The sequence below is a fragment of the Bifidobacterium minimum genome, from assembly GCF_000741645.1.
Taxonomy (GTDB): domain Bacteria; phylum Actinomycetota; class Actinomycetes; order Actinomycetales; family Bifidobacteriaceae; genus Bifidobacterium; species Bifidobacterium minimum.
This window is the reverse complement of record NZ_JGZD01000006.1, coordinates 1-57,671: the sequence shown is the minus strand read 5'-3', so window position 1 is coordinate 57,671 and position 57,671 is coordinate 1. Positions and strand designations below refer to the sequence as shown.

At 58.6% G+C, this 57,671-nt stretch carries 45 protein-coding genes, 1 tRNA gene and 5 pseudogenes (1 of these 51 running past the window's edge); 31 read left to right on the top strand and 20 right to left on the bottom strand.

Annotated features, from left to right (window positions below; genetic code table 11):
• Positions 1–909, top strand: partial view of an MATE family efflux transporter gene (locus tag BMIN_RS01590; protein WP_022861195.1) — the 3' portion only. Its footprint begins 450 nt before the window's first position; only the last 909 of its 1,359 coding nucleotides appear in the window; the start codon falls outside the window, past its left edge; it ends in the stop codon at positions 907–909.
• Positions 910–930: 21 nt separating this feature from the next.
• Here BMIN_RS01590 and BMIN_RS01585 read toward each other — a convergent pair whose 3' ends face one another.
• From BMIN_RS01585 to ftsY, 4 genes are all read right to left on the bottom strand, one after another.
• A complete protein-coding gene (locus BMIN_RS01585; RefSeq protein WP_051126332.1) occupies positions 931–2,802 on the bottom strand; it encodes a [protein-PII] uridylyltransferase family protein in 1,872 nt (623 codons plus the stop codon).
• Between the two features lie 172 nt (positions 2,803–2,974).
• On the bottom strand, positions 2,975–3,313 hold the full coding sequence (locus tag BMIN_RS01580; protein WP_022861193.1) for a P-II family nitrogen regulator: 339 nt from the start codon (positions 3,311–3,313) through the stop codon (positions 2,975–2,977).
• 1 nt (position 3,314) lies between these two features.
• Positions 3,315–4,601 carry an ammonium transporter gene (locus BMIN_RS01575; RefSeq protein ID WP_022861192.1) on the bottom strand — a complete coding sequence of 429 codons (1,287 nt, stop codon included), beginning with the start codon at positions 4,599–4,601 and terminating at the stop codon, positions 3,315–3,317.
• A gap of 324 nt (positions 4,602–4,925) precedes the next feature.
• On the bottom strand, positions 4,926–6,317 hold the full coding sequence (gene ftsY / locus BMIN_RS01570; protein ID WP_026647473.1) for a signal recognition particle-docking protein FtsY: 1,392 nt from the start codon (positions 6,315–6,317) through the stop codon (positions 4,926–4,928).
• A gap of 185 nt (positions 6,318–6,502) precedes the next feature.
• Between ftsY and BMIN_RS01565 the strand changes: the two are divergent.
• The 3 genes and pseudogenes from BMIN_RS01565 to BMIN_RS01555 all read left to right on the top strand — a co-directional run.
• Positions 6,503–7,147 (top strand): annotated as a pseudogene (locus BMIN_RS01565) (TetR/AcrR family transcriptional regulator); the annotation flags it as partial.
• Between the two features lie 520 nt (positions 7,148–7,667).
• On the top strand, positions 7,668–8,696 hold the full coding sequence (locus BMIN_RS01560) for a glycosyltransferase family 2 protein (RefSeq protein WP_022861188.1): 1,029 nt from the start codon (positions 7,668–7,670) through the stop codon (positions 8,694–8,696).
• A gap of 75 nt (positions 8,697–8,771) precedes the next feature.
• Positions 8,772–8,844 (top strand) — tRNA-Lys (locus tag BMIN_RS01555).
• Between the two features lie 189 nt (positions 8,845–9,033).
• Here BMIN_RS01555 and BMIN_RS01550 read toward each other — a convergent pair.
• From BMIN_RS01550 to BMIN_RS08685, 5 genes are all read right to left on the bottom strand, one after another.
• Positions 9,034–9,684 carry an ATP-binding cassette domain-containing protein gene (locus BMIN_RS01550; RefSeq protein WP_022861187.1) on the bottom strand — a complete coding sequence of 217 codons (651 nt, stop codon included), beginning with the start codon at positions 9,682–9,684 and terminating at the stop codon, positions 9,034–9,036.
• 17 nt (positions 9,685–9,701) lie between these two features.
• Positions 9,702–11,840, bottom strand: a complete 2,139-nt coding sequence (locus tag BMIN_RS01545; RefSeq protein WP_022861186.1) for a hypothetical protein — start codon at positions 11,838–11,840, stop codon at positions 9,702–9,704.
• A 24-nt stretch (positions 11,841–11,864) separates the two neighbouring features.
• On the bottom strand, positions 11,865–12,167 hold the full coding sequence (locus BMIN_RS08285; RefSeq protein WP_081648006.1) for a lactococcin 972 family bacteriocin: 303 nt from the start codon (positions 12,165–12,167) through the stop codon (positions 11,865–11,867).
• Positions 12,168–12,323: 156 nt separating this feature from the next.
• The gene (locus BMIN_RS01540) at positions 12,324–13,688 is read right to left on the bottom strand and encodes a sensor histidine kinase (RefSeq protein ID WP_152595222.1); all 1,365 of its coding nucleotides are present in this window, start codon (positions 13,686–13,688) and stop codon (positions 12,324–12,326) included.
• The gene (locus tag BMIN_RS08685; protein WP_026647471.1) at positions 13,661–14,356 is read right to left on the bottom strand and encodes a response regulator transcription factor; all 696 of its coding nucleotides are present in this window, start codon (positions 14,354–14,356) and stop codon (positions 13,661–13,663) included. Before BMIN_RS08685 ends, BMIN_RS01540 begins: the two co-directional genes overlap by 28 nt.
• Before the next feature lie 243 nt (positions 14,357–14,599).
• On the opposite strand from BMIN_RS08685, the gene BMIN_RS07950 reads away from it, so the two are divergent.
• The 3 genes from BMIN_RS07950 to BMIN_RS08855 all read left to right on the top strand — a co-directional run bounded on the left by BMIN_RS07950 (position 14,600) and on the right by BMIN_RS08855 (position 16,601).
• Positions 14,600–14,983 carry a cysteine hydrolase family protein gene (locus BMIN_RS07950; RefSeq protein ID WP_022861183.1) on the top strand — a complete coding sequence of 128 codons (384 nt, stop codon included), beginning with the start codon at positions 14,600–14,602 and terminating at the stop codon, positions 14,981–14,983.
• Positions 14,984–15,166: 183 nt separating this feature from the next.
• Positions 15,167–15,556 carry a hypothetical protein gene (locus BMIN_RS01525; RefSeq protein ID WP_022861182.1) on the top strand — a complete coding sequence of 130 codons (390 nt, stop codon included), beginning with the start codon at positions 15,167–15,169 and terminating at the stop codon, positions 15,554–15,556.
• A gap of 670 nt (positions 15,557–16,226) precedes the next feature.
• Entirely contained in the window at positions 16,227–16,601 is a 375-nt protein-coding gene (locus BMIN_RS08855; protein ID WP_022861181.1) for a hypothetical protein, read from the top strand.
• 294 nt (positions 16,602–16,895) lie between these two features.
• Here BMIN_RS08855 and BMIN_RS01515 read toward each other — a convergent pair whose 3' ends face one another.
• On the bottom strand, positions 16,896–18,080 hold the full coding sequence (locus BMIN_RS01515) for an IS256 family transposase (protein WP_034886227.1): 1,185 nt from the start codon (positions 18,078–18,080) through the stop codon (positions 16,896–16,898).
• A gap of 311 nt (positions 18,081–18,391) precedes the next feature.
• On the opposite strand from BMIN_RS01515, the gene BMIN_RS01510 reads away from it, so the two are divergent.
• The 8 genes from BMIN_RS01510 to BMIN_RS01495 all read left to right on the top strand — a co-directional run bounded on the left by BMIN_RS01510 (position 18,392) and on the right by BMIN_RS01495 (position 28,328).
• Positions 18,392–19,537 carry a glycosyltransferase family 4 protein gene (locus BMIN_RS01510; protein ID WP_026647658.1) on the top strand — a complete coding sequence of 382 codons (1,146 nt, stop codon included), beginning with the start codon at positions 18,392–18,394 and terminating at the stop codon, positions 19,535–19,537.
• On the top strand, positions 19,534–20,871 hold the full coding sequence (locus tag BMIN_RS01505; protein ID WP_022861897.1) for a glycosyltransferase: 1,338 nt from the start codon (positions 19,534–19,536) through the stop codon (positions 20,869–20,871). Before BMIN_RS01510 ends, BMIN_RS01505 begins: the two co-directional genes overlap by 4 nt.
• Before the next feature lie 60 nt (positions 20,872–20,931).
• Positions 20,932–21,882: a capsular polysaccharide synthesis protein gene (locus tag BMIN_RS08275; RefSeq protein WP_238565580.1), complete on the top strand. Its 951-nt coding sequence runs from the start codon at positions 20,932–20,934 to the stop codon at positions 21,880–21,882.
• A 104-nt stretch (positions 21,883–21,986) separates the two neighbouring features.
• A complete protein-coding gene (locus BMIN_RS08270; protein ID WP_162138773.1) occupies positions 21,987–22,775 on the top strand; it encodes a glycosyltransferase family 32 protein in 789 nt (262 codons plus the stop codon).
• Positions 22,776–22,849: 74 nt separating this feature from the next.
• Positions 22,850–23,854 carry a glycosyltransferase family 2 protein gene (locus BMIN_RS08265; protein ID WP_081648101.1) on the top strand — a complete coding sequence of 335 codons (1,005 nt, stop codon included), beginning with the start codon at positions 22,850–22,852 and terminating at the stop codon, positions 23,852–23,854.
• An 89-nt stretch (positions 23,855–23,943) separates the two neighbouring features.
• Complete coding sequence (locus BMIN_RS08260; RefSeq protein WP_162138774.1) at positions 23,944–25,716, top strand: thiamine pyrophosphate-binding protein; 1,773 nt, start codon at positions 23,944–23,946, stop codon at positions 25,714–25,716.
• 25 nt (positions 25,717–25,741) lie between these two features.
• The gene (locus tag BMIN_RS01500) at positions 25,742–27,199 is read left to right on the top strand and encodes a lipopolysaccharide biosynthesis protein (RefSeq protein WP_022861899.1); all 1,458 of its coding nucleotides are present in this window, start codon (positions 25,742–25,744) and stop codon (positions 27,197–27,199) included.
• A 13-nt stretch (positions 27,200–27,212) separates the two neighbouring features.
• A complete protein-coding gene (locus BMIN_RS01495) occupies positions 27,213–28,328 on the top strand; it encodes a polysaccharide pyruvyl transferase family protein (RefSeq protein WP_026647659.1) in 1,116 nt (371 codons plus the stop codon).
• Positions 28,329–28,694: 366 nt separating this feature from the next.
• On the opposite strand, the gene BMIN_RS08495 is transcribed toward BMIN_RS01495, so the two are convergent.
• The 4 genes and pseudogenes from BMIN_RS08495 to BMIN_RS01480 form a co-directional block, all read right to left on the bottom strand.
• Positions 28,695–29,300: a hypothetical protein gene (locus BMIN_RS08495; protein WP_156097292.1), complete on the bottom strand. Its 606-nt coding sequence runs from the start codon at positions 29,298–29,300 to the stop codon at positions 28,695–28,697.
• Positions 29,301–30,070: 770 nt separating this feature from the next.
• Entirely contained in the window at positions 30,071–30,205 is a 135-nt protein-coding gene (locus BMIN_RS09050; RefSeq protein WP_274518311.1) for a hypothetical protein, read from the bottom strand.
• A gap of 101 nt (positions 30,206–30,306) precedes the next feature.
• Positions 30,307–31,118 (bottom strand): annotated as a pseudogene (gene istB, locus BMIN_RS01485) (IS21-like element ISBlo2 family helper ATPase IstB).
• Positions 31,070–31,594, bottom strand: a pseudogene (locus BMIN_RS01480) (IS21 family transposase); the annotation flags it as partial. The pseudogenes BMIN_RS01480 and istB, both read right to left, overlap by 49 nt.
• Positions 31,595–31,795: 201 nt before the next feature.
• Between BMIN_RS01480 and BMIN_RS08490 the strand changes: the two are divergent.
• On the top strand, positions 31,796–31,945 hold the full coding sequence (locus BMIN_RS08490) for a hypothetical protein (protein WP_155522364.1): 150 nt from the start codon (positions 31,796–31,798) through the stop codon (positions 31,943–31,945).
• Positions 31,942–32,808, top strand: coding sequence for an IS3 family transposase (locus BMIN_RS01470; RefSeq protein ID WP_022861894.1), 867 nt, complete (start codon positions 31,942–31,944; stop codon positions 32,806–32,808). Before BMIN_RS08490 ends, BMIN_RS01470 begins: the two co-directional genes overlap by 4 nt.
• A 227-nt stretch (positions 32,809–33,035) precedes the next feature.
• On the opposite strand, the gene BMIN_RS01465 is transcribed toward BMIN_RS01470, so the two are convergent.
• Both BMIN_RS01465 and BMIN_RS01460 read right to left on the bottom strand, forming a co-directional pair.
• The gene (locus tag BMIN_RS01465; RefSeq protein WP_022861893.1) at positions 33,036–34,676 is read right to left on the bottom strand and encodes an ABC transporter ATP-binding protein; all 1,641 of its coding nucleotides are present in this window, start codon (positions 34,674–34,676) and stop codon (positions 33,036–33,038) included.
• A 142-nt stretch (positions 34,677–34,818) separates the two neighbouring features.
• A complete protein-coding gene (locus BMIN_RS01460) occupies positions 34,819–36,513 on the bottom strand; it encodes an ABC transporter permease (protein ID WP_026647656.1) in 1,695 nt (564 codons plus the stop codon).
• Positions 36,514–36,969: 456 nt separating this feature from the next.
• Between BMIN_RS01460 and rplS the strand changes: the two genes are divergently transcribed.
• From rplS to BMIN_RS01415, 9 genes and pseudogenes are all read left to right on the top strand, one after another.
• Positions 36,970–37,335, top strand: a complete 366-nt coding sequence (gene rplS, locus BMIN_RS01455) for a 50S ribosomal protein L19 (protein ID WP_026647655.1) — start codon at positions 36,970–36,972, stop codon at positions 37,333–37,335.
• Positions 37,336–37,343: 8 nt separating this feature from the next.
• On the top strand, positions 37,344–38,153 hold the full coding sequence (lepB, locus tag BMIN_RS01450; RefSeq protein ID WP_238565578.1) for a signal peptidase I: 810 nt from the start codon (positions 37,344–37,346) through the stop codon (positions 38,151–38,153).
• Between the two features lie 172 nt (positions 38,154–38,325).
• Positions 38,326–39,081, top strand: coding sequence for a ribonuclease HII (locus tag BMIN_RS01445; RefSeq protein ID WP_081648098.1), 756 nt, complete (start codon positions 38,326–38,328; stop codon positions 39,079–39,081).
• Positions 39,082–39,248: 167 nt separating this feature from the next.
• Positions 39,249–40,328: a LacI family DNA-binding transcriptional regulator gene (locus tag BMIN_RS01440; protein WP_051126501.1), complete on the top strand. Its 1,080-nt coding sequence runs from the start codon at positions 39,249–39,251 to the stop codon at positions 40,326–40,328.
• Positions 40,329–40,464: 136 nt separating this feature from the next.
• Positions 40,465–41,283 (top strand): annotated as a pseudogene (locus tag BMIN_RS01435) (FGGY-family carbohydrate kinase); the annotation flags it as partial.
• 191 nt (positions 41,284–41,474) lie between these two features.
• Positions 41,475–42,107 (top strand): L-ribulose-5-phosphate 4-epimerase, encoded by a 633-nt coding sequence (locus BMIN_RS01430; RefSeq protein WP_238565585.1) that lies wholly within the window; start codon positions 41,475–41,477, stop codon positions 42,105–42,107.
• A gap of 151 nt (positions 42,108–42,258) precedes the next feature.
• Entirely contained in the window at positions 42,259–43,776 is a 1,518-nt protein-coding gene (gene araA, locus BMIN_RS01425) for an L-arabinose isomerase (protein WP_022861886.1), read from the top strand.
• 240 nt (positions 43,777–44,016) lie between these two features.
• Positions 44,017–44,899 (top strand): annotated as a pseudogene (locus BMIN_RS01420) (aldo/keto reductase).
• Between the two features lie 356 nt (positions 44,900–45,255).
• On the top strand, positions 45,256–46,002 hold the full coding sequence (locus BMIN_RS01415; protein WP_026647652.1) for an HNH endonuclease family protein: 747 nt from the start codon (positions 45,256–45,258) through the stop codon (positions 46,000–46,002).
• 11 nt (positions 46,003–46,013) lie between these two features.
• On the opposite strand, the gene BMIN_RS08850 is transcribed toward BMIN_RS01415, so the two are convergent.
• Entirely contained in the window at positions 46,014–46,190 is a 177-nt protein-coding gene (locus tag BMIN_RS08850; protein WP_238565577.1) for a hypothetical protein, read from the bottom strand.
• Between the two features lie 156 nt (positions 46,191–46,346).
• Between BMIN_RS08850 and BMIN_RS01405 the strand changes: the two genes are divergently transcribed.
• A complete protein-coding gene (locus BMIN_RS01405) occupies positions 46,347–47,333 on the top strand; it encodes an extracellular solute-binding protein (protein WP_081648097.1) in 987 nt (328 codons plus the stop codon).
• Between the two features lie 289 nt (positions 47,334–47,622).
• On the opposite strand, the gene BMIN_RS01400 is transcribed toward BMIN_RS01405, so the two are convergent.
• The 3 genes from BMIN_RS01400 to BMIN_RS01390 form a co-directional block, all read right to left on the bottom strand.
• Entirely contained in the window at positions 47,623–49,317 is a 1,695-nt protein-coding gene (locus BMIN_RS01400) for an MDR family MFS transporter (protein WP_022861882.1), read from the bottom strand.
• Positions 49,318–49,519: 202 nt separating this feature from the next.
• On the bottom strand, positions 49,520–51,112 hold the full coding sequence (locus BMIN_RS01395; protein ID WP_022861881.1) for a sugar transferase: 1,593 nt from the start codon (positions 51,110–51,112) through the stop codon (positions 49,520–49,522).
• A gap of 157 nt (positions 51,113–51,269) precedes the next feature.
• Positions 51,270–52,349 (bottom strand): LacI family DNA-binding transcriptional regulator, encoded by a 1,080-nt coding sequence (locus BMIN_RS01390; RefSeq protein WP_022861880.1) that lies wholly within the window; start codon positions 52,347–52,349, stop codon positions 51,270–51,272.
• A 454-nt stretch (positions 52,350–52,803) separates the two neighbouring features.
• On the opposite strand from BMIN_RS01390, the gene BMIN_RS01385 reads away from it, so the two are divergent.
• The 4 genes from BMIN_RS01385 to BMIN_RS01370 all read left to right on the top strand — a co-directional run.
• Positions 52,804–54,660 carry a glycoside hydrolase family 13 protein gene (locus BMIN_RS01385; protein ID WP_022861879.1) on the top strand — a complete coding sequence of 619 codons (1,857 nt, stop codon included), beginning with the start codon at positions 52,804–52,806 and terminating at the stop codon, positions 54,658–54,660.
• Between the two features lie 76 nt (positions 54,661–54,736).
• On the top strand, positions 54,737–56,053 hold the full coding sequence (locus BMIN_RS01380) for a hypothetical protein (protein WP_022861878.1): 1,317 nt from the start codon (positions 54,737–54,739) through the stop codon (positions 56,051–56,053).
• A gap of 67 nt (positions 56,054–56,120) precedes the next feature.
• A complete protein-coding gene (locus tag BMIN_RS01375; RefSeq protein ID WP_034886224.1) occupies positions 56,121–56,639 on the top strand; it encodes an acyltransferase family protein in 519 nt (172 codons plus the stop codon).
• 143 nt (positions 56,640–56,782) lie between these two features.
• On the top strand, positions 56,783–57,671 hold an 889-nt coding region (locus tag BMIN_RS01370), incomplete at its 3' end, for an IS256 family transposase (RefSeq protein ID WP_034886233.1).

Below are 57,671 nucleotides of genomic sequence, written 5' to 3'. Positions count from 1 at the left end.
GGAGCTCTTCTCGTGTATGCCTGCAACGGCATTCTGCGGGGACTGGAAAGAACACGGCTGACGCTGCTCGCCGCGGTGGCCGGGGCCGTCGTCAACACGATCCTCGACGTCGGCATGGTCATCGGTCTGGGATGGGGAATCGTGGGGTCGGGCGTGGCCACCCTCATAGCCCAATGGACGACCTGCCTCATCATGCTCGTTCCGACGCTGCGATGGGCTCGCGAGAGTGGTGCGCGGCTGCGGCCACGCAGGGAGGGGATCCTGCGCAGCGCCGGGGACGGCGGCCCACTGTTCATCCGCACCCTCGCGCTGCGCTGCGCGCTGGTGGGGACGGTTATGCTCGCCGCGAGGATGGGGGACCACGTCCTCGCCGCCTACCAATCGGTGAACGCCGTATGGAACTTCGTTCTCAACATGCTTGACGCCATAGGAATATCCGGGCAGGCCCTCGTGGCCCTCCAGCTCGGCGCCGGCCATCGTCCCCAGGCCCGCCGGGCCGTCTCGACGGCGTCGCGCGCGGGGCTCGCCGCGGGAGCCGTGATCGCCATCGGCATGATGGCGCTGGCGTGTCTCGCCTCGCCATTGTTCAGTCCCAACCCCGACATCGTGCGGCTCATCGCCATCGGCATGATGGTTCAGGCCGTCTTCCTCCCCCTGGCCGGGTGGATGTGGGCGCTGGACGGCATCCTCATCGGCGCCCAGGACTATCGATATCTGGCCGTCACATGCACGATCACCGCGCTGGTCTACCTTCCCGCGCTCGGACTCGTCTCGATGGCGGACAGGAATCCGGGAATGGACGACACTCTGCACATGATCATCCTGTGGATGCTCATCAACGTGCTTTTCATCGGGCCACGGGCCATCTTCAACGGGATGAGGATTCGCGGGGATCGGTGGATGCACTAAGTCCACCCGCATCCATGGCCGTCACGGGACGAAGCCGGGCCGCGAGGCGTCCTGGGCCCACGTGCCCACCATGACGTCACGCACCGCGGTGTACATCATCCTCACGGTGGTCTCACGCCATCGCGACCACCCGTACTGCTTGCTGATGACCTCGCCGGAGGTGGCGCCCAGCGACGATCCATCGGCGCGGGTGAGGTCGTACAGCATGTCCAGAATCAAGGGGTCCCCGCCCAACCGATCCGACAGCTCCCGGGCCACGCCGTAATCGGCGGGGTCACGGCCCGTGGCGAACTCCGACAACGTCAGATGCTCGCGGACAAGCATCGTCGTCATATCGACGATCTCCTGCGGGAACCCCATGCGCCGCAGTATCACCGGCGCATGGCGCGCACCCTCCGACGCATGGTCACGCACACCCGGCCTTTTCCCGATGTCGTGCAGGATCCCAGCCAACAGAAGCGCGGCGTAGTGGGCGTCGTCATATCGCACTCCATCAGGCCCCTCTCGTCCCAGCCTCGACGTCACCTCGACCATATGACGGTCGATCGTGTACCGGTGCGCGGCCGATGCGGAGGGACGGTTGCGCACTCCGAGCCATTCCGGGATCCACCGTCCCGGGATCCCCGCGTAATCGATCTCCTCCCACGTCCGGATCAGGGATCTTCCAGATGCCAGAAGCCTGACGAACATATCCCGCGCATCCGCATTCCACGCGTCGTCCCGGATGGGACACGCGCGCAGATTCATCAACGTGACCGGATTGATGGGAAGCCCGAACTCCGCCGCGGCGGTCGCGACCCTCAGGGGAAGCTCGGGATCCGAGCGTGGATGCGCATCCGTCCCCAGAACCACCTCATGCTCGTGCGACGCCACGCCCGGAGCGATGACGTCGAACCGCGGGGCCTCGCGATGTCCATCCGACTGGGGACGCATCATCTGGAAGAAGGCGAACCGCGGACGCTCGTGGGTCACCGTATGTTCGGCATGGGACGCGGTGGCGTCAAGCGCGAAGGCTATGCGCCTACCCAACCGGGACAGCAGCGTCTGCAGATCCTCCACCGCGCTCACCGCACGGTCCGGCTCGGGGATCGTCGGATCGCACAATCCCATCATCCGAGCCACGGACGGCTGATACTGGGCGAGAAGAAGATCCGTGTCCTTGCCCGCGACGAGATGGATGCAGTCACGCACGTCCAGAAGCTTCTCCACGGCGTCGTCATAGCCGCCATGCGGCCGGTCGGCAAGCCACGACGCCGCCAGCGCGGACACCAGAACGGCGTCGCGCAGACCACCACGGGCCTCCTTGACGTTGGGCTGATTGAGATAGGGCATCCGACCGAACTCTTCCAAACGCGACGACGCCGACTCAAGAAGCTCGGGAAGACGCTTGCGGGCGGCCCGCCGCCATCGTTCCAGAATCGACGACGAGGTGCGCTCCACAAGGCCGGAATCCCCGGCGACGGGAAGGACGTCCAGCCATCCCATCGCCGCGGGCAGATCCTGGTCCGTGACGCTTTCGCACTGCTGCCGCGTGCGCACCGAATGATCAAGGTCAAGTCCGCAATCCCACAGCGGATACCACAGCTTGTTCGTCAGCTCGCTGATCTGGGCGTCCTTCAACACTCGCGGCTCCATGATGACGACAAGATCGAGATCGGAGCTGGGCCCCATCTGCCCGCGTGCCAGCGAACCGACCGCGGCCAGCGCTATTCCCTCCTGAGGCACTCCGAACGACACCGAATCGCACGCATCCGCCCATAGTCGCGAGATCGCCGCGGTCGCGAGATCGCAACGCTCACGCCGTTTTCCGGCACCGTCCCGGTAGACCCCATCCGCATCGGGACGTCCCAATGCCATGATCCTCTTCTTCAGACCATCCACCGCGCTTGCCATACCATACCCGACTTCCCGATCCCGGAATGCGGGAGCCCACCCGTCACGTCCGGCATCATGCCACCACACACAGGCCCCATACGAGACAGGCCCCATACGAGGGAATCCCCGCATCGACGCTCGGGTCCATACGGGGATTCCTGTTCACGCCCAGTCGAGGGCCACGCACCTGTCAGATCGCCGCGGAACCGTTCTCTCCGGTACGCACACGGGTGACGGAGTCCAACGGAGCGACCCACACCTTGCCGTCGCCGATGGTCCCCGTGCCCGCCGCCTTGACGATGGTGGAGACCAGGGTATCGGCATCGGCATCGTCCGCGAGAACCTCAATGCGGATCTTGGGAATCAGGTCGACGGTGTACTCGGCGCCGCGGTAGACCTCGGTATGGCCACGCTGACGGCCATACCCATTGGCCTCCGACACCGTGAGCCCGTGAACCCCCGCCGCGGATAGAGCCTGCTTGACGTCATCGAGCTTATGCGGCTGAATGATCGCTGTGATGAGCTTCATCTCACTTCACCTCCTTGATGACCGAGCTGGACATGCCAGCGAAATCGTAGGCACGCTCGCCCTGATCGACCAGATCGATGCCCGAGACCTCCTGCGCCTCGGTGACGCGCCATCCCATGGTCTTCTCCAATGCGAACGCGATGATCGCGGTGATAACCGCCGAGTAGGCGATGGCCACCAGGGCGATGATGATCTGCACCAACAGCTGCTTTCCGTCGCCGCCGGCGAACAGGCCGGTCCCCTCGGCGAAGAAGCCGATGAGGACGGTTCCTGTCAGACCTCCGACGCCGTGGACACCCACGACGTCAAGCGAGTCGTCATATCCAAGCTTGAACTTCAGACCACAGGCGAAGCAGCACAGAACACCGGCAATCGCCCCCAGAACCATGGACCATATCGGCGAGACGACATCGGCGGCGGGCGTGATGGCGACCAGACCGGCGACCATGCCCGAGGCCGCGCCCATGGCGGTGTAATGCCCGCTGCGGATCTTCTCGGTGAAGAGCCATGCCAAGGTCGCGGCCGACGTGGCCGCGGTGGTGGAGACCCACGCGTATCCGGCGGTGCCGTTGGCGCCGAAGGCCGAGCCCGCGTTGAATCCGAACCAGCCGAACCACAGAAGGAACGCGCCGAGCATCACAAAGGGGACATTGTGCGGACGAATCGGCTCGGTGCCGAATCCCTTCCGCTTGCCGATGATCAGCACGATCACCAGTGCGGCGATTGCCGCGTTGATATGGACCACGGTGCCGCCTGCGAAATCATGCGCCGCTGCGCCAATCGCGGTGGAGATCGGACCCGTGCCGGAAAGCAGACCGCCGTTCCAGACCATATGGGCCATCGGCGCGTAGTCGAAGGTGATCCACAGAGCCACGAAAAGCATCCACGTGCTCATCTTGATGCGCTCGGCGAGGGCGCCCGAGATCAGGGCCACCGTGATCATGGCGAACGCCAGCTGGAAGGCCACATCGATGCTGACCGGGTATTTGTTCCCGTTCATCCCGGTGGCGGTCCAGACGCCGTCCTTGGCGACGACCGCGTCCTTGAGAAGGAACCCGGACGCGGGATCACCGAAGATGCCCCCGACGTCCTTGCCCGCATAGGCGATCGACCAGCCCCAGAACATCCATACGACACCCGTCACGGCGAGCGCACCCACCGATAGCATGAGCATGTTCAGCACAGCCTTGGCGCGGACCATTCCTCCGTAGAAGAACGCCACGCCGGGCGTCATCAGGAACACCAACGACGCGGATGTGAGAATCCATGCGGCATTTCCGGAGTCCATATCTACCTCCCTCTCTGACCTCGTTTTGCGAACGCCCTGTCCATGGCGGACGGGGTCCCCAGTGGCCCCTTCTATCTCCTCCGCACCCATCCACGACGTGAATGAATAAGGATGCACAAGGCCAACAATGCACATGCAAAGCCACCAGAGTTTTCAAAACGTTACATCATGTTACGAACACGTTACCCGAATCACGGAAACACCTGTGAATGCCTTCGCGCACGCGGCGGAATCGGCGGAATGACGACGGACCTTCGGGAAAGGCGCATCCCTCGCGGTCGCCGAGGAGATCGGCGTGAACCGTCCGCGTCGCGGTCGACGCTTCTACGCCAGCAGGCCGTCGACGAATCCCAAGGGATTGAAAACCGCCAGGTCGTCAGGCCCCTCGCCCAATCCCACGAGCTTGACGGGAACATGCAGCTCGTTCTGGACGGACACCACGATCCCACCCTTCGCCGACCCGTCGAGCTTCGTGAGCACGACACCCGTGACGCCGATGGCCTCGGCGAAGACCCGCGCCTGCGTCAGGCCGTTCTGCCCCGTCGTGGCGTCAAGCACCAAGAGGACCTCCGCCACCGGCACGCGCTTCTCGATGACGCGACGTATCTTGCCGAGTTCATCCATGAGGTTCGCCTTGTTCTGCAGACGCCCTGCGGTGTCGACGATCAGGACGTCGGTGCCGTTGTCCAGAGCCTTCCCAGCGGCGTCGAAGGCCACGGAGGCCGGGTCGGCCCCATCCCTGTCGGACCGGACTACGGGGACGCCGACCTTCGCCCCCCATGTCTGGAGCTGGTCGGCGGCGGCCGCACGGAAGGTGTCCGCCGCGGCCATCATAACCGTCCTGCCCTCGGCCACGAGGAGCCGCGCGAGCTTTCCGGCCGTGGTGGTCTTCCCCGTGCCGTTGACGCCGACCATGATGATGACGGACGGCGAGGTGGCGTCGGGCTTGACGGCGTTGAGCCGACGGTCCGTGTCCTCGCCGACGACTTCAAGCAGCCTCGTACGAAGCGCGTCACGCACCTGGGCGGAATCGCTCGCCCCCACGACGCGCGCGTCGGATCGCAATCCCCTCACCAGGGTTTCGGTGGCCTCGGCGCCGACGTCGGCCATCAGCAACGTGTCCTCGACGTCCTCCCAATCCTCCTCCGACAGATTGTCGCGGGTGAGGATCGAGAACAGGGTGCGTCCGATGGGATTCGACGATGAGGCAAGACGGGCTCGCAGCCTCGTCCACCTGGAGGCCGAGGATTCGGGACGCTCGGCCGCAACCGGTCGGCTCCCCGGGGCATCTTGCGAACCGTCCGACGCGGAACCACTCGATGCGGAACCGTCCGGCTCCGAAGGCGCAGGCGCGGAAGGAGCGGGTTCCCGCGACTCCGGCTGGATTCCTGATGGCTCGTCCCTGAGCGAGCCCTTTATCTCTGGAGCGCGCGAAATCGGCGGCTCCGGCTGCGCGGGCGGCTCCGGCTGCGCGGGCGGCTCCGGCCGCGACGATGAAACGGACACTGTGGTCAGGGAGGACCCGGACCCGGCCGGCTCGGACCCGGCCGAAGCTCCCGTCCGGCGGGCGGAATCCCGGGCGGACGATGGGACATCGGAGACGTCGGATGCTCCCGTCCCGGGCGAATCTACCCTCCTACGGGCATGGACGGCGAAAGCGACGCCCGCGACGACCGCCACCAGCACGACCGCGATGACGGAGAGGACGATGATCATTGAGTCTGGCATACAACCAGACTAAAGGCGCAAAGGGACACGCGATCCGGCGGCCGGGCGCGGAGCCGTGCCCGCAGTCGGACAGACGGCAGAACAGATGGCAGAACAGATGGTAAAGACAAGCGACGAGACGATCCATCGACGAATCCGCGAAGTCCATCCGCCCACCGTGCCACACTGGAGGCATGGCCAACGCATCGAGGATGACATCCTATCAACGGCGCGAACAACTCATCGACGTCGGACGTTCCCTGTTCGCCTCGAAAGGCTTCGAAGCCGTGAGCGTGGAGGAGATCGCCTCCAGCGCCAAGGTGAGCAAGCCCATCGTGTACGAGCACTTCGGCGGCAAGGAAGGGCTGTACGCCGTCATCGTCGATAGGGAGATGCGATCGCTGACCGAAGCCCTGGCCGGAGCCCTGCTGGACACCGACGCCCACCCGCGCCAGATCGTGGAGCGGGCCGCGCTGGCGCTCCTTACCTATATAGAGGAGAACACCGAGGGATTCCAGATACTCGTCCGCGACTCCCCGAGCACCGACCCGGCGGGATCCTTCAGCTCGCTTCTGGGGGACGTAAGCGTCAGGGTCGAGCAGATACTCGCACAGTGGTTCCATCAGCAGCATCTGCCGGCCAAAGGCGCGCCCTACTACGCCCAGATGCTCGTGGGGCTGACCGTCTTCACCGGACAGTACTGGGCCAACCAACGCAAGGTGAGCAAGGAGCAGCTCGCGGCGCACATCGTCAATCTGGCGTGGCACGGGCTCTCCCGGCTGGAGGCCAAACCGGAGCTTCGATATGAGGGCGCGAGGGCACGAAGGCTCCAGGAAAGACGCATGGCCGAGGCGCAGAAACACGCCGCCCACGATGCCGGCAAGGACGGGGATTCCGACCACGGAGCGCCCACGGACAAGGACACCGGGACGGATACGCATGCGGCTGTGAATGCGGCGAGGGGCGCCTCCGCGGACGCGCCATCCACCACGACCCCATCCCGGGACGATGTCGCCGTCTCGGCCGCATCCACCGACACCGCAGACGCAGACGCCGACTCCGACTCCGCCACCGTCATCGACGCCGGCACCACCGTCATCACCACCGACTCCAAGACCGCCACCGGCACCGTCTCATCCGCCAATTCCCATGCCGTCGCATCGATGGGGGGAACCGGGGATCCTGTCGCCCCAACCGAGGACATGCTAGGTTAGGTCCCGATGGCCCCTCGGGAGACACGGCCTCACGAGGGCAGCGGGCAGTCCGCGCGCAGCCGCGCATGGACGACGCCACCCGCCACCGGCATCAGCCAGCCGACCGCAACGAATCCCGCATGGATCAGAAGGACGCATAAGGACAATGGATCATCCTCTTCTCACCTTCGTGATCCCCGCCTACAACATGGAGACCTATCTGGGCCGCTGCGTGGGTTCGTTGACGTCCACCGAATACACCGACCGCATCGAAGTGATCATCGTCGACGACGGATCGTCGGACGGCACCGCACACCTCGCTGACGTTCTGGCGCGCAAATTCCCCAATATCATTCGCGTCGTCCACCAGACCAACAAGGGGCACGGTGGTGCCGTCAACACGGGTATCGACCGAGCGCGCGGGCTGTACGTCAAAGTGGTGGACGCCGACGACTGGGTGGGAGCGGACTCCCTGCGCCGCGTCATAGAGACCCTCACGAAACAGGCCGAAAGCCCATCGCCGGTCGATCTGCTGGTCACGGACTACGTCTACGACAAGGTCGGCAAGCGCGTCAAACATGTCGTGCGGTTCACGAACGTGATGAAGACCAACAAGCTTCTCGGATGGAACGATCTGGGACATTTCGGCATCGCACAGTACATGATCATGCATGCGCTGACGTTCCGCACCGAGGTGGTGAGAGCGTCGGGCATGCGCCTGCCTGAGCACACCTTCTACGTGGACTTCATCTACTCGTACCAGCCCTTCCCCTGGGTGACGAGCATCATGTACCTGGACACGCCCTTCTACCATTACTTCATCGGCCGTGACGGCCAGTCCGTGCAGACCGATGTGATGATCCGCCGGGTCGACCAGCTGCGACGCGTGAACAGACTGATGACGCTTGCCACTCCTGAGAAGGGCACCGTGCCCGATGGGCTGTACCGGTACATGATCCACTTCCTTGCCATCAACAGCCTTGTCACCAGCGTGTTCCTCATCCTGTCCAAAGATCCGAAGAACTACGAGGCCAAGCAGCAGTTGTGGAAGGACATCGACGCGTTCTCACCGCGGATAGGGCACGATGTGCGGCACAAGCTCATCTCCCGGGCGATCAATCTTCCCGGACACACGGGCAGACTCATCATCCGCCGCGGATACCGGGTGGCCGAGCGCGTCGTCGGATTCAACTAGGGAACTCCATCCACGAATCGGGGCGGAAACGCTTCTGCGCGTCAACCGAGCGTTATGCTATAATCTTTCCTCGTTGCCCCTCTGGCTCAATGGTTAGAGCAGCGTCCTTTTAAGTCGTGGGTTCTCGGTTCGAATCCGAGGGGGGGCACTTTCGCCTTTCATCAACGCGAAAGAGCGCATGCCGGGAGCACCGAAGTGAAGACGACCACAAGCGATCCAACGATGACAGCCGCGATCAGCGGATCAGAGGAGAAACCCGTGAAGGGGGCATCCGCCCCCCTCGCCGCCCCTGTAGCACCCGATCAGTTCCGCTCCGGTTCACTTCTTACACTGCCGGTCACACACTGCCGGTCACAGGATGGTTGACATTGAGCGTTGTGTCGCACGCGTCGATGACGGTGTGGTCGTGCGTGGCGATGAGTATGGTGGCGCCTTGGTCTGCCATGGTTCTGAGGGTGTCGATGACCATGCTGGAGTTGGCGTCGTCGAGCGCGCCGGTCGGCTCGTCGGCCATGATGATGTCGGACTGCTTGACGATGAGGCGCGCGAGGGCCACGCGCTGCTGCTCGCCACCGGAAAGCTCATAGATGGGCCGTCGCTCATAACCGCTCAGACCTACCGTATCGAGGGCGGACGCCTGCGCGGCTTTTTTCGCTTTCGTCAGGCGGCCAGGTCCAAGGGCGATGCGCAGATTGAAGGATACGGTGGCGTTCTCGACGAGCGCGTAGTTCTGGAAGAGATAGCCCAGACGGGTTCTTCTATACCGTTGGCATGCGCCGGAGCTTATGCCGATGAGGGGCCGCCCGTCCAGATCGATGGATCCGGAAGTGGGTTTTTCCAGCAGTCCGATGCAGTTGAGCAGAGTGGTCTTGCCTGAACCTGATGGCCCGGTGATCGCGTGGAGTTGGCCTTTGTCGAAGTTCGTGTTCAGATTCGACCAGACGGTGTGATCTCCAAAGCGTTTTGAAAGGTTCGTTACGGTGATCATATTTGATTGCCCTTTCCTTATGCCACATCGGCACTATGCGCGGCGACGATGGTGTTGGCGCACCAGAAAACCGAGCCGACCAGCACACCAACGGCTCCGGTGGCAACCAGCGGTCCGGCTATGGGAATGATGAGACGCAGAACGCCGATGGCGGGACTCTCGGCGACCCCCGCGGTGGTAAGGGATCCGAGAATGGCCCAGAGCCCGATACTTACCCCGGCGACGATGAAGGTGGTCATCATCGCGTCAAAGGTGAACAGGCGTCGGAACATGGTCGGATACCGCCATCCGCTGATGCGCGCGGCGAAGATGAACTGCGCTCGGCGGCGGGTATATACCACAGCCAATCCAATGGTCGTGACCAGGGTGGCCGACAGGCCCAGCAAGACGTTGAGGATGCTGGTCGCCAGCGACAAGTGGGCAGTCGCAAGGTCCTCCGCAGCGTTTTGGGCTGCCGGACTGATGCCCAACACATCCCGGGTCAATTGCGGCCTCGCCTTCATATCTGCGATGGCCTGGCGTGTATTCATTGCCAGGATGCTTCCCCACGTCGTATATCCGTAGTAGTCACCATCAGGGAGGAAAGGCGTATTCGTGGGCAGAACAACCAGGATCGGGTCGTGGATTACCGACTCGGGCTGATACGCTCCCGGGAGTGTGCGAATATCGGCAGCGGTGTAAGTGAAACGCTTCTGCCCTGCCGGCGCGGTGACCACGTCGATGCTGGGTTTAGCGTTGCGATCGGTTGTGCTGTACTGCCCGCGCGAGTCCATATCCTTGGCGATCACGTCGATTATCTGCGCTTTCTCGTCCATATAGGACTCGGGAATCACGATTGTTACCCCCGTGCTCTGGCGAGGAGCGTGAATTCTTTGGCCATGGGTATCGGTTACCTTCTGCAGACGCAGGTAGGCGTCATTTACGTAGAGGACGTCGTGGGGCTGACCATGGAGGGTCAGGTCTTTGTTGTTGCTCATGCCGGATCCGGGATTGGCGACCGATATGAGCAGTTTTCCCTGCTCGTTCAGATCCTTTTCCCATGTTCCGACCCGCTTAACGGTTGCTTTCATGTCAGACTGGCCGTCGGCGGAGAAGGTTCCTCCACCCAAAGAGATTTTGCCGAGCTGGGTCGCCCCCGACCATAGGTCGTAGCGTTGCTGCGCTTTGACCAGTGTCACCGTGTCGTTGACCGCGAGGGCGCAAACGACGAACACCATGAACAATGACAGGATTCTCACCACATATACGCAGGCCAGCATCCAACGTGATGATCCCGCTCCTTTTAGAGCCTGTTGGAGAGATGAATGCCACACCACCACCAGCGTCAGTGCGTGCGTGGCCAAGGCGAGCAGTGCCCCCATGCATGTCGCGGCCAGCCACAGCAACAGCCATACGCCCAATTGATGCCAATGATTGTAAAAGAAGGAGCCCACGACGGCCAGAACGGCCAGAACGCCCAGTGATTGTAGGTAGAACTTACCCAACGCCGACAAATCGAATGCAAGAGCCTCGCAGCGTCTTCGCCCTTGGAGACGCTGAACCGCGTAGCCACGATTATTGGCAGCCGTGCCCACGGCCACCAGCGCAACGAGGAGAACCAGCACCGTGAGCGGCGCCGCCAGCAGAGACATTCCGCCGGTGCCCAATAACCCGAGCACTACGCTGGGCTCGATGACGCTCTGGAAACTCGCGGTGGTGAAGCCGAAACCGTTCAGAAGCCGCATCAAACCTCTGGCGTCCGCTTCTGAACCGCTGGTGAAATACTCGCCTGAAGGACTGGTGTCAGCCGACTCATCTTCAGTATGGATGCGGTATGAGATCGAAGGGTTGAAGCTACGATAACCGTCTTTCAACCACTGCCTGACAAAAGAGCCCCCAGACGATGCCACCACGTAGATGTGCGATATCGTCTGGGGCTTGTCAGGATCGGCGACACGTCGAACCACATCGATCCCGTGGTCGTGGCCATAAGAGCCGATCGCTTTGTTCACTTGGGTCACCGGAACCTGCCCGGAGGTTTCACCATCGAGTATTTCAATATGCCAGGCAGGACCCACGGGAGCGTACTTCTCATAGGAGAACAGCACAAAGAAACTCAGCAATCCCGAGAAGATGCAGACTATGACACAAGAAAGACGAAGACTCTTATTGAGCACGATACTGGACCATTCTATATGGAGTCACAAGAAGTTGTAATACGAGGAACCGTGTGTCCATGGCATTTTGTACAAACTTGCGAATGACGTTCTTCCCGCAGCCGTGTCACCGGAGTAGACCCTGTCGCTGCCTGCCACAGCAGTTGACCCATGGCGCCGGCTCGGATGAGTGTAGTTAGACCAAACGTTAATGGTGTTCGATCCATAATCCCACGATCCACCATCCACGTTCACAACTGCAGCCATCGCCACTCCGGCAAAAGAAGCCGTTAAACCGATAGTAGCTACTGTGGAAGCAACCACCTTACCTAATTTGTTCATAATCATCAATCTCCTTTCAGCTCTGTATCATTTGTTATTGGTTGCGATCTGACAGACGGACAAAACGTCTGTCAGATGTAAAAATAAGACGCTTGAGAAAAGCTCTGCAAGCCTTTGCCGTACGTGGTGCGGCAAAGGGAAGCGCAACCGTTCTCGCTGTCCTTATAATTCCGGTGGTAATAAAGGGATTTGATTTGAAGGGATTGCCATGGCTAGTGTGGCGCGTGTTGTCGCCGGACTGTTGGTCAGTGCCGCGGTTGTGGCTCCGCCTTCCGCCGGGACCGTTTCAGAAGCTTCGTCCTTGGCTTGGGGTGGGGCCTCGCAGTCTCTGGTGGTGACCTGTAACGGTCGGATCCATTGGCCGTGGTGCTCTTGGGGCAAATGATCCGCCAGTGCATCGGGGTGGGGGATGGTGATGGTCATGGTCCATTGGTGATCGTCCTGACTCACATCCAGGTTCCCTCGTAGTTGCGCAGCCCACCGACGGCATCGTGTGATGCCCGTGCCCTCATGCCCATCATGGCGTGGCATGTCGGCGGGCGAGTCCGCGACCGAGATGACGAGTCGACCACCATCGTCCGTCAGGCTGACGCAGTAGCCGTCGCCCGGGTCGGCGTGTTTGAGGATGTTGCCGTAGATTTCATCGATCATGCCGGTGAGGGATTCCGCGGCCTGCCGGCCCATCCAAGCCAGATCGGTGTGCTCATCCAACAGCGAACCACCCGTGAAACCGGCTTGGGCGAGTTTGCGATCCCACGAGGAAAAAAGACGGGGCAGCCGTTCCTCTTGATGGGAATCGGATGACGTGTCGGCATTGCCGGGTGTGCTGACGGCGAGTTCGTCGATAACCTGGTGCACTTTGCCTAGGGCGGAAGAGAGCACGTTCCGGGCTTGTTCGATCTGATCGGAAGTCAGCTTATCGCCCGCGAGCACCCGGTCGAGATAGACGAGGTCGTTGGCCACGGAATTGTGCAACCGGTCGGCCACCCGCAAGGCATTGCGCTGGTACGTCTGGCTGGCCCTGCGCCGCTCGCGCCGCGTTCGGCGTTGATACGAACCCCAAACGATTCCAGCGCCCACGGCGAGCATGAAGAAGCCAAACTGGATGAAGATCGCATCGATCGGCATGTGCGTCGTGCCGCCTCGAGAGAGTGCGGGAAGATAGCCTGTCAAGGCGATCAGAGCGGCGAGCACCCCTTGGACGGCGCCGATGCATCCGAGAATCAGCAGCGTCGCCAATAGGGGAGGAACGACACTGGTGGTCATCACCGGGAATGGCAGGATCTGCAGGACCAGCCACAGGAACACGACCAGCCAGGCAAGGTCGCTGCGCAACGCGACGCCCAGGCATGCCAATGTCATCAGCAACGTCACCACCAGCGACGGCCATCCGGACTGTCCCCACGCATACATAACAGCGGACTCCGCCATCAACGGCAGACATGCCACGGCCGGCAGCCAGCGGGCCAACCGTAAGACGCCGTTGGCGTATTGTCCATTCATGGCAGCAGGTGCTTGCGTATGCATAACGCCACCGCCTCCGTCCTGTTGCGCGCGCCGAGCTTGACCGTAGCCCTATGCTCGTAAGATGCCAACGTGCTTCTGGTGATGTCGAGACGATCCATCGTCTCACTGGAGTTCAGCCCCCGCGAAAAACATCCCAGCACCTCCAGCTCGCGGTGTGAGAGCGTTCTCCTGCCCACGGGCGTGGGTTGCTCCGACGATTGCCGAGCCTCGCACGAGGACGGGTTTGCCCTACCCGCGGGCGTGGGCCCACTCCCGTTCTCCTCTTGCGTCGGAGGCCCGCCATGCGCGGCGTCTTCGTCGAGGATGCGGACGACGAGATCGTCCAACCGCGCTTTGCTGACAACCGCCTCCATGCCGCTTTCCCGCGCATCGTCGAGGTAAACATCCGTACGGTAGGCCGTCACCCCGATCACGCGGATCGGACCGGACAGCTGCTTCACCTTCGCGCACACGCTTGTTCCGCTGATGCCCTCCAAGGCCATGTCCGTCACCAGCACGTCCGGACGGGTCGCGGCCGATAGACACGATTGAACCGCCACGGCCGGGCTGCTAGCCAGCCACAACAGATCGATGTCGTCTCGGTCATGCAACACTGCACGGAACATGCGCAACGCCAGCGGGTCGTTGTCCAGCACCCCCACGCCGACCGCACTCAAGCCATCCTTCATACCTAGCATCCTACAAACAGCCGAACACGAGCACGAGCCCCTAGTCGCGCCGCATGCGATCATTGCCGGAGAGTCCTGAAGAAGAAGCGCCATCCAAGGTACCCCCAGAGCCGACATCGCGCGGATCAAGCACGCTAACCATCCAGAAAACACGCGTTCCCACATTGCGGCAGATGCGATCCAGTCATACTGGTAGTCAGATGACGCGGCGGACATGCCGCCGCAAGAGGCGGAAGGAATCACATGGATGCCCTGTTGGTGGTAGACGTGCAGGAAGACTACATCGGCGAAGGAAGAAACGATCGGCGTTTCTTCTACCACAGTGGAAGATACACTCCCCAACTCGCCAAGGGGCTCGATGTCGTCTCGGGAAATATCTTTGTCAAGCAGCATGCCAACTGCTTCTCCAACACGGAACTGGCACGCTTCCTGCGCGACAACAACGTCACCGGATTGGAACTGGTGGGGATCGATGGCAACTATTGCGTGGCCGCGTCGGCCCGCGCAGGCAAGAGGAACGGTTTCTCAGTGCTGCTGGACCAGAAATGCGTCGAAGCAGCCAAAGCAGGTCGTTTCACAAGGACCGTCGACGGTCTGCGGCATGCCGGCATCACGGTTGTGCGATGACACGAATCAGGTCAGTCGCGAACCACCGGCGGAGGTTCCATCAAGGTGGATGACCCCATCGACGACGTTGTCCGAACCGCGGACACTGCTGACCATTGCCGGGTTGACACTAGGCGCCCTGAGCTGGCTGGTCTTTGGCATCCTGCGGAAGGTGCTGCATATCCTGGCAGGGTCGCAGAAACGGTGTCACCACCCGACCACCAGCTGGACGACCCTGAGCGGAGCGCCGAGGCCGTCGCACAGGCGATGAACACGACCGGGCCGGCCGCCGCATCCGGGGGCAACCATGCCGTCTCCGTGGCCGTCGGGCCGGACGCCCTGCCGTTCGCCGCGCATGCGGCCAGGCCGTTGGTGCGCACCGGCGGGATGCTCGGCGCATGGGGTGCGAACAAGGTCGCGGACGCGCAGGTCAAGCGTCGGCAGCGGCAGCTGGATCAGGCGCTGACTGATCAGATGGACGCGGCCGCCGACCACCGCAGCGATGAGACCGAGCTGGCGGCCGAGGCGCGCGCCGAGGAGGAGCATTACGAGCGGCTGTTCGACGAGCAGGAGCGGCAGGGCAAAGTCGTCTAACAATCCAAGGCACGCGTATTGACATCTTCGTCAGCGAAATTGACCACGAACAGCGCTGTCCCTTTTTTAGGGGACAGCGCTTGGACTTCGACCGGATTGCTGTCTATCACAGGGATTGCCAACTTTCAATGAGAGGAGGCCGTAGATATGGCGAAGAAGTGAATCATGATAAATGATTCAGGAACGTATGCACTTCTCCTCCCATGCAGTCAACAAGACGGAGACAGGAGAGTACAGAATGGCAATGGAACAGTAAATAACTCGAATATGGTTCCCCGAATAATCGCAGTTCATGCGCGCTCTCGGTTGAATGGATAGTGTTCGAGATTGATCAATGAGATCAATCTCCCATAGGTAGTTCGTTTCACCAATGTCCATGAATGGCGATGGCAGATTAGGGTTCTCGACATCATTACCAGCAATGTTTTCATACACAATCTGTAAAGAGAAAACCGCAATGCTATGAAAAATGGCGACTACCTTTTTTCTGATTCCAAGGCCAACGCCGTCAAAGAATACAAGAAGGTTTCCTGGGGTGTTCTACAATACAAGTACAATTAATTACGAGCGACACATGGATAAGTCATCTGCCAACGAGTCGTCACGCAGTCCACAGATTGGAGCGCAATCTTCGTCGGGAAGGCGCAGGTGGTGGAGACTTATTCTTTACATGTTGGGTGTGGCGCTTGTTGCATACTGTGCATGCGATGGCGTGTTCTCGCTGATGCTCACCAAGGCGGAGAGCGAATACACCACCGCAGAGATCCTGTATGGCACCACGCTGGAGACCGCGACCAGAGTGAGCAGTTTACCCTCGTCAGCCTTTCCCAATCGGACAGTATGGACTGAAACCAGAAGGCAGAATCCTTTCCCCACGCAAAGCCGAATCTGGTATCCGACGGATGGCGGTAGCCCCAGTTTCCTGATGTGGGAAACGATCGCCACGTATCGGCAGGTCAGGGCGGACACCGTGCAGATGCAACAGGATAGCGAAGACTTATCCAACTATTCTGCCGTAGTGCTCACATACGTCCGAACTGACTAGCCGACTGCAAACCCTTACCAACCGTGACTACGCCTGCGCGTGACACGACTAATATCCATCTGACTCCGCTCGACATCATGCGTACCGAGCAGAGTTTACAGGGTTATAGGTCATAAGGGGGTTGGGACTGTTTTCTGGTCGAAATTGGAGGATCAGATGAAGGTCATGTACTCGGTTGAGCAGAAACGGGTGGCGGTTGCCACGTATCGTCGGTATAAGTCCTATGTCAGGACGTTGCGTTTGGTAGTGCCCGGGTTCTTGCGCACTTTGGTTCTTGCCCGCCTGTGTGGGTTTTCAGTTCGCTTCCTGTATGGTGTCCTGGAGGCGGGACATGTCCAGGTAGCGGCGTGTGGACCAGTCGTTGGCGGTGACGTATCTGATTCTGGCGGTGATGAGCATCAAGGCTGATTTGCCGTCGGGGAATGCGCCCACGACACGGGTCCTTCTGCGGATCTCGCGGTTCAATCGTTCGATCATGTTGTTCGTGCGGATCCGCCGGCGGTGCTCACGAGGATAATCGTCGAGCAGGTAGGTGGTGGTCTCGCCGATCCCCTCCCGCAGACACGTGGCGGCCTGGTTGAGTTTCCTCTGCTCCATCTCGGTGGCGACGCTTTCGGCCTTGGCCAAGGCGGCCTGACGGGTTTCCGAAGCGAAGATGGCTTTCAGCGCGTCGGCGGCCCACCGGCTGTGACGACGCGAGACCTTCGAGAGGATGTTGCGCATGAAATGCACCATGCACCGCTGGTAGCGCGCCCTGGGCAGCAGTTCGCCGACCGTCGAGACCAAACCGGCGCACCGGTCACCCACCACGAGGCGCACACCCGTCAATCCGCGTGCGATCAGACTGGTGATGAAATTCTGCCAACTGACGGCATCCTCCTTCATGCCCTCCGCCACGCCGACCACCTCCCGGTGCCCGTCCAGCCCGACGCCGATCGCGACCAGCATGCTCACGTTCTCGACCGCCCCGCCCCAGGAACGCTGATGCCACACGCCATCCATGAACACATACGGGTATGGCTGCGACAACGGCCGGGTACGCCACTGATCGATCTGGGAATACACCTTCTTCAGCTGGTCCGACAAGGTCTGCGAAGGCATTCTCTCACCCCACAGCGCCTGGGATATATCATCCACGCGGCGCGTGGAGACACCGGCCAAGTACATCTCAATCAGTGCCTCCTCGACTGATTCCTCGCGCCGCCGATACCGTTCGATGACCGCCGACTCGAAAAGCGCGCCCTTCAACTTCGGCACCTTCACCGAAAGCTTGCCCGCCTTGACCGTCAAGTCACGCCGGTAATGGCCCGCACGATACGCCTTCCTCGTATCCGATCGTTCATAACGTCCCGCCCCCGTAAGATCATCCGCCTCAGCGTCGAGCATCCTGTTGAGGATCTGGGTAACCTTCTGCGTGACCATCCGATCCAGCTCGGTCTCGAACAAGGGTTGATCCACCTGTAAAATGTGCTTGGGCATAGCCCGCACCTGCTTTCCAATCGGTTTTCATATTCAGCGATTGAAAATCGTACACACAGGACGGGCTACGCTCCCACAACCTCAAAACTGCGCAAGAAACCGGACGTTATCTACTGCATCACTGCTATTGCACTAACTGTCGTCAACAATGCCCCCGTCTATAGGCAATGAAAGAATGTAAAAGATGTATGTGCAGAGGAGGAGGTTACCTGCGTTCAGCAATGTTGATAAGCGCTTTCATATTGGTTATTCCTATTCTGCTTCTTTTAAAGAAGGTCTCGCGCGATAGATTTATGGAGCTTGTTCAAAATATGAGAATTGCATTTATCGGGCATAAGCGTATACCTTCTCGTGAGGGCGGTGTTGAAATCGTGGTCGATGAGCTGTCTACGCGTATGTCGGCACGGGGGAATCGGGTTGTAGTATACAATCGCAAAGGTCATAATGTGGCAGGAGCCGAATTCGACGATGTCGTCAATGCTTCGGACAAACCATTCTCCTATCAGGGTGTTCATGTCGTTCCCGTAACCACATTCGATGCCAAGGGTATGGCCGCGCTGTCCTCATCCTTCTTCGCCACGTTGAAGGCGATTGCAGCGAAGCCGGATGTGATTCACTACCATGCCGAAGGGCCGTGTGTGATGCTCCGACTGGCGCATTGGGCGGGAATTCGTACCGTTGCCACTATCCATGGCCTCGACTGGCAGCGTGCCAAGTGGGGAAGGTTCGCCTCCACGTATTTGAAGTTCGGCGAACGTACCGCGGCCAAGTGCGCGGACGAGGTCATTGTGCTCAGCCGGAACATGCAGGAATACTTCAAGAACACGTATGAGCGTGATACCCGGTTCATTCCCAACGGCATAGAACGCAAACAGCTGGTTACGGCACAGGAAATCACCAGCGAATATGGTTTGCACAAGGATGACTACATCCTGTTCCTTGGTCGTATCGTTCCAGAAAAAGGCGTGCACTATCTGATCGACGCGTTCGGCAAGCTCGATACGGATAAGAAGCTGGTTATTGCTGGTGGGTCTTCCGATTCAACGGAATACTATGAGCAGGTTAAACAGATGGCGGCGCAGGACCCGCGTATCATACTGACCGGCTTTGTACAGGGGCGTATGCTGCAGGAGTTGTATAGCAACGCGTATATCTATGTGCTGCCGAGTGATCTTGAGGGTATGCCCATGAGTCTGCTCGAGGCGATGAGCTATGGCAATTGCTGCCTGACTTCGGATATCGCCGAATGTACGGAAGTGGTGGAGGATAAGGCTGCCTCCTTCGCGCATGGTTCCGCGGATGCGTTGTACAAGGCATTGAATGAACTGATCCGACATCCTCAGAAAGTCCAGAAGTATAAGAATGAGGCCGCTGATTTCATTACCGGCAAATACAGCTGGGACTCGGTAGTGGATCAGACTCTGGCTTTGTACAAGGGTGAGAAGGTCGGTGAATGATGCGCATTCTGCTGGTCAACAAGTACTTCTACCGCAAGGGCGGCGCCGAAACATATTTCTTTGCCTTGGCCGAAGGCTTGAAGGCGCTTGGCCATGAGGTGGCGTTCTTCTCCATGAAGCATCCCAATAACGAACCAAGTCGTTGGAGCAAGTATTTTGTCTCTGAAAAGGATTATGTGGGGGAGATCTCCGCATTCAAGAAGGTGCAGGAAGCCTCCACGCTGATTTACTCTTTTGAGGCGAAGCGCAAGTTCGAGGCGTTGCTGGAGGAGTTCAAGCCGGACGTCATCCATATGAATAACGTGCACCGCCAGCTTACGCTGTCGATTCTAGATGCTCCATATCTGAAGAAGCACCATGTGCCGGTGGTTTACACGGCGCATGACTATATTCTGCTGTGCCCGGCCTACACCATGGTGAACGGTAGGGGAGAGGTCTGCGACGCTTGCCTGGACAGACATTTCATGCATGCCACCAAAAACATATGCGTGAAGGGGTCCCGCGCGAAGAGCGCCTTGGCCACCATGGAAGCGGAATTCCTGAAATTCCACCATTCATATGACAAAATCGATCTGATCATCGCGCCTTCGAAATTCATGAAGAGTAAGCTCGATGAGGGAGGCTTTGCCGGCAAGACCGTCGCGATGCAGAACTTCCTGACCGATTCGCAGATGGCGATGGGCGCCCGGGTGGCGAATACGCATAAATTCGAGGATACGAAGGCCGGAGCAAGACCGTATTTCCTGTTCTTCGGTCGCCTTTCCAAGGAGAAGGGCGTTCTCACCTTGGTGAAAGCATTTATGCAGGCTGCGGGACTCGCTCAGGGGAGTGCCAATGCGCAAAGCGATGATCAAGATGCCCAAGTGATTCCTGATGTATGGGATCTGCACATTGTGGGTGACGGACCGGAACGCGGTGCCATTGAACAGCTGATAGCCTCGGCTGGCCCGCAGGCCGTCTCGCGTATTCATCTGCTGGGATACAAGAGCGGCGAGGATCTGCAACGAGAGGTCGGCAATGCCCGCTTCACCGTGCTGAGCTCCGAATGGCGTGAGAACATGCCGTATTCCGGTTTGGAATCCTTGGCTGCCCAGACCCCGATTATCGGTGCCAGGATCGGTGGCATTCCGGAATTGGTGGAGGAAGGCAAGACAGGGGTCACGTTTGAATCGGGGGATGCTGTGGATTTGCTGAACAGTATGCGCAAATGTTCTGCAGTTAGTGCCTCGAGCTATTCATCCATGCAGCGGTTCTGCCGTGAATATGTCAATGCAAGATGTCTGCAAAATAAGTATGCATTGACATTGATTGATTTATACGAGAGGGTGATTTAGTGATGACGAAGAAACATAATAATCTTGGCCGGATTGTTCATCGAGCCTCAGAAGAAATGTATGCAACGAAAAAAAATTGCTGAAGTGACTTCGTGGCCTGAAGCAATTAATACTTTTCGTGCGAAATTAGACATTCAGGTAATGAATCACAATGGATATAAGGAATCGGACGCGGTCAAGAAGCGGTTGCTTCGTAAGCACGAAACGGTTCTCAAGTATCTTGAGAACAAGTTCGGTGATTTTTATGCTGCATACGACTACCGGGCACCTCTTCCAGAGGTTGATCTGGCGTTAAAGAATAAAATCTGGATGTGCTGGTGGCAGGGGCTGGATAATGCTCCGGAAATCGTAAAGGCCTGCGTTGACTCTGTTCGGCGTAATGCAGGAAATCGGGAAGTAATTATAATTACTGACAAGAATGTGCGGGAATATGTTTCTTTTCCCCAGTGTATTCGGAGACGATATAACGAAGGAAGTCTATCTAAGACGCATATTTCGGATTTTCTTCGGCTAGAGCTTCTTTCACGATATGGTGGCTTGTGGTTGGATGCCACTTTTTTCTGTGCAGGTTCGCTAGATAAATCTTTATACTCTGCTCCTCTGTTTTCTATTAAAAGACCCGACTATTTCCATGCATCAGTCGCGGGAGGCATGTTTGCTAATTATTCATTAGGCTGTGATAATGAGCATAGACGTGTATTCGCCACAATTCGTGATTACTTCCTCAAGTATTGGGAAGAAGAGCAATTCCTTGTAGATTATTTGTTGACTGATTATCTCATCGTTCTTGCTCAGAGACATGACTCATACATAGATCAAGCTTTTAAGCAGATTAAGCCAAATAATCCGATGTGTGATGAATTATTTAAGGTGCTTGATGAGCCATATGATGCGTTGAAATGGAAAGCGTTGACAAAAGACACCGATCTTTTCAAGTTGACTTGGAAACAACAGTTTAAGACATCTTCTAATCATCAAGAGACTTTTTTGGGAAAAATTTTCAAACAATAAAAAATGTTCAGATGTTCGCAGAATCAATTTTATTGTTTGATAAGTGTTAATAATAAACCTGTAATACAAAGAGCTTCCCTATTAGGATTTTTGATGAGGTAATCGTGGAAAAAATTATACACTATTGCTGGTTTGGACGGAACAAGCTTTCGCAGCATGCCTTAGATGTAATTGAGACATGGAAGAAGTATGCTCCTGGATATGAAATCAAATGCTGGAATGAAGATAATTTCAATGTAAATGACCATCCGTTTACAAAAGCGGCTTATGAATCAGGGAGGATGGCTTTCGTAAGTGATTACGTCAGATTCTGGGCTGTATATAACTACGGTGGAATTTATATGGATCTTGGAAGTGAGCTAATTAAAGATATAAGAGGTCTTGTTGCTTCCTATAAGTGTATTTCTGCAATCGAAAAGAGCACATGCACTGTTAATAGCGGACTTTTTCTGTCGTGCAAAAAGCATGATTCTTTGGCTGGAGAAGTGCTTTCAAAATACGATGCATTAGAGTATGTGGATTCTGATGACTTCAGATCAAAGCATACTGTTAATGAAATGTTTACGCAGCTTCTAATGGAAAAAGGGTTCCAAAAAAAGGATGAGAAGCAGTCCATTGGAAAATGGACGATATTGCCCTCCGATTGCTTCAACCCGCTTTACGGTATAGGAGGGTTTCATATTAAGAAGAATACATATAGTATTCATCAATATACCGCTTCATGGCGAGAGCCGAAAGAAAGATACAGGGATCAATTGACCCATCGTCTTGCCTTTTATGTGGGACATCGTACTGGAGAGGTGCTGTCTAGGTTAATTACAGAGTTTAGGTTTGAGGACATGGACGATGCTTTTAAGAATCTATTCTCTAAGCTAGCTAATCATCATCGGTAAGCTTTTTGCCCGGCATCTTGGAACTTATATGAATAATGTTCTTCTCATATCTCTATTGAAGTAAGGAATATGTAATGCTAACAAAAAGTGTTCCTCAAGTCTCAGTCATTATTCCTGCATATAATGCGGAAAAATATATTGAAGAATGTGTTCTAAGTGTTCTGAAGCAGAACTATCAAAATTTAGAGATAATTGTCGTAAATGATGGTTCATCAGATTCGACTCTGTCTATTTTGATGAATATGCAGAAACGCTTTCCCTCAGTGCTTGTTTTCTCTAAAGATAATGAGGGTGTTTCTGCGGCGAGAAATTTTGGGATTAGCAAAGCGCACGGGAAGTATGTTTTACTCCTTGACTCGGATGATGCATATTTGCCTGATTCCGTGTCTTTGCTGATTGAAACGGCTGAACGAAATAAAGCTCAGATGGTGTCTTTCAATTTTGAGACGTTATTCCCAGATGGCTCCATAGGGGAAAGGCCGGTCGAGTATTCTTTTCCGGATGTAAAAACAAGTACTGGGCATGAGTGCGTTGAGTATATTTATGCTGAGCATATAGGTTATTTTTCCTGGGCTTTTATGTATAATCGGCAGTTTCTTGTTGATTTGCATATTTTGTATCCTCAGGGGTTTGCTCTTCTTGAAGATGCTCTCTTTTTGAATAAGATTCTGCGACAATGCAGCCGTGTTGCTTATGTGAGCAAGCCTTGTTACAGATATCGTATTACTGAAGGGTCTCTTTCTAAAAGGACCTCGCTCGCAACGGTTGATGGTGCTTTCAAATCGTTGTCCGAGATTCAGCGAATAGCGCATTCGGAAGGTCCTTCCGTTAAATTTGATGCACATATTGTGCGCCTATATTTGTATATATATATTCTCTTAATAGATTGTCCGGCATCAGAGGAAAAAAGGAGGTTACGTCATTCAATACGGAAAAAGATACTAGAGACTTGTTCGATGCGTGCTTATCATAATCTCAGCCTTTCCAATAAATTTCAATTTATATTATTAAGGATTCACGCATTAGACAATGTGTATAATATAAAACGTGACATTAAACTTTTTATGAAGAAATTATGAATCTATCTATGCAGGTATAATCTATGTATACTTATATTGAATATTTTCTAATATAAGTTATTTTGAAATGAATTAAAATGGAGGTTTTTATGGCGAAATATTCTGATGCGCGTAATGTGCAGATAGTTATTGCTTTGTTGAAGAAATACGGAATCAGGAATGTGATTGCATCTCCGGGCAATACAAATGTTCCATTTGTGTATAGTGTACAAAACGACTCTTTTTTCAGAGTGTTTTCTGCTTTTGACGAGCGTTCTGCAGCATATATGGCATGCGGCCTTGCCGGCGAATCAGGAGAACCGGTCGTGCTTTCATGTACGGGTGCCACGGCTTCTCGTGACTATATGCCAGGTTTGACTGAAGCTTTTTATCGGAAACTTCCTGTTCTTGCCCTCACTTCTATGCATTTCACTGAAGACATTGGCAATCTGTCTACGCAAATTCTTGATCGTTCGGTTATTCCGAATGATGTTGCTCGTTATCATACTTCGCTCGAGATGATTGAGAACGAAAGAATGGCCAGGGACGAGGAACTACGTGTCAATATTGCTTTATCTGAGCTTACTCGTGATGGTGGTGGCCCAGTAGCAGTGCAACTTATCACTGACGGCAACTACACGTTCGGTGCTTCTTCTCTGCCGGAAGTGCAGAAAATTAATCGATTCCTTCCGGAAGGAGTTGATGAATGGCCGAAATTGTCCTCAAAGAGTAAAGTTGCCGTGCTTCTTGGAGCTCATCGCACTTTCAGCGCTGCGGAGACCGAAGCATTAGAGCATTTTATTGAAACGCACAACGCAGTAGTCTTTTCCGACGTCTCAAGCGGTTATCGTGGTAAGTTCTCATTTGGCTCAGCGCTTTCTTGCATTCAATTGCAGAATAATCCTGTGCGTTCTGCATTTAACCCTGATCTCGTTATACATTTGGGTGAGATGACGGGGGATTACAATACCATGGGCTTTCTGACTGGAACTCATTGCCCTGTTTGGAGGGTGTCTCCGGATGGGGAGTTCCGTCAGCATTTTGCTAAACTCAAAAATGTATTTCAATGCACAATTGAATTTTTCCTTTCTCACTATATAGAGAATGAATCTGTCGAATCAGAGTATCGTTCTTTATGGCGTAAATACGATGCTCAGCTTCGAAAGAATATGCCGGAATTTCCGTTCTCAAATATCTGGATAGCTCAGCAGCTATCTCCTGTGATTCCTGATGGGTCGGTTGTCCATCCAGCAATTTTGAGCTCGTTGTCAAGCTGGGATTATTTCCCAATGACGAAGAATATCCATTCGAGTGCGAACGTTGGCGGATTTGGTATTGATGGGTGTATGTCGACATTGATTGGAGCGAGCTTTGCTACGAGTAAACTTTGTTTCTGCATCACTGGAGATCTGGCTTTCTTTTATGATATGAATTCATTGGGGTGTAGAGAAATTGGTCCGAATGTTCGCATACTTCTAATCAATAATAACCTTGGAATGACCTTTAAATTGTCTAATCATGTAGGCAGTCGGATTGGTAAACCTGCTGATTCGTTTATTGCGGCGGCTGGACATAACATCTCTACAAAAGGTATTGATAAGAAACATTCGTCTGCGCGTGCGTGGGCGGAATCTCTTGGATTCGAATACTTATGTGCATCATCGAAAGACGAATTCAAAGCAATTAAAGAGCGCTTTGTATCGCAGGATGCAAAGAAGCCTATCCTATTTGAATGTTTTACATGCGAAGAAGATGAGAGAAATGCGAGAGATTTCATCGATTCCATTGATAATCGCGTTGACCCAAAAACAAGGATTAAAAATATAGCTAAAACAGTACTACCGAAAACAGTGATTGATTCGCTAAAAGCCATTAGACACTAATTAATTCACGAAAGGAAATGGCTTTTTGGGTAAGTACAAAAATCTTCTTGTAAATATCGGCCTGTTTACGTTGAACACGGTATCTACGAAACTGATTACATTCTTACTGGTGCCGTTGTATACCTATTTTCTTACGACGGCGCAGTATGGTGTGACGGACATGTCATTGACCGTGGCTGGCTTGATTACTCCGGTCCTGACCTTGTCCATCGGCGATGCCACAACGCGGTATATCATTGATGATCCGAGCGATAAGAAGCAATACATATCTGTCGGATTCTGGGTCACATTGTTCGGCTGCCTGCTTATGCTTCTGTTGCTTCCACTGCTGAATTTGCCGATATTTGGTGGTCTTGGAAACTATGAATGGCTTTATCTGGCATATTTTGCCTCGTCCGCATTCAACGCATATTTGGCGAATGTAGCTCGCGGCTTAAACCAGATAAAGCTCATCACCTGGGCTTCCATTGCATCGTCTCTTGCGTCAGCATCTTCGGCTGGCTTGCTTATCGGATTGCTTGGTTGGAAGGTTGAGGGATACTTCGTTTCTTTGATCTTCGGAGGATTGGTCGCGGTCATTCTGTACCTCGTATTCGGAGGTTCTTGGAAATATGTGGCCCTTCCAAGAAAAGAGCGTGATCGGCGAATTCTTAAAAAGATGCTGCTATATTCCGTGCCGTTGATGCCGAACGCCATTTTTTGGTGGATTGGTACGAGTGTAAATAGATTTTTCATTACCAGTATGCTTGGCATCGGAGCATCTGGCTTATTCGCTGCGGCCAGTAAGATACCTAACGTAATGAACATGGTTTCGTCCACGTTCTGGCAGGCATGGAGCTTGTCTGCATTCCAGGAGTTCAAGAAAACGGATACCGGCAAGTTCTACAGCAACGTGTTCGCTGTATTCCGTACGTTCTGTTTTCTTGCGGCATCGGGGCTCATGTTGCTGACTCCATGGCTTGCCTCATTGCTGCTGCAGAAAAAATTCTATGATTCATGGCCTATTATACCGATCCTTATTCTGGCATTTTTGTTTAATGTATTCGCGGGATTTTATGGGACGGTATTCACCGCGAGCATGAAGACTCGGCACTTGATGACATCTACTGCTGCAGCGGCGATTGTGGTCATCGTGCTGACTTGGCTGCTTATCCGTGTTATGGGTCTACAAGGTGCTGCATGGGCTATGGTCGGCAGTAATTTGGTCATGTACGCCATACGTGTGGTTATGGCCAATCAGATCGTCAAAATCGACGTGAACCGGCCACTTATGCTGGCGAATATTCTGCTAGTATCTGTGCAAACATGTGTATTGGCGTGGCACCCGACTGCGTATATGTTGGTATCGGCTGTGCTGTTCTTGGCTGTGCTCGTGGTGTCTGCCATAGACATCTATCCGTCTGTGAAAACCCTGTCCGTCGCGGTTAAGGGCAAGGGTTCAAGGAATAATCACGGAAAACATGTTAGGGAAATGAAGATTTGAGGAGATGGATAAAATGAAAATTGGAACAATCACTTTCCATTGTGCATATAATTTTGGTTCCGCTCTGCAAACTTATGCATTGAGGAAATATCTTACTGATCTCGGGCATGATGTGCACGTTATTGATTATCGTAGTGAGGATTTCCGGAATTACTGGATTTTCCGAAAATACGGTATCAAATCGTTTGCCGTGGATTTGCTGTTCCTTCCGGGCAATCTACGCAGACGCAGCAGTTTCCAGACTTTTTGGCACAGGCATTTTAATCTGACTAAGAATACTTACGAAGGCACTGACGCAGACCTGCAGATGGCTCAGGATTTGAACGACTTTGATGCGTTTATTTGCGGAAGCGATCAAATCTGGAATCTGGATTGTACTCGCGGTCCTGTTCCGCCGTTCTTCCTTTCATTTGCGCCTAACGACACCAAGAAAATCGCGTATGCGCCAAGTATGTCACATGCCAAGTTTGTAGAGAAGAATTTCACCGCAGAAGACAAGAAGAGGATTTCCGGTTGGCTAAATCGTTTTGACTCGGTATCCGTGCGTGAGATTTCTGTTGCTGGGCAGTTTCAGGACTTGACGGATAAATCCATCGTCGAAACGCTTGATCCGACGCTTTTGCTTGATCTGAAGGACTATCGGCATATTCAAGCACCCGAACTCCAGAAGAGGCTCAAAGAAGGCAAGTATATCTTTGCCTATACGCTGTGGCCGAATAAAGACATGGTGAAATATATTGATGAGCTCGCAGCAGAACGAAATCTGACTATCGTTTACTACTCGAGGAATCCAATTCATTATAAGGCGCATTCCATCAACGTGTGGGGGATTGGCCCTGCTGACTTCCTCACGTTAATCGACAAGGCCGCGTGCGTAGTATCTAACTCATTCCATGCCACGGTGTTCTCTATTCTTTATGGAAAGCCTTTCCTTACGTTTGGCACCGAGAAGAGCAGCTCTCGTATGAAGACTCTTCTCGCTAGGCTTGGATTGCCTGAAGAGCATTTGTTGCCGCCTGATTTCGAAGACGGAACGAAGATCAAGCCGTTTGTGTCCAATCTGGATGTCGCACGGCTCAATGAACTGCGCGCGACATCCGAGCAATTCCTTAAAATGGCGTTAGCATGAAATGAACAGATGGGTGCTTACCACCGTCTGTTCGATTAGGATTTGAGTGTGAGCTATCACATGACATTTTATTTTCATGTGGATTTTGCTGATACTATTTTCATCCCATAATATAATTATGGTTTAATTTGAATAAATCTAATTTGAATCCAGTGGACTCCAATACGCTCACACTCAAATCTTTGCCATCTGTGTGTTTTTAAAATTGTTTTCTTTGTTTAAATAATTACCTAGCTGTATAAATTACACTTGTTCTGTTTTCCTCTTGTTGTTTACTTTATTTATACATTTGTGGAAGAACTGAGCAAATAGCATTTATATTTGTGTGAAAACCAAAGGAATTGAAATGAAATCGTCGCTAATTCGTTAAGAAGGATGTTTTCCGCTGAATTGTCGTGGGAATAATTTTCCATGAGTCAGCATTCTTTTCGGTTTTTTGATGCACCTCATAGAAGCCTTGATGGGAGAGGGGATGGTGGTGAGCAGAAGAGGGAATGCAGTCAACGCTGAGAATGCTCCCCATTCTGATAAACCATAGAAAAGAACAATTGTAATCAGAATCAAGCTTGAATAATCCCTGTTGCGGATCATGGAACGAATGGAGTGAATAAGAATTACGGTAAAGATTAAAGCGCCAATTATACCAAATTCAACAAGAACTCTAACATAGGCGAAATCAAGCCAAAATGTACCCCACTGGCCATCTATAAAAAGAGTTTCTCCTAATTTGTCGAGATAATGTCCTGTTAGATTCACTCCATAGAGACGAATTGCCATTACGGAACCGATGAATCTATACGAAAATGTGCCGGAGATGATTTTTCCTATGAAGCCGGTCTTCCTCGTGAGGTATAAGGAGAAAATGAGGATGCCGATAATTGCAACAAGATATGGTGCAAATCGTAGTATTTTCTTTTTGAAAAAATCAATCTTGTCAAAGAAGAGAATTAAGAGAGCGTAGATAACGAGCACAACGCAACCGGTGACGCAGTTCGGGAAGATGTAAAGAAATGCGCTTGAAATAGCCAGGATAGCTATAGAAATTGGAGAAGACAGTTTGCTTATGTATATGAAACATATAATCGTGAATACAAATTGAATTCCGAAATTGTTTGGTTGGAGAAAGAAGAAAGTATATCTAGTTCTATCTCCTGTGTTATATAGACTAACGTTTATGAATTTGATTTTTAAAGCTAGAAAGTATGTTATAATGCATGAGGCTAAAATGATTGATTGTACAATTAAAAATGTATTTAATAGCTTCTTTTTTGTGCTTTGTGTGGTGGCTGCGAAGAGAAGCAACACGATTAGTGTGGTGTCTCGAGTCAATAGCCAAGTGTTAAAGGTGAATAAAAAAATAAGTATTAAGAAAAAAAGATTTTTTTTGAAAGAGGACAACGCTAGAGACCGCAATTATGCCTAAAAGTGTGATACTGGACTTGCTGAGGGGAACCAGAAAATCAAAATCAAGCAGACTGGCATATTTGTTTATTAAAAGAATTATGAAGCCAACAATGATGATAATGTGACTTACTCGGATTTTGTATATATCCTCTATCGTGGTTTTCATGTATCTCATTTCAGGCTTGCGCGCAATGCTACAACTCTCTCAATCTATACAAAGATAAGATCTGTCAGGGACATAAACGAAATGCTGCATCGTAAGTGTTGACATTCTTGTCTTGTGTTATTGGCAGTTCATTCGTCTCTCCGTGGGCCCAACTAGAGTTCAGTTTTTCCTACTACTGAATGGTGCAGTTTGGTGTGACGTCGGTGATCATCTGGCCGCCGGCCACTGCGACGCTGCCGCCGCTCACTCGGTAGTCCTTGCCCTGCCCGCCGTTGTTGTCCCAGGCGGAACCATTCGTGAACGCCATGCGCACCTGCCCGCCGGCGGTGTCCGGTGTATTTCATCAAGTCGGCGTTTCGTGTTTAGTCATGTATTTTTTTCGGGTTTAGGCAGTTGCATGCATTTTCCTTATTTTTCCGGTTGCGCGGAGGTGTTCCTGCCGAACATGAGGGCCTCGCCGGCGCGGCGGCTCCGGCCCGCGGACTCGAGGAGCCGCCCGTGGTGCACGATGCGGTCGATAATCGCGGCGGCGAGTTTGTCGTCCGCGAAGACCGTGCCCCATTTACTGAACTCGATGTTCGTGGTGAATATGATGCTCCGTCTTTCGTAGCTGCCCGCGATGATCCGGTCAGGGCAGGCGCGCCCCGTCGATGTCGAAGGGTACGTAGCCGAACTCGTCCAGTATGATCAGGTCGGCACGGCCGATGTCCCGGAGCATCGTCTCGAGCGTGCCGTCGCGTTTGGCCTTGCCCAGCTGGAGGACGAGCTCGGCGGTCCGGTGGAACCGCACGCCCAGCCCCATGTCGATCGCCTTCATGCCCAGCCCGATCGCGAGATGTGTCTTTCCGCGCCCGGTCTTGCCGTAGAACACCAGGTCCTGTGCACGCGGGATGAAACCGAGTCCCAGGAGCTCGCCCGGGCGTGTAGCCGTCGGGGAGCCCGGCGTTCGTGAAGTCGTAGCCGTCGAGACCCTTGACGACGGGGAACCGGGCGCGGCGCAGGAGCCTGTCGTGCTTCGCGCGTTCCCTGTTCGCCAGTTCCGTACCGGGCAGGCGGTGGACGGCGTCGACCTGGCGGGGCGTGGCCCAGCCGGCGAATTCGTCGATGCTCGCCTTGGAGATGAACAGCTTGCGGGCCTTCTCGTAGAGCCCTTCGTCCGTCTTCGTGCCCGTCGCCCGCCTCCCTGCACGCCGACGTCCGCGGTGAACGCGATGTCGTATTCACCCGGATCCGGCCTGTCATCGTCGTATTCGATACCCGCCACGCCCTCGGCGAGCCTGGCCGCGAGCAGTGTGACACCGGCGCGGTCCGCCCCGCCGGTCGATTCGAGGATGGAAAGCATCGCCTCGACCGCGTTCGCCCACCCGGATTCCCTGTCAACGCGTTTGAGGGTCTGCAGCGCCTCGTTGCGTGTCTGTCTGTCCTGCCGGTCCAGCCATTGCCGCAACGGGTCCGGCAACGCGTCACGCACCCGGCTGTTGGGCCAGGACGCGGGCTTGTTGCACAGCAGTGCCAACTGCATGGACGGGTCCTCGCTGTTCGTGCCGGCCTGGCCGTACGCCCGGGGATGGGTCGCCAGGTGCTTGCCCGACGAGTCGAGGACCCCGGGCCTCGAGCGCGCGGAGGCCCACGACCGGCTCCCTGCCCGCGTTCGCTCGGTCCGCGGAACAGCGATGCCGTCCCCGGGCGCGGCCACTGGAGGGGGTAACATAGATTGGACACCGAGTTAAGGGTGAGGGGTGCCCAAGATGACACAGATAAGAAAACGGTATGACCGGCAGTATAAGACTGCGGCAGCTCAGGTGGTGATCGACAGGGAGAAGACTGTTCGTGAGCTTCGTAGGAGCTTGGGATCAAGGATTCCACGCTCAGGCGTTGGGCCGTCGAATATGAGCAGATGGGAGCCAAAGCCTTCCCCGGTAACGGCTCGCCGAAGATCAACAAGGATTACGAGATTCTCAAACTCAGGAAACGCGTCGAGGAGCTGGAGGCGGAGAACGAACTGCTAAAAAAATTCCGTGCCTTCCTGCAGTCAGACCGTGTGTGAGATACCGGTATCTCACACAGCATCGGGATGGGCTGGCTCCGCTGAGTGTCAGGAAGGCATGCAGAATCTTCAAGGTCGCGCCGTCGGGATTCTACGAGTTCCAGCACCGGCGTAAGTCGAACCGGCAGATCGAACGTGAAGCGTTGGAGGGGTTTGTCGCTGACATTTTCACCGCCAATAAGGCTCGCTACGGGTATCGGCGGATCAACCGGGAGCTGCGGAAGACTGGGATTGTTGTCAGCGAGAAGCGCGTCCTGAAGGTCATGCAGTCCAAGGGTTTGCAGGCCAAGGGCACGACCAGGCGTTGGAGGCGAGCGAAGGCCGTCGAGCCCGGGGATCCCAGGATCAACCTGGTGCAACGCGTGTTCACCGTGGCGAAGAGGAACACCCTGTGGGTCGGGGACATCACCTATGTTCCCACTGGCGAGGGATGGCTCTACCTTGCCGCGGTGATCGACGCGTGGTCACGGAAGGTGGTCGGCTGGTCCATGTCCCACCGGATCACCGAGGACTTGGCCATCGACGCCATCGAGCAGGCCGTAGGACGGGAGAACCCGGATAAAGGCCTCGTCTTCCACGACGACCAGGGCGTGCAATACACCTCACACGCGTTCCAGCAATGCCTGGAACGCCATGGGATCACCCAATCCGTCTCCAGGCCAGGCAACCCGTACGACAACGCGGTATCGGAATCTTTCTTCAAAACCCTGAAGAGAGAGCTCATCAACGGTCGAAACTATCAAACCAGACAGGAGGCACAACAAGACATCTTCAGATACATCGAACTGTACTACAATCCGACGCGTATCCATTCCACACTCGGATACATGTCCCCACTCGAATACGAGCAGATGGCAGCATAAAAACACTAAACAAAACGTCCAATCTAGGTTCACCACTCCAAAGAACAACACAACAAGGTGTCCAACTTTCCGTCACCGCCCCCTTCGTACCCGCGTGGGATGTCCCGTATGGGGCCGCCCGCGCGGGTACGTCGTTCCGGGTACGTCGTTCCGGGTACGTCGTTCCGGATGCGAGTGACCGGGTGGCGGCCGGGTGGCGGACGGCCGCAGCAGGCCGGGCGGCGAGATTACGACGTGGAGCCAGCGGTGTCCTCGAACGACCATTCGCCGTCCGCCACCTGATCGTTGAGATTGGCGTCGTCGATGGTCAGAAGATCGTCGTCGGCGTCGTAATCGAAGAGTTCGCCGTATCGCCCCCAGCCCACGGCCGTGGCGAACTGCCGGTGCGCGTCGGCGTCACGGTATCGTGCCCTAAGCAGATCGACGATGAGTTCGCCGTGAAGCCTTCCGTTGTGCGACCTCCTCAGCGCCGTGTCGATGCTGCGCACCAGAGGCACCCTGTCGAGGGCCATGCGCGCGAACATCTGCTTGCTCGTAAGTATGTCGGCCTTGCACCATCGTATTCCCAGATTGGTGGCCGTCAGATGCCCATCGTGGACGACCATGACTCCCAGCAGGGTTCCGGCGTCGACCAGGGGGAACAGGTCATCCACCTCGAAGGAGAGGTCGGATGCCAGATCGGCCAGGGAGACTCCCTGCGGATGATCCAGCAGCACGTCCAGCAGACCCGAGATTCCTCCCGGCGTCGCGTCCGGAAGAGGTTCGGGATGCGGTGTGGACGTCGACGCCGTTTGCCGGGCCCCCGCGGGCGGGATGATGTTGACGCCCGCCTTATCCGGAGCCGTGTCCGACGATGCCGTGGAGGCGTGTCCGCCGCTGACAGGCGGGGTGGCGTCCGCATGCACGGACGTCGAGCCTGCCACGGAGGATTCCCCGGTCGTCGGCGACGCGGCGTCATACGTTGATGGTGTAGATGTAGATGGTGTAGATGTAGATGGTGTTGACGGCGTCGTGGCCGTGGCCGTCGTCGTGGCCGTCGTCGCGTCTCCTGTCAGAACCGAGTACAGGCGGTTCACCGTCTGGTCGAAAAGCGGATCGCGTCTGCTGCGTGGACGGGGGAGGTCGATGGGGACCGATGATGCGACGCGTCCCGGATTCGAGCTGAGCACGACGACCCTGTCGGCCATCTGCACGGCCTCCTCGATGTTGTGCGTCACGATCAGCATGGATTTGATGTCGCAGTCGGCGCTGGAGAACAGGCGCAGCACCTCCTGGCGAAGGTTCTCGGCGGTCAGCACGTCGAGCGCCGAGAAGGGCTCGTCCATGAACAGCGCGTCGGGATGGAGGACGAGAGCCCGGGCGATTCCCACCCGCTGCCTCATCCCGCCGGAAAGCTCCTTGGGATACGCGGTTTCGAAGCCGTCGAGCCCTATGGAATCGATGGCTGCCAGAGCCAGTTCCTCGCGTTCCCGACGGGGCACGCCGCGGGCCTGGAGTCCCAGTTCGACATTCGCCTGAACCGTCAGCCAGGGCATGAGGGCGAACGTTTGGAACACGAATGACACCCCGGGGTTGGGTCCCTGCAGACGCGTCGAACGGTAGGACACGGATCCCGCCGTGGGTTCGACGAGTCCGGCCAGTACGCGCAGAAGCGTGGACTTCCCGGCGCCGGAGCGACCGAGGATGGCTACGATCTCCCCCTCGTACAGAGTAAAGGATACGTCGTCGAGAACGGTGAGCTCGGAGCCCTTGTCGGAGGTGAAGCTCTGCGTGATGTGGTTCGCCTCGATGAGCACCTTGTCGGGGGACACGGCCCGTATGCTTCGCAGCGCGTCGCGTCTGCCCCTGCGGTCATGCATTGTCGCCATGACGACCTCCTCATCTCTGGAATGTCCTATTTGGAATGTTCTGCCTAGGAATGTTCTGTCCCGGAATGTTCTGGAATCATTGCTGGAATCATTTCTGGGATCATTCGGGCTCCCTGCCTGCCAGGCACGGTCCGACGCGCCGTCACAGCGAGAACCTTCTGCTCGCCAGTCGTTGGAGAGGCGCCCAGAACACGCGGTTGACGATGACGACGATGGCGCTCATCACCGCGACGCCGATCACCACACGGGCGGTTTGCCCGCTCTCCGTGGCCTGCGTGATGTAGGATCCCAGTCCGCGCGCCACCAGGGTGTGGTTTCCGTACGAGACGACCTCCGAGACGATCGATGCGTTCCAGGCGCCGCCCGCCGCGGTGATGCCACCCTCGCACCAGGCGCCGAACACGGAGGGGAGGATGAGGGTCCTCCATCGCAGGAATCCCGTCACCCCGAGGTTCCTGGTCATCTCCACAAGGTCGGAGGGAATGGAGTTCGCCCCGGCGATGACGTTGAACAGGATGTACCATTGGGCGCCCAGCGCCATGAGCAGGATGCTTCCCCAATTGATGTCGATCCCCCAGGCGATGAAGACCAGCGTGGCCAGAGGGAACACGAAGTTCGCGGGAAAGCTCGACAGGATCTGGATCAACGGCTGCAGCATACGGGACAGCCGCGGGTTCATGCCGATGGACGCCCCTATGGGTACCCATATCACCGAGCATACGAGGGTCAGCACCGCCACACGAAGGAAGGTGAGGCCTCCGTCGTACAGCGCGGTTCCCAGCTCGGCCAAACCGGGGCCGTTGCCGATGGTGGAGACGAGTCCCGCGGCGGCGGCGATGAGGACGCCCGCGCAGGCCGCCGCGAAGACGACGTCACCCGCCCTGCGTCCGGCTCCGCGCAAGGGCCATCGCGCCCCGGTGCGGCCCAGCGGGCGCATCGCCACGTCGAGGGCTTCGCCGATGGGCCGGAAGGCCGCGCCAAGAAGATCGTCGATATGGGACCGTCGTATCACGTTCAGCACCAGACTGGAGCGGGGAGCGTCCGCGGAGCTCTGCTCGTTGCGGAACTTCTGCGACCAGATGATCAGGGGACGCCACACGCCGATGTCGATGAGCAGGACGACGAGAATCATGGCCACGATGGCCAGACCGATGTTCCCCAGCTCCCGGTTGGCCGCCGACTCCTCGACGAAGCTCCCGATTCCCGGAAGGGCATACGTGGTGTTGTTCACCGAGATCATCTCGGAGGCGGTGAGGAAGAACCAGCCCCCGCTGACGCTCATCATGCAGTTCCACAGCAGGGGAATGGTCGAGTTCGGCACGTCGAGCTTCCAGAAGCGCTGCCAACGGGTGAGGCGGAACGAGCGCGCGGCTTCGTCCAGTTCCTGCGGTTCGGTGAGCAGCGAGTTGCGGAAGGAGAACGTCATGTTCCACGCCTGGCTGGTGAAGATGGCGAATACGGATGCCGCCTCGACGCCGAGCATCGAATGGGGGAACAGGGTGATCCATATGGTGATGGTGGCCGAGAGGAATCCCAGGACGGGTACGGATTGAAGGATGTCGAGAAGAAGCGTGAGGACCTTGCCAACGCGGCGCAGACGTGCCGCGGCGAGTCCATAGATGAAGGTGAAGATGAGGGAGAACAGGAGGGCGACGGCCATGCGCAGCAGTGATCGGAGGGTGTAGTAGGGGAGGTTCGCGGGATCTGTGGAGATGTGCGAGGGCGGACCTTCGGGTCCTAGCGTCGCATCGACGTCGGGCAGCATCCATGCGATGGTGCCGAAAAGGACGAGAATCCCCGCCACGACGATGACGTCCGAGGCGACTGCGGCCGTCATGGAGGTGCGCGTGCCGGCGGTCGACCGTCCGTGGCCACCGGCGGCGGTCTCCGCGTGGGTGATGAATGGTGACAGGGCCATGGGGCACCTCCTTGCCGGAACCGTTGGGTGCGGTCATCCACATGCCGTTCCGCGTTCTCTGCGGCGGTGCGTCGGCTGTCACGATAGGGCCGTGCGGGCGGTCTTGTCAATGCGCCGGCCGAGTCGGGAGCGTGCATTCCGCGGTTGCCCGGTCGATGGTGTGATGGTATAATCCTGAAGGTTGTGTCGAGGGTCGCTCCGCCACATGGGTGCCTCCCTCAGGGGTTCAGCCTCGCGGATCGTTATGATGCGCGGAGGCGAATCGACATCATCCTCCGGTGGTGCCGGAGGACACGGTTATGGATGGTCATGGTCGCCGCGGGCGCGGGCCGTCCCGATGAAATCGTCGACATGTGGCGGCGGTGGAGGAACATCATGGTTAACGCCATTGAGGCATTCGAGGCCAAGCACATCACCGGAGCGGAGAACATCCCGGACTTCCGTCCCGGCGATTCCGTCGACGTCAGCGTGAAGATCACCGAGGGCAACAACACCCGCCTGCAGTCCTTCGCCGGCGTCGTCATCGCCCGTCAGGGATCCGGCGCGCGCGAGACCTTCGTCGTGCGCAAGGTGAGCTTCGGCGTGGGCGTGGAGCGTCGCTTCCCGCTGCACTCCCCGGCGATCGACTCGATTAAGCTGGTCCGCAGGGGCCGCGTGCGTCGCGCGAAGCTGTACTACCTGCGCTCCCTGCGCGGCAAGGCGGCTCGCATCGTCGAGCGTCGCGACAACTCCGCGAAGTGAGCGATTCCGTGTCGTCCCGCATTCCGACGCAGGACGCCGCGGAGGATTCGCATATTCTCGAGGTAGCCGACCACGGCGTCGACCCGCGTCCACTGAGCACGTTCTCAGGGTCGTCGGTCGGCGCCGCGTCGCATTCCATGCATACCCCATCCGGACGTTCCCCCCGGCCGCGCCGGCGGAGGGGACGGCATATCGACCGCAGCCGCTTCCGGCTGCGTGACGTGGTCGTCTATTGCGGCATACCCATTCTTGTGGTCGTACTGGTGAGGGTTTTCGTCATCGGGCTGTACGTCATCCCATCGGGATCGATGATGGATACCATCGAGATCGGCGATCGCGTGGTGACGTCTCGTCTGTCGGCGCGCCCATCTTCGCTGCGGCGTGGTGACGTCGTCGTGTTCCGGGATCCCGCGCACTGGCTGAGCGACGAAACCACCTCCTCGTCTCTGGGTGGGAATTATCTGATCAAGCGTCTGATCGGGCTGCCGGGCGATCTGGTGGCGTGCAAGGGCGGGGGGAGCCCGGTGACGATCAATGGCGTCGCCGTTGATGAGTCCTCCTACATCCGTCCGGGCGTCGAGCCGAGCTCCTTCTCCTTCAGCGTGAAGGTGACGGCGGGCCATGTGTTCGTCATGGGTGATAACCGTGCCAACTCGGCGGATTCGCGCTACCACCAGAACGATGGCGATGATGGGCTCGTTCCCATGTCCGACATCGTCGGCGTCGGCGTCGCGATCTACTGGCCGATCTCCAGGATGTCCGGTCTGGATTCCCATCATGAGGTGTTCGCCGACGTCCCCAACGGCACGGTCGGTTGATATGCCTCGTCGTCGCATGGATGATGTTCCCGTCGACGGGACCGCCGAAGCACATCCTTCAGCTGCGTCCTGCCGATCCACGGCATCGCGCGAGTCCACGGCATCGCGCGAGTCTTCGGCATCACGCCAGCCTTCCGTGTCTCGTCGGTCCTCCACGTCCCGCCATCCTTCCATGTCTCGTCATTCCTCGGCGTCCTGCAGGCGTGCGGCGTCGGGTCCTTCCCTGGCATCCGGTGGTCCCGCGTCCGGAGATCGTCCCACCCTCGATCTTGAACGGGATCTCGCCTCGAAGGGGTTCGACCTCATCATCGGCTGCGACGAGGTCGGACGGGGGGCCCTGGCCGGTCCGGTGATGGTCGGCGCCGCCGCATTGTGGGCGCGTACCCTCGACGATGCGACCGTTCCCGATGGGCTGAGGGATTCCAAGCTTCTGACGCCCCATCGTCGCGAGGCGCTGGTGGATCCCCTGCGCGCGTGGTGCGCGGCCGTGGAGGTGGGTTCTGCCGGCAATGCGGAGATCGACGACTGGGGGATATCCCATGCGCTGGGTGTGGCCGCGCTGCGCGCCATGGCGCGCGTGGAGGACGCTTTGGGGGAGACGGGGCCGCTGCGGGTCGGCGTGATCCTCGATGGCCCCTATGACTACATCACCGCCGCCCGGGATTCCTTCGATGCCCCGGATCCGCGTCATCCCTTCGCCGTCACCACGATGGTCAAAGCGGATATGCGGTGTGCCGTGGTGTCCGCGGCCTCCGTGGTGGCGAAGGTGACGCGTGACGCTCTGATGGATGATCTTTCGCGTTCGGATCCGAGCTATGCGCCTTATCGGTGGGAATCCAACAAGGGATATGGCTCGGCCGCCCATCGGGAGGCCATCGCGCGGCTGGGGCCCACGTCCTGGCACAGGACCAGCTGGCATCTGGCGTAGTCGGCTGGCATCCGGCATGGTCGTCGGCATGAGCGCATTCGGCCCGATCGATGGGGTTTGGCCGGAAGACGCATAGAATGTGTCACGTTGGAATCGGGTGAATCTTAAGCGATGCGGAGGATGGCGTGGGGAAGGTCGGTAAAGGCAAGGCCACCGGAAGGCCATCCATGTTCGATGTCGCCCGGCTGGCGGGGGTAAGCCATCAGACCGTGTCTCGTGTGATCAACTCGTCCCCCGACGTGGCCGCGGCCACGCGAGCGAAGGTTCTCAAGGCGATCGAGGAACTGGGCTATCGTCCCAGCAACTCGGCTCGGGCACTGGCGTCCCGCCGCTCTCGCACCATCGGTCTGGTGGCTGGCGGACTGCGGTTCTTCGGGCCGATACTGTCGATGTCGGCGGTCGAATCGGTCGCGCGGTCCCATGGATTGTTCACCTCGATGGCGATGGTCCATGAGGCCTCCTGCACGCCCGGGGAGTTCGCGGAGTTATGCAACACCTTCGATGAGCAGAACGTGGACGCCTTCGTCTTTCTCGCCCCCACGGACGTGATGCTTGACGCCGCCTGCCGGGTTCGCGTCTCTCAGCCGACGGTTATCGTCACCTCGACGCATGGAGCGGTCGGCATGGGTGAGTGCCAGTCCCGTCTGAGGTCGCTGGGACGTTCCCGCAACGCCATGGTGGGAATCGACCAGTGGGGCGCCATGACCGAGGTCGTGCGGCTGGCGTCGGGGTTCGGACATCGGCGCGCACTGTACTTCGCCGGTCCTGCGGATTGGCGTGACGCCGCGACGCGTCTTGAGGCCTGGAGGAGGGCCTCCGTCCGGCAGTCCCTGCAGTCGGTGACGGTGCAGTGTTCGTCGTGGGATGCGTCGGAGGCGTATGCGCGGATGAACCACATCGTCGACAGGGTCGGGGCCTCGGGCGGACGGCTCGCCTCGCTGGTCGTCACCGCGAACGACAGCCAGGCGGTGGGCGTCTGCCGGGCGCTGCACGAGCATGGACTGCGCATACCTCAGGATGTCAGCGTCATAGGTTTTGACGACATGCCCGCGATGGACAACATGTATCCGCCGCTGACGACGGTGCGCCCGGATTTCGAACGGCTGGGGATCATGGCCATGCGTGAGGTCCTGTCGCTTCTGGGCGAGGGCGACGAGCCGGGGTACGCGGTGTCGTCCCACGGCGTCGGCCTGATTCCGGCGACGCTGGTGAAGCGTGGCTCGTTGGGGCCCGTGGCGATTCGCTGACACGGCTCGCGCGTCCGGAAATGTTGCGAACTGGATTGTTCTCGCGTATAGTGCTGTCTATCGATGTGAGCGCTAACAACCATCCGAGGGCGGATGGCCGCTCCCATGGCCGCAGTGGTTGACGCGGCCCGCCGACATGGTCGCCACGAACGCCGTGCGGGTCCGCACCGGCAACGTCTCGGCCGGGACCTCGATCTTCGCCACGGTGGTCCTTGACCATACGCTTGAGCGCCTCCATCCCGAGGTCGACCTCGTCGCCACCCCCGCCGGCGATCCCGCGGGGATGAGCCACGCCAACAATTTCACGTCGGATCTCAACGCGTGGGTCAGGCTTTTCGGCCAGTTCGCCGAGGCCGTGGGACTGACTTTGGACGCCGGCACCCTATACGGCACGCTGTTCCGCACGGCGATCTCCCCGGAGGCCGACGCGGACGCGGGCGGCCTTCTCAACTACTGCTTCTATTCGGGCGAGTTCCTGGCCGGGATCGAGGAGGGAAGACCGGTGTTCGCGCGCGGTCCGGAAGCCTCGATGACCTTGGCGAACTTCATGCGCGCCCAGCTGTTCGGAGCGTTCTCCCCGGTGAAGATCGGCATGGACGTCATGACGAAGGACGAGGGCGTCAGGGTCGACTCGCTTATCGGGCATGGAGGGATCTTCACCACGCCCAAGGTCGCGCAGAAGATCCTCGCCGCCGCATTCAACACGCCCATCCAGGTGATGTCCACCGCGGCCGAGGGCGGTGCCTGGGGCATGGTCGTTCTGGCCGATTATCTCTGGCACGCGGACACCCCCCTTGCCGACCATCTCGACGATCGCGTCTTCGCTGATGCCCAATCCACGGTGGAGGAGCCCGATCCCGCGGATGTGGCCGGTTTCGAGGAGTTCTTCGCGAACTTCGTGAGGGGGCTTCCCATCGAGAGGGCGGCCATCGAGGCCATTCCGCTGGAAAGATAACCCAAAGTAACTCAAGAAGATAACCCGCTGTGGAAGACGGCGGCGTGGGGCGCGAGCGTATGGCGTCCCGCACCGCATACAAGACCCGACACACACCATGCCCGACACACACCATGAAAGGGAAATGCATTATGACAACTCTCGCCGATTACGGACCCGAGGTCCGCGCCGAGGTCAAGTAGGTCCGCCAGATCGTCTCCGACCTCCACCAGCAGCTTCTGACGTGGAATCTCGTCGTGTGGACCGCGGGCAACGTCTCGCAGCGTCTCCATACCGCGGATCTTATGGTGATCAAGCCCTCGGGGGTCCGTTACGAGTATCTGACGCCCGGTTCGATGGTCGTCTGCGACCTTGACGGCAATGTCGTCGACGGCACCGAGGCGCCCTCGTTCGACACGGCCTCCCATGCTTACATCTACCGCAACATGCCCGACGTCTACGGCGTCGTGCACACGCACTCCACCTATGCCACCGCCTGGGCCGCCACCGGGAAGAACATCCCCTGCGGCCTGACGATGATGGGTGATGAATTCGGTGGTCCGGTTCCGGTGGGTCCCTTCCGCCTGATCGATTCCGAGGCCATCGGCGAAGGGGTCGTCGAGACGCTGCGCAAGTATCCGCATTCCCCGGCGGTGCTGATGCAGAACCACGGCCCCTTCACCATCGGCAGGGACGCCGAAGCCGCCGTCAAGGCGGCCGCGATGACGGAGGAGGTGGCGCACACCATGTGCGCCGCTAAGCAGTTGGGCGACATCATCGAAATCCCCCAGGAGGATGTCGACAAGCTCAACGACCGTTATCAGAACGTCTACGGTCAGCACTGACCATACCGATGATGCTGGTCCGATCCACGTTCCGGGATCGTCCGGAACGTGGCCCGCGGCTGGTGCGAGGACGTTCAACCACAACGAGGCAATACCGCAACGAGGCAACAACCGCGCGGCTCCGACCGCGCATGTCAGTAAAGGACAGATCATGTCGATGAGCAATCCCTTCGAGGGCAAGGAAATCTGGTTCGGCGTCGGATCGCAGGACCTCTACGGCGAGGAGGCGCTTCGCCAGCTGGCCGAGCAGTCCACCGAGATCGTGGACGCGCTGAACTCCACCGGCCGCATACCGGTGAAACTGGTTCTCAAGCCCACTCTCAAATCCTCCGATGGAGTCAGGGAGTTCATGACCGAGGCGTCGTCCGACCCCGCTTGCATCGGCGTCATCGCCTGGATGCACACGTTCTCCCCGGCCAAGATGTGGATCCGCGGGCTCGGGGCGCTGCGCAAGCCTCTTCTGCAGCTGAACACCCAGCACCACGTCGAGATCCCGTGGGACACCATCGACATGGACTTCATGAACCTCAACCAGTCGGCCCATGGAGATCGTGAGTTCGGCTACATCGTCACCCGTCTGGGGATCCCGCGCAAGATCGTCGTCGGCCACTACACCGATCCCGAGGTCGCGGACCGCATCGGCACATGGGCGCGCGCCTGCGCCGGGTGGGACGCGTCCAACACCATGAAGGTTATGCGCTGGGGCGACAACATGCGCAATGTGGCCGTCACCGAGGGCGACAAGACCGAGGCCGAGCGCGTGTTCGGCGCGTCGATCAACACCTGGGCCGTCAACGAGCTGGTGTCCTACGTGGACAAGGTCAAGGACGATCAGGTCAAGGCCCTCATCGAGGACTACAAGGCCAAGTACGACGTCGCTCCCAAACTTCTCGACGAGCGCTACGACTCCCTGTTCACCGCCGCCAAGGAGGAGGCCGGCATGGTGAACATGATGAACGACTACGGGACCACCGCCGGCGTGGACAACTTCGAGGATCTGGGAACGCTCAGCCAGCTTCCGGGAGTCGGACCGCAGCGCTTCCCCTCCGAGTACGGATGGGGATTCTCCGCCGAGGGCGACTGGAAGACGGCCGTTCTGGTGCGCATCGCCAGCGTGATGGGATTCGGACTCGACGGCGGGGCCTCCCTGATGGAGGACTACTCCTACAACTTCGTTCCCGGCCATGAGAAGATCATGGGCTCGCACATGCTTGAGGTCTCGCCATCCGTGGGCACCATCGCCAGGCCCTCCCTGGAGATCCATCCTCTGGGAATCGGCGGCAAGGCCGATCCCGTGCGCCTCGTCTTCACCGTCGCGCCCAGGGAGGACGCGGTCGTGGTGTCCATGGCGGACGTGCGCGAGCGTTTCCGTCTGCTCATGAACGTGGTCGATGTCGTCGAACCCGACGGATCGTTGGAGAAGCTGCCCTGCGCTCGTGGGCTCTGGGTTCCTCGTCCCGGTCTCAAGGCTTCGGCCGAGTGCTGGCTTCGTGCCGGTGGCTCGCACCACACCTGCATGACGACTTCCATCGGCCGTGAGGCGTGGGAGGACTTCGCGCGCATCGCCGGCGTGGAGCTCGCGGTCATCGACGAGGACACCATGCCGCGTGGGTTCGAGCGCGATCTGCAGATCAGCGAGATGTATCACCGTCTTGACAACCGCCACTGATCGGCAACCGCCACTGATCGACAACCCCACTGATCGACAACCGCCACTGATTCCAGCCGGCCCGCCCCCTTTCACGCTGTTTCGGGGTGGGTCGGCTTTTTGCGAGTGTTCCTAGTGTCTGCCGGTGTCCTTGCCCATGGCGGTTGTGGTTGGATACATTGCCGGTTAGCATCGGTTTGGAGCCACGCGCTGCGACGTTATCAGCGGAAGCTGGACGATGTCCCGGGAGGATGGGCAGACATGACGGATTCCACTGTGATGGATCCCACTATGACGGATCCCGACGTTCCGATGATTGACCTGATGGACGGCAACGCCGTTCCCCAGATCGGTCTGGGCGTCCTGCGGGTCGGCGACAGGGAGACCACCCCCGTGGTCGAGTCCGCGCTGTCGTTGGGATACCGCCATATCGATGGTGCCGCCGGCTACGGCAATGAGGCGGGGATCGGCCGTGCGCTCAAGGCGGCCGGATACGACCACGGGGATCGTCGCCGTGGTCTGTGGGTCACGACCAAGCTCAGAGACACCGAGCAGGGACGACTCCACGCTTCGCGCCTTCGACCGTCAGACCGCCCTTCTGGGTCTCGATTACGTCGATATGTATATGATCCATTGGCCGACACCCTTCGATTGGCGGGCGGCCGAGACATGGAGGGCGTTCGTCCGTCTGCGTGACGAGGGCAGGGTTCGGTCGTTGGGCGTGTGCAACTTCCTCCCCGAGCATCTTGACCGTCTGCGCTCCGAGACCGGCGAGTATCCCGGCGTTGATCAGATCGAATGCCATCCGACCTGGCAGCAGAGGGATGTGGCTTCATACTGCCGTTCCCGCGGCATAGCGGTGGAGGCCTACTCGCCCATGGCCCGCGGAGCGGATCTGGATGCCGGTGACGGGCTGATACGCGCCATCGCGCGGGAGCATGGCGTGTCCTGCGCCCAGGTGATCCTGCGGTGGCATATCGAGAACGGCACGATCATCATTCCCAAATCCGTCCACGCCGAGCGCCAGCGCGAGAACCTCGACCTTTTCGGATTCTCGCTCACGCCGGCGGAACATGCGGAGATCGACGCTCTGGACGGTCCCACGCGCGCCGGCCATGACCCGTTGACGTTCTCCTACGCCTGAGCCTGAGTCGGAGCCTGAGTCGGAGTCGGGAGCCCGAGTTCCGGAGCCGCCCGTATCCCCGCCGCGCCACGGTTGACCACAGAGAGGTGTTTTCGACGCGGTGCTTCCCTGCGTCTGGTTACGTGGTGGGCGAATGGCCGCAGTGATTGGGTTCGCGGTTGGATTCACGGTTGGGTCGCACGGTTCAGCCATGTAACTGCATCCCTTGACCTGCGCGGTCCACGGGCGGATACGGTTCGGCCATGTAGCTGGGCCATGTAACTGTGCCGTGTGGTTGGGCCATGCGGTTCGACGGGGTCGGGGGAGGCTTCATGGATGAGCGACGGGCGGATGGACGATGGACGTATGCCGATGCCATGCAGCGGGATCCGTGGCGTCGCGGCATCGTTCGTCGGGCGGTCCGTCGCATATCCGTCCTGATGGCATGGTCGCTGATCGCAGGCGTCGTCATCGGTTTCGCCCTGCCATGGGTCAGCGCTCCCGTCGGCGAGCACGTGGGATTGCGCCGGGCCGTGGGCGTGGCGTTCGAGACGATGGAATCCCTGATGGTGGATGACCATCCCGATGGGCGCGGATATGATCGGGCGTCGTTCGACTATCGTGGCACCGACGACGACGGCGACGGATGCGATGTGCGCGATGAGGTTCTTGCGCGTGACATGACCGACGTCAGGGTCGATCCGTCGGATGGATGCACGGTTCGCAGGGGAGTCCTCGAGGATCCCTATACCGGCTCGACCATCCGCTTCACGCGTGGATCGCGCACGTCGTCGATGGTCCAGATCGACCACGTCGTCGCGTTGGAGAACGCCTGGAGGTCCGGCGCCAGAGGATGGGATTCGCAGACCCGTCGGCGCTTCGGCAACGATCAGCACAATCTTATGGCGGTCGACGGAGACGCCAACGAGGACAAGGGATCCGCGTCGGCCGCGTACTGGCTGCCGTCGAACACGGGGTACCGATGTCGTTACGTGGCGCGGCAGATCGCGGTCAAAAGCGAATACGGTCTGTCGGTGACCACCGCGGAGAGAAGGGCCATGACCCGCGTTCTTGGAGGATGCCCGGGACAGGCTCTGCCGGATACGGATGCCAGCGAATCATGATCGGACACGGCTCAGGAGCGGCTGGGCTCTCCCTCATAGCATGGCTCCCATGCCGCCGACGCCCGTCCGTCCCCGATGGACACGGGAATCTGGACCAACGGCGACTCGCCGAGATCGCTCTGCATCCACCGGTCGGCGATGAGGAGGAACCGGTCGCTGTGGAAGGGGTTGTCGTCGAGCGGTATCACGGCGTCGACCTGCAAGTCGAAGGTATGGGACCCGACCGGGGCGAAGGTCCTCCATGCGGACCATGGTCCGCGAAGCTTGCGGCCGTCGAATACATGTTGTCGTTCGTGCTCCAGCCGGTCAGTCGTGATCCGAACCAGTAGTACGTCCCGTCCTTTCTGTCGAAGGGCTACTCCGACTTCTATCAGGAGGGCACGTGGAAGGGCGTCCAGGTCAACGGCAAGACCTATGGCCTCCCCGTGGATTCCGGCCCCAACGCGCTGTTCTACAACAAGGCGATCTTCGGCAAGGCCGGCGTCACCTCGGTTCCCACCACGTGGCAGGAATACTACGAGGCCGCCAAGAAGATCCACGCCCTGGGCAGTGACTACTACATCACCTCCGATGCGGGCGACAACAACCAGTCCACCGTCTTCATGTCCCTGATCGCGCAGGCCGGCGGCAAGCCGTTCACCGTCGATGGGGAGAAGATCGGCATCGACCTCACCGGCGACGCGGGCACCAGGAAGACCGTCAACTACTGGCAGAAGATGATCGATGAGGGGCTTGTCAACACCAAGGTCAGCAGCTGGTCCGACGAATGGAACCGCGGTCTGGGAGACGGGACCATCGCCTCGCTGATCATCGGCGCGTGGATGCCGAACAATCTTCTCTCCGGTGCGCCCAAGGCGTCGGGCAACTTCCGCATTGCCACGATCCCGCAGTGGGAGAGCGGCGAGAACGTGAACTCCGAAAACGGCGGATCGTCCCTGGTCATGATCAAGGGCACCAAGAACAAGGATGCCGCCTGGAAGTTCATGGACTACGTCTGCCATGACTCCAAGGGCATCAAGGCCCGGATCGACGCCGGCGCCTTCCCCGCGGACAAGAACACGCTGAAGGCCTCCTGGTTCCTGTCCGGCAACGACAAGCTGACCACCTATTTCGGCGGGCAGCAGTACAACAAGGTTCTCGCCGAGGCCGCATCCCAGGATATCGGCGACTTCCAGTTCCTGCCCTTCTGGAGCCAGGTTCAGAACACCTTCGGCGACTACGCGGGCAAGGCCTACCGCGGCGACGAGAAGCTGAGCACGGCGATGTCGGACTTCCAGAAGTCCCTTATCGATTACGGCAAGCAGCAGGGCTTCACCGTCACTGCGTCATGACCGGAAAGTGAGTGCATGACCGGAAGGTGACAGCGTCATGACGGGGCTGACAGCGTCATGACGGGGGTATGAGTCACGGCAAGAGCATGATGTGGTCATGCGCACGACTGGTCATGCGCACGTCGTACTGCTTCACATGTGGGGGCCGCCGGGTTGCCGGTGGCCCCCACTGCCGTATACGCGTGTGCGGACGTTTGTTATGGACGCGTCCATGGATGGCATATGGATGGCATGCCGCATGAACCGAAGAGCACGAGAATCGCTTGGGCTGCCCGTTCGGATAACCGGATCAGTGCCGGGCATTGGTGCGCGGGAGTTGGCCCAGATCGTCGATCGGATGGTGTCCATGGACGACGTGCATCCGCGCGATGGCACGGCGCGCGATGTCGCGCGACGATCCGGCGCCCTCGCCTTTGACGCCGAACAGGACGAGCAGCACCATCACCACGACGATTCCGGAGGAGAACCGCAGCGCCGACTGCACTCCGAAGATGCTGGAGATGATGGCCGTGTCTGCGCCTCCGCCCAAGGCCGCATGCCTTATGCGCGCGAAGGTCTCCATCAGTATCACCAGAACGGGAGCCCCCACCGCCCCCGATATCTGCCGTGCGGTGTTCGTCACCGCCGATCCCGCGGACACGTCCTGCGGGTCGAGGGAGTTGAGCGACCAGGTGGTGATGGGCATGAGGACGAATCCCATGCCGATCTGCCGGACGAACTGCCAGATGGATATCCACCAGATCCAGGTGTCGGTGCCGATCATGCTCATCATCACGGTTCCGAGCAGCAGGGTTACGGTGCCGGCAAGAGCCACCGGGCGCGCGCCGAACCGGTCGAGGAACTTGCCGCCGAAGAACTGGGCGATGCATTGTCCCGCCGCGCCGGGCAGGAGGATGAGGCCGCTCATGGTGGCGGAATAGCCGCGGTCGTCCTGGATGTACAGGGGAATGATCACCATGATCGAGCTGAACGCAAAGAAGCTCAGCGACGCGCAGATCGTGCCGATGGTGAAGCTGCGGTTGCGCAGGACGCCGAGGTCGAGCAGCGGCGGCTCGGCGGCGCGACCGGAGGCACGCGACGTGACCGGGGCGGAGCCGTTGTCCCCGGAGGAGGATACCACCCCGTGGGCGGATTCCTTCGCATGGTACCGGCGGGCGTTGCGTATCTGACGCAGAACGAACCAGACGATGCCGATCACGCCGATGGCGATCGGTCCCCAGACCAGCGGATCGGCAGCCGGATACGACTCGATGTTGGTGAATCCGAACATTAGTCCGCCGAAGCCGAAGATGGACAGGCCCACGGAGAAGAAGTCGGCCTTCACCGTGCGGTCCTTCTCCACGAAGTTGCGCAGACCGAAGAACGTCAGGGCGAGGCTGAACAATCCCATCACGGTCAGGGACAGGAAAATCGACCGCCATCCGTTGGCGTCGGTCTGCATGCCGCCGATGGTCGGGCCTATCGCGGGGGCGACGGCCATGGCCATGCCGACCGTTCCCATGGCCACGCCGCGGTGGGTGATCGGATAGATCGAGAAGATGGTGATCTGCAGGACCGGCCACATCACTCCGGTGCCGATGGCCTCCAGCACGCGGCCGAGAAGCACGAGCTCGAAGCCGGGGCCCAGCCAGGCCAGCAGCGATCCCGCGGTGAACGACACCATCGACGCCAGAACGATCTGCCGTGTCGAGAAGCGTCGTGTGAGGAACGCCGTCAGCGGCACCATCACGCCCATGACGAGCTGGAACACGGAGGTCAGCCATTGTCCGGTGGTGACGGTGATGCCGAATTCGGCGACGATGGTGGGCAGGGCCGCACTGAGCTGGAGCTGCGTGAAGTTGCCGATGAAGGTGATGAAGGTCAGGATGGCGATGGAGACGAAACCCGCATGCGTGAGTCTGCCGTTCTTGTAGGCCTCATCGCGGGTGAGACTTCGCGAGAGCCGTGACGTGCGTGCGATGGTCTGGTGTATCCGTCCGCTCATGTACCGCTTCCTCCGCTTCCCCGGCGCTCGTCGTGATCCGGGCTTACGCCGGGATGGTGCCGATGGGATAGAGCACCCACTCTACGCCACGCCATGACGTCGCGTCCCGGCATGATGCAGGACGGAGAAGACCTGCATTCACGGCCGTGATGGTGTAGCGGGGTGGCGGGAGGTTATGCCAACGTTTTCGGTGTCCGCGTTTTCAGTACGAGCCGGTCCCTTTGAGAACGGCGGTTATGGTTTTGAGCAGAATGGCGATGTCTCCATTGATCGACCATCGCTCGACGTACGAGACGTCCAGACGCTCGGATTCCTCCTTGCTGAGGTCGCTGCGTCCGGATACCTGCCATAATCCCGTTATCCCCGGTTTGACGAGAAGCCGCGTGGAGTAGAGCGAATTGTATCGGGCCACCTCCGCGGGCAGCGGCGGCCTCGGGCCAACCAGGCTCATGGTCCCAGTCAAAACATTGATGAATTGCGGGAATTCATCAAGGGAGGTCTTGCGGATGAACCGGCCAATTTTCGTGACTCGTGGATCATCGTGGAGCTTGAACAGGAAACGACCTTCGATGCCGTTCTCGGCGGCGAGTTTTCCGACTATCTTATCCGCGCCCACACGCATGGAACGGAACTTGTACAACGTGAACGGCTTTCCGTACAGCCCGATGCGCTGTTGCTTGTAGATCGCAGGGCCACCGTCCTCGGCACGGACGAGGATAGCGACCACTGCCATGACCGGTGAGCTGACGATCAGCGCAAGAAGGGCGCCGATGATGTCCATGACGCGCTTGATGATGCGGGTTCGTGTGGAGTACTGAGGAAGGCGGGCGGTGAACACCGGCATCGAAGGGTTGTTGCGCAGGTGGATGTCGGCTCCATTGATGTCGGCGACGGATGCGCTGAAGGCGAGCTCGATGCCCATGGATTCCATCGCCAGCGATAGCGTGCGCATGGTCTCCGAATAGCGGCTCATCACGTCGGTGATGAGCATGGTTCGTGCGCCGAGGTTCTTTGCCGTCTGTGGGAGATGGGAATTCAGGGGAAGTGTGCGGAGGCTTTGCTCTCGCTGGTTCGCGGGGGTGAACGGTACTTGGACGAGGTGCTGGGCCATGCTCTCGCGGGATCCGCCATTGGCGTTCGCCACCGGGCATATGGCCACCGGCGCGTATCCGAGCGCGGTGTTGTGATCCAGCTCCTTGATGGCCTGATGTATCCCCGCAGGCGATCCGACGAGCACGGTGGCGTAGTTGTATTCACCTCGGGCTCTGTTGCGTTGGAGTGAATTCCGCATGAGCCAGCGCTCGATCAGGGTGAGAACCACGGATAGCGCGGGCACGGCCAGAACGATCTGCCGCGGCATGGACAGTTTGAACAGATAGATGATGGTGCAAAGTGTGATGATCGAGTAGAAGCCGGCGAGGATGATCTTGCTGTACACCTCGTAGCCCTCACCCATCATGTGGCGTGTATAGATCTGGGTACCTGCGAGGCTGAGAAGCCACACCGTCACAAGCATCCCGGTTATGGCCAGCACATCGTTGCCTGGGAATTGGTTCTGTGAGATGAAGTCACGTGAGCTCGGATGGATGCCCATTATGATGACCATGGATATCAGAACCATCAGTGCGTCGAGCACCACAAGCGTCGCGTTGTATACGTAGCTCCAATGCGGAGCGGAATAGGTGAATATGCTGCTGTGACGCGTGGGTCGGGACGAGCAGAAGTATGATCCGTCGAAGAAGGTCGTGGGCGATCCCGTATCGCCGTTCCCGTTCGTCGGTCTCGTCGATGACATGTGCGTTCCCCCGTTTCCTGGGGTGCCGAACTTCCTCCGCGGTTGTCGGTCCCCAAACCCTTCAAATCCTCCAGCGTGACCATATCACGAGAACGGGTCCAGGGTGACGCCAGTAGGTGAATACTGGGTGACGACGGGTTACTTGGGCGGCGACGGGCTACTCGCGCGGGGCCTTCGAGGTCGTGCGTCGGAGCGTCACCGTGGGGTCGAGGGTCTGGTGCCTTTCCTCGGCGTCATTCCGGTTATCCTGCTGGTCGTCTCGGCTGTTCGGGTCATCCTGCGTTCCGGATGAAAGCAGAGGCAGGAGCATAAGCGCCGCGCGTCTGCCCAGATCCTCCGGATCCTGATGGATGGTGGTGAGGCCGGCCGCATGGGCCACGGGCGCGTCGTCGAATCCGATAACCGACATGTCCTCCGGCACCCGGATTCCCTGACGTCGGAGTTCGGACAGCAGCGGTATGGCCAGCTCGTCGGTTTCCACGCAGAGTCCCGTGGGATGCCTCGGGGATGCGAGAAGCCTCCCGGCGATGGCGTGTGCGAGGAAGGTGTTGTCGGTGGCGGTCGTTCCCGGGTCCATGACGATCGTCTCCTGATGGCCCTCGTCGTATCCGAGGTCACGCGCTGCCGCGGGGAAGCACATCGATCGCATCTGGGTGCTGAAGAAGCGGTCGGATCCGGGAGTCGCACCCACGAAGGCTATGGAGCGGTGCCCCAGGGAGCGAAGCAGTCCGATTGCCTCCCTGATTCCGGTGTCGTTCGACGCCGACACGGAGGCGTCGAAGCCGTCGGTGGAGGGGGAGTTGACGCCTACCACCGGAATCCCATGCAGCGAGTCGTGCAGCGTCTGCGAGAAATGGAAGGACGCCACGATCAGCCCGTCCATGTTCCGGTCGGAGGGGAGGTGAGCGAAGAACCGGTCCAGTTCCGTCCTGTCGAGGATGAACGAGGGGATGACGTCATACCCTGCCGGTGTCAGGACGCCGTAGGCGCCCTGGAGGACGGACGCGTTGAACCATGCCTTGAGCGTGCCGGAGACGAGGAGGCGGACGCGCATGGCCCGTCCCGTGGCCAGCGCGGATGCGTTCTTCGACAGCGTGAAGGAGAGCTCATCGGCGGCGCGTCTGACGCGCTCGGCAGTTGCCGGCGTGACGTTCGTGCCTCCCCTCAGCGCCCGTGAGACGGTGGCCGGAGACACTCCGGCGAGTCGCGCCACGTCGGTGATGGTCGTTCTGCGCATGTGTCCCTCCGTGGATCGAGTGGCTGGCGGCTGGTGGGTGTTGTCGTTTGCCGCTACGCACGACTATGGGGGTCGCGACCGCTGGGGGGTCGCGGAGCCTTGTGTCGCGCACGCGGTGTCATGTGCAGGGCGTCGTGGTCATGTGCAGGCGTCGTGCATACGCTTTCATACTCAGTATCTTCCCTGATCATATCGATGCCTAGGGACTTCGCGATGCCGGTCGGAAGCGCAGTACATACTACTGCTGATTAACTAATAAACCCATGTGGAAAGGTCATGTGAAGGCTTTGCGAACTTTCCCCTACAGTGGTGCCGATTGTGTGATTCCGTCGGCTTGTGTCTTATTATGAAAACGCTATCATTCAGAAAAGGTCATATGAATACTGGATTCGCATAACATAAGGCAACTTGCACGGCACGCGGCATAAGGCAACGGCGCAAAGAAGGAATGGATATGAGCGATACGGCTACCGGCATCGATGGAATCGGCACGGGTGCATCCGCAGTAGGCACCTCCAGCGTGGACACCTCAACGCTGTGGTGGAAGCAGGCCGTGGTGTATCAGGTCTATCCGCGGTCCTTCAAGGACACCACGGGCTCCGGTCTGGGCGACATCGCGGGGATTGCCTCGAAGATCCCCTATCTGCATGATCTGGGCGTGGATGCGATATGGCTCAGCCCCTTCTATCCCAGCCAGCTCGCCGATGGCGGATATGACGTGGACGACTACCGCGACGTCGATCCCCGTCTGGGCACGATGGGCGACTTCGACGATCTCGTCTCCGCCGCGCATCAGGCGGGCATCCGCGTGGTCGTGGACATCGTCCCCAACCACTCCTCGAACCGTCACAAGTGGTTCCGTGAGGCCCTGAACTCGGCGCCCGGTTCGGCCGCGCGCGACCGGTACATCTTCCGCGACGGACGCGGAGAGAACGGCGAGCTGCCTCCCACGAACTGGACGTCGCATTTCGGCGGACCGGCGTGGACAAGGGTCCCCGACGGACAGTGGTATCTGCATCTGTTCGCGGTGGAGCAGCCCGACTGGAACTGGAACAATCCCGAGGTGCGCGAGGACTTCCTCACCACACTGCGTTTCTGGCTCGACCATGGAGCGGACGGGTTCCGCGTGGACGTCGCGAACGCCCTCGTGAAGGACCTCGACCGCGACGATCTGGACGACTGGAACGTGAGTGGTGACGATCTGCCCGATGACGGCAGCCATCCGCTGTACGACCGCGACGCCGTGCACGGGATCTACCGGGAATGGCGCAGGGTGTTCAACCAGTACGACCCGCCGGCGTTCGCCGTGGCCGAGGCATGGGTCAACCCCAGACGCCAGTACCTCTACGCCGGTGACGACGAGCTGGGACAGGTGTTCAACTTCGAGTTCGCCAAGGCCGACTGGACGTACGACTCCATGCGCACGGCCATCGACGAGGGCCTGGAGGCGGCCAGGCGCTCGCGGTCGACCTCCACATGGGTGATGAGCAACCATGACGTTCCGCGCCACGCGTCCCGGTACGCCCTTCCGCAGGTGGACGCCCCGGCCCATCATCAGCTCGCGCACGACTGGCTTCTGCGCGGAGGTAGAACCTATCACGAGGACAGGGCCCTGGGGGAGCGTCGCGCGAGGGCGGCCATCCTCATGGAGCTGGCGCTTCCCGGTTCCGCGTACGTGTATCAGGGCGAGGAGCTGGGGCTGTTCGAGGTGGCCGATCTCCCCTGGGATCGCCTGGAGGATCCCACGGCGTTCCATACCGATCGTGATCGGATGGAAAAGGGCCGTGACGGATGCCGCGTTCCCCTGCCGTGGATCGCGGCCGACGCACCGGTTCTGGACTCCGCCGACGACGAGTTCGGACATGGCGGATCCTTCGGCTTCTCACCCAGGACGCGCGTTCCGGGCGCGGGGGTGGAGGAGTCGCAGCGCGGGCTTCCTGCCGAGGAGCCTCACCTTCCGCAGCCGCGCTGGTTCGCCGACTACGCGGTGGATGCGGAGGAGAAGGATCCCGCCTCGGTGCTGGCGCTCTACCGCAGGGCCCTGGAACTGAGGCATCGGCTTATGCCCGTGGACGCGACGCTTGAATGGCTGGAGGGCTGCGGTCCGAACGACGCTCCTGGAGCCGATGGTCACCGCGGTGGGGTGATCGCCTACCGGCGCTCCAACGGCTGGGCCAGCGTGACGAACCTGTCATCCGGGGCCGTGCCGCTTCCGAAGGGCGAGGTCCTGCTCACATCGGTGCCGCTTGAGGATGCGGGGGTTCTTCCCGCCGATGCGACGGCGTGGATCCGGTTGGAGGGGTGGAGATGATTCAGACCAGATAATCCGTGTTGGTCCCCCCATGTGCCATTATGCGAGGGTGGGGATTGAAACGGATCGTACGATTATGCGGCGGCGGGCACCTGCGGGAGCATCCGCCGCAGCTGCATCCCCAGATGTCTCCGATCTGCTGTTCTATCTGGCTCTGGTCCTCCTGCCGGTGGACGGAACGGTGGCGGGCATTTCGCTGCCGTACTGGTCTCCGTTGTCGCCGTGGTTCTTTCTGGCGTATGCGGTGGCGAACTGGCGTGTCTTCGGCAGGGTCTTCCGCCGGTATGCGGCGTTCATGCTGCTTCCGGTCCTGCTGGCGCTGATGTCCGTCTACGGCTGGATGACCATGGGGTTCCACGCCGTGGCGGCAGCGAAGTCCATCGGATCCGTCGTTCTTGGACTGGCGTGTCTGGCGTCACTGGAGATTGCGCTGCGCATCAAGCGCCTTGATTGGCGTCCGATGGTCACGGTGCTGGTGGCGGCATACTCGTTCGCGTTCCTCGTGGGCGTGCTGCAGTGGGCGGGCATCCGATGGGGGATTACCGGCATCAAGGACTTCTTCGCCCGTCTGATGTACCGCAACTACACGTGGCAGCGCCCGCAGTTCCTGTTCGCCGAGCCGAGCTACATCGGCATGCATCTGTACGGCGTGCTGCTGCCCGTGTACTGGCTGACGCATGACCGTCGCCTCGCCGTGCTCATCCCCGTGTTTGCTGCAGGGGCGATACTCATGGGTGCGGGGACGAGGATCGTGATCGACACGGTGGTGGCGGTGTTCCTGTGGCTGATCGCGTCCCTGAATTTCCGCAGGCGCGGAGCGACGATCGGTGCCGTGGCCGGTGTGAGTGCCGTGGGCGTGGCCGGGGTGGCTGCGGTGTTTCTGGATCCGCGGCTCAATCGTCTGGTCAGTGATGGTCTGCTCAAAGGCGACGGCTCGATGAGCGCCCGGATATTCCATGCGCTGGCACCGGCCTGGGCGTGGAAGCATGACTTCTGGCATCTGATGTTCGGATGGGGCGCGGGGAACGTATCGTCGGCGGTGAAAGCCGGGTATTGGGGAGCCAGACGATGGTACGACGCCAGGGGAGGACTGATCAACGACGAGATCAGCGGCCTTGCCAATCCTCCCGTCGACACGTTCACCATGAGCGGGTACGTGAGCTTCGTCACCGAGTTCGGCGTGCTCATGGCCGTGCTGCTCGGCGTGATGGTCGTGGCGGGCGTCGTTGTCCGTCGCGCTTGGAGCCGTGGGATGCTGTGCTGGCTGGTGCTGGTTGCGTACCTGTACGTGCAGTTCGAGGCGTACGCGTTCTATGCGCTGGCGTTGGTGGTGTGGGGCTCAATGCACGGGAAGCCTTTTTCTTCCCGTCCGTCGGTAATGTTTCATCCGTAGCACGGCGGAGGAGTAGTGTTCTTCGGAGCCGGTTGTTTTACCGTATTCCGTTCTTTGAGGGGGAACAATGGAACAGAAGAAGCGCGTCGAATGGATTGACGTGGCGAAGGGGCTGGGCATCACTCTGGTGAGCTTCGGCCATCTTTCCAACGGTGATGGGCAGGCGGTTTGGTTGCCGGCGTTGGACGGATTGATTACTGCGATCTATCTGTTCCATATGTCGCTGTTCTATTTTCTTGGAGGGCTTACCTTCAGCAGACGCGGTGGTTTCAAGGCGTTTCTTGTTCGCAAGGCCAAGACGCTTCTCGTTCCGTATTGCATCTTTTCACTGTATTTTGTGGCGAAACCGATTGCGGTGATCCTTCTGCCCGCACTGTCTGGAGCGTTTCGTTCATCCCATGACTACAGCAATGTAGGCACGCAGCTATTCGACGTCTTCATCATGGGCAACGGATTGTGGTTCCTGATGGCCTTTTTCGTTGCAGAAGTGATCATGTATGGGGTTACGACCGTTCTGCACGATGACTCACAGCGGGGGGGGGGTATTGCTATTCGGCCTGATTGTCATCGTGTTGTCGTTTCTTAATGGCAGTGGATTGTTCCCGACCGTGGTTCTTCGATAACGTCCGGTTTCTTGCGCAGTTTTGAGGTTGTGGGAGCGTAGCCCGTCCTGTGTGTACGATTTTCAATCGCTGAATATGAAAACCGATTGGAAAGCAGGTGCGGGCTATGCCCAAGCACATTTTACAGGTGGATCAACCCTTGTTCGAGACCGAGCTGGATCGGATGGTCACGCAGAAGGTTACCCAGATCCTCAACAGGATGCTCGACGCTGAGGCGGATGATCTTACGGGGGCGGGACGTTATGAACGATCGGATACGAGGAAGGCGTATCGTGCGGGCCATTACCGGCGTGACTTGACGGTCAAGGCGGGCAAGCTTTCGGTGAAGGTGCCGAAGTTGAAGGGCGCGCTTTTCGAGTCGGCGGTCATCGAACGGTATCGGCGGCGCGAGGAATCAGTCGAGGAGGCACTGATTGAGATGTACTTGGCCGGTGTCTCCACGCGCCGCGTGGATGATATATCCCAGGCGCTGTGGGGTGAGAGAATGCCTTCGCAGACCTTGTCGGACCAGCTGAAGAAGGTGTATTCCCAGATCGATCAGTGGCGTACCCGGCCGTTGTCGCAGCCATACCCGTATGTGTTCATGGATGGCGTGTGGCATCAGCGTTCCTGGGGCGGGGCGGTCGAGAACGTGAGCATGCCGGTCGCGATCGGCGTCGGGCTGGACGGGCACCGGGAGGTGGTCGGCGTGGCGGAGGGCATGAAGGAGGATGCCGTCAGTTGGCAGAATTTCATCACCAGTCTGATCGCACGCGGATTGACGGGTGTGCGCCTCGTGGTGGGTGACCGGTGCGCCGGTTTGGTCTCGACGGTCGGCGAACTGCTGCCCAGGGCGCGCTACCAGCGGTGCATGGTGCATTTCATGCGCAACATCCTCTCGAAGGTCTCGCGTCGTCACAGCCGGTGGGCCGCCGACGCGCTGAAAGCCATCTTCGCTTCGGAAACCCGTCAGGCCGCCTTGGCCAAGGCCGAAAGCGTCGCCACCGAGATGGAGC

Excerpts from the sequence above, each read along its gene's own strand:
- BMIN_RS01495 (WP_026647659.1), top strand. The coding sequence starts at position 27,213 with ATGAAAATTGGAACAATCACTTTCCATTGTGCATATAATTTTGGTTCC.
- BMIN_RS01440 (WP_051126501.1), top strand. The coding sequence starts at position 39,249 with ATGTTCGATGTCGCCCGGCTGGCGGGGGTAAGCCATCAGACCGTGTCT.
- BMIN_RS01415 (WP_026647652.1), top strand. The coding sequence starts at position 45,256 with ATGCAGCGGGATCCGTGGCGTCGCGGCATCGTTCGTCGGGCGGTCCGT.
- BMIN_RS01575 (WP_022861192.1), bottom strand. The coding sequence starts at position 4,601 with ATGGACTCCGGAAATGCCGCATGGATTCTCACATCCGCGTCGTTGGTG.
- BMIN_RS01445 (WP_081648098.1), top strand. The coding sequence starts at position 38,326 with ATGTCTCGTCATTCCTCGGCGTCCTGCAGGCGTGCGGCGTCGGGTCCT.
- BMIN_RS01580 (WP_022861193.1), bottom strand. The coding sequence starts at position 3,313 with ATGAAGCTCATCACAGCGATCATTCAGCCGCATAAGCTCGATGACGTC.
- BMIN_RS08855 (WP_022861181.1), top strand. The coding sequence starts at position 16,227 with ATGTTGGGTGTGGCGCTTGTTGCATACTGTGCATGCGATGGCGTGTTC.
- BMIN_RS08265 (WP_081648101.1), top strand. The coding sequence starts at position 22,850 with ATGCTAACAAAAAGTGTTCCTCAAGTCTCAGTCATTATTCCTGCATAT.
- BMIN_RS08285 (WP_081648006.1), bottom strand. The coding sequence starts at position 12,167 with ATGATTATGAACAAATTAGGTAAGGTGGTTGCTTCCACAGTAGCTACT.
- BMIN_RS01540 (WP_152595222.1), bottom strand. The coding sequence starts at position 13,688 with ATGCATACGCAAGCACCTGCTGCCATGAATGGACAATACGCCAACGGC.
- BMIN_RS01550 (WP_022861187.1), bottom strand. The coding sequence starts at position 9,684 with ATGATCACCGTAACGAACCTTTCAAAACGCTTTGGAGATCACACCGTC.
- araA (WP_022861886.1), top strand. The coding sequence starts at position 42,259 with ATGTCGATGAGCAATCCCTTCGAGGGCAAGGAAATCTGGTTCGGCGTC.
- rplS (WP_026647655.1), top strand. The coding sequence starts at position 36,970 with ATGGTTAACGCCATTGAGGCATTCGAGGCCAAGCACATCACCGGAGCG.
- BMIN_RS01385 (WP_022861879.1), top strand. The coding sequence starts at position 52,804 with ATGAGCGATACGGCTACCGGCATCGATGGAATCGGCACGGGTGCATCC.
- BMIN_RS01465 (WP_022861893.1), bottom strand. The coding sequence starts at position 34,676 with ATGGCGACAATGCATGACCGCAGGGGCAGACGCGACGCGCTGCGAAGC.
- BMIN_RS01380 (WP_022861878.1), top strand. The coding sequence starts at position 54,737 with ATGCGGCGGCGGGCACCTGCGGGAGCATCCGCCGCAGCTGCATCCCCA.
- BMIN_RS01515 (WP_034886227.1), bottom strand. The coding sequence starts at position 18,080 with ATGCCCAAGCACATTTTACAGGTGGATCAACCCTTGTTCGAGACCGAG.
- BMIN_RS08275 (WP_238565580.1), top strand. The coding sequence starts at position 20,932 with ATGCAACGAAAAAAAATTGCTGAAGTGACTTCGTGGCCTGAAGCAATT.
- BMIN_RS01395 (WP_022861881.1), bottom strand. The coding sequence starts at position 51,112 with ATGTCATCGACGAGACCGACGAACGGGAACGGCGATACGGGATCGCCC.
- BMIN_RS08260 (WP_162138774.1), top strand. The coding sequence starts at position 23,944 with ATGGCGAAATATTCTGATGCGCGTAATGTGCAGATAGTTATTGCTTTG.
- BMIN_RS01460 (WP_026647656.1), bottom strand. The coding sequence starts at position 36,513 with ATGACGGCCGCAGTCGCCTCGGACGTCATCGTCGTGGCGGGGATTCTC.
- BMIN_RS01390 (WP_022861880.1), bottom strand. The coding sequence starts at position 52,349 with ATGCGCAGAACGACCATCACCGACGTGGCGCGACTCGCCGGAGTGTCT.
- BMIN_RS01375 (WP_034886224.1), top strand. The coding sequence starts at position 56,121 with ATGGAACAGAAGAAGCGCGTCGAATGGATTGACGTGGCGAAGGGGCTG.
- BMIN_RS01510 (WP_026647658.1), top strand. The coding sequence starts at position 18,392 with ATGAGAATTGCATTTATCGGGCATAAGCGTATACCTTCTCGTGAGGGC.
- BMIN_RS08490 (WP_155522364.1), top strand. The coding sequence starts at position 31,796 with ATGGGAGCCAAAGCCTTCCCCGGTAACGGCTCGCCGAAGATCAACAAG.
- BMIN_RS01400 (WP_022861882.1), bottom strand. The coding sequence starts at position 49,317 with ATGAGCGGACGGATACACCAGACCATCGCACGCACGTCACGGCTCTCG.
- ftsY (WP_026647473.1), bottom strand. The coding sequence starts at position 6,317 with ATGATCATCGTCCTCTCCGTCATCGCGGTCGTGCTGGTGGCGGTCGTC.
- BMIN_RS09050 (WP_274518311.1), bottom strand. The coding sequence starts at position 30,205 with ATGGCGTTCACGAATGGTTCCGCCTGGGACAACAACGGCGGGCAGGGC.
- BMIN_RS08685 (WP_026647471.1), bottom strand. The coding sequence starts at position 14,356 with ATGAAGGATGGCTTGAGTGCGGTCGGCGTGGGGGTGCTGGACAACGAC.
- BMIN_RS01585 (WP_051126332.1), bottom strand. The coding sequence starts at position 2,802 with ATGGCAAGCGCGGTGGATGGTCTGAAGAAGAGGATCATGGCATTGGGA.
- BMIN_RS01505 (WP_022861897.1), top strand. The coding sequence starts at position 19,534 with ATGATGCGCATTCTGCTGGTCAACAAGTACTTCTACCGCAAGGGCGGC.
- BMIN_RS07950 (WP_022861183.1), top strand. The coding sequence starts at position 14,600 with ATGGATGCCCTGTTGGTGGTAGACGTGCAGGAAGACTACATCGGCGAA.
- BMIN_RS01560 (WP_022861188.1), top strand. The coding sequence starts at position 7,668 with ATGGATCATCCTCTTCTCACCTTCGTGATCCCCGCCTACAACATGGAG.